The sequence below is a fragment of the Mycolicibacterium sp. CBM1 genome (genome assembly GCF_054073305.1).
Genome location: NZ_JBSXPP010000022.1, coordinates 1 through 56,640, shown reverse-complemented (window position 1 = coordinate 56,640; position 56,640 = coordinate 1). Strand labels below are relative to the sequence as shown.

General features: G+C 67.7%; 56 protein-coding genes, 1 tRNA gene, 1 rRNA gene and 2 pseudogenes (1 of these 60 only partly in view). 29 read left to right on the top strand and 31 right to left on the bottom strand.

Translation table 11 applies throughout. The features are described from left to right. Positions 1-986, bottom strand: the 5' portion of a protein-coding gene (locus tag ACXDF8_RS23760) for a thiolase family protein (protein WP_457225725.1). Its footprint begins 166 nt before the window's first position; the window shows 986 of its 1,152 coding nt (coding positions 1-986); it begins with the start codon at positions 984-986; its stop codon lies beyond the left edge, outside the window. A 90-nt stretch (positions 987-1,076) separates the two neighbouring features. Here ACXDF8_RS23760 and ACXDF8_RS23755 point away from each other — a divergent pair, with 90 nt between their 5' ends. Beyond that, positions 1,077-1,841, top strand: coding sequence for an SDR family NAD(P)-dependent oxidoreductase (locus tag ACXDF8_RS23755; protein WP_457225724.1), 765 nt, complete (start codon positions 1,077-1,079; stop codon positions 1,839-1,841). A gap of 14 nt (positions 1,842-1,855) precedes the next feature. On the opposite strand, the gene ACXDF8_RS23750 is transcribed toward ACXDF8_RS23755, so the two are convergent. From ACXDF8_RS23750 to ACXDF8_RS23735, 4 genes are read right to left on the bottom strand one after another with little or no spacing between them, the layout of a single operon-like run. Then, positions 1,856-2,629: an enoyl-CoA hydratase/isomerase family protein gene (locus tag ACXDF8_RS23750; protein WP_457225723.1), complete on the bottom strand. Its 774-nt coding sequence runs from the start codon at positions 2,627-2,629 to the stop codon at positions 1,856-1,858. Positions 2,630-2,633: 4 nt separating this feature from the next. After that, positions 2,634-3,734, bottom strand: a complete 1,101-nt coding sequence (locus ACXDF8_RS23745; RefSeq protein ID WP_457225722.1) for an acyl-CoA dehydrogenase family protein — start codon at positions 3,732-3,734, stop codon at positions 2,634-2,636. Continuing rightward, entirely contained in the window at positions 3,721-4,539 is an 819-nt protein-coding gene (locus ACXDF8_RS23740; RefSeq protein ID WP_457225721.1) for an acyl-CoA dehydrogenase family protein, read from the bottom strand. Before ACXDF8_RS23740 ends, ACXDF8_RS23745 begins: the two co-directional genes overlap by 14 nt. Continuing rightward, positions 4,517-5,911: a class I adenylate-forming enzyme family protein gene (locus tag ACXDF8_RS23735; RefSeq protein ID WP_457225720.1), complete on the bottom strand. Its 1,395-nt coding sequence runs from the start codon at positions 5,909-5,911 to the stop codon at positions 4,517-4,519. Before ACXDF8_RS23735 ends, ACXDF8_RS23740 begins: the two co-directional genes overlap by 23 nt. A gap of 104 nt (positions 5,912-6,015) precedes the next feature. Here ACXDF8_RS23735 and ACXDF8_RS23730 point away from each other — a divergent pair. Next, a pseudogene (locus ACXDF8_RS23730) lies at positions 6,016-6,237 on the top strand (2Fe-2S iron-sulfur cluster-binding protein); the annotation flags it as partial. Positions 6,238-6,249: 12 nt separating this feature from the next. On the opposite strand, the pseudogene ACXDF8_RS23725 reads toward ACXDF8_RS23730, so the two are convergent. Beyond that, a pseudogene (locus ACXDF8_RS23725) lies at positions 6,250-6,604 on the bottom strand (methylmalonyl-CoA mutase family protein); the annotation flags it as partial. A gap of 303 nt (positions 6,605-6,907) precedes the next feature. Between ACXDF8_RS23725 and ACXDF8_RS23720 the strand changes: the two are divergent. From ACXDF8_RS23720 to ACXDF8_RS23710, 3 genes are all read left to right on the top strand, one after another. Further along, on the top strand, positions 6,908-8,794 hold the full coding sequence (locus tag ACXDF8_RS23720; protein WP_457225750.1) for an acetoacetate--CoA ligase: 1,887 nt from the start codon (positions 6,908-6,910) through the stop codon (positions 8,792-8,794). A 115-nt stretch (positions 8,795-8,909) separates the two neighbouring features. Continuing rightward, positions 8,910-9,170, top strand: a complete 261-nt coding sequence (locus tag ACXDF8_RS23715) for a hypothetical protein (RefSeq protein ID WP_457225719.1) — start codon at positions 8,910-8,912, stop codon at positions 9,168-9,170. 2 nt (positions 9,171-9,172) lie between these two features. Then, positions 9,173-9,955, top strand: a complete 783-nt coding sequence (locus tag ACXDF8_RS23710) for an SDR family oxidoreductase (RefSeq protein WP_457225718.1) — start codon at positions 9,173-9,175, stop codon at positions 9,953-9,955. Here the strand turns inward: ACXDF8_RS23710 and ACXDF8_RS23705 are convergent. Then, positions 9,952-10,182 carry a hypothetical protein gene (locus ACXDF8_RS23705; RefSeq protein ID WP_457225717.1) on the bottom strand — a complete coding sequence of 77 codons (231 nt, stop codon included), beginning with the start codon at positions 10,180-10,182 and terminating at the stop codon, positions 9,952-9,954. The genes ACXDF8_RS23710 and ACXDF8_RS23705 overlap by 4 nt on opposite strands. 107 nt (positions 10,183-10,289) lie before the next feature. On the opposite strand from ACXDF8_RS23705, the gene ACXDF8_RS23700 reads away from it, so the two are divergent. Then, the gene (locus tag ACXDF8_RS23700) at positions 10,290-10,826 is read left to right on the top strand and encodes a hypothetical protein (protein ID WP_457225716.1); all 537 of its coding nucleotides are present in this window, start codon (positions 10,290-10,292) and stop codon (positions 10,824-10,826) included. Between the two features lie 198 nt (positions 10,827-11,024). Continuing rightward, complete coding sequence (locus ACXDF8_RS23695) at positions 11,025-12,500, top strand: hypothetical protein (RefSeq protein ID WP_457225715.1); 1,476 nt, start codon at positions 11,025-11,027, stop codon at positions 12,498-12,500. Positions 12,501-12,601: 101 nt separating this feature from the next. On the opposite strand, the gene ACXDF8_RS23690 is transcribed toward ACXDF8_RS23695, so the two are convergent. Beyond that, the gene (locus ACXDF8_RS23690) at positions 12,602-13,162 is read right to left on the bottom strand and encodes an Rv2240c family protein (protein ID WP_457225714.1); all 561 of its coding nucleotides are present in this window, start codon (positions 13,160-13,162) and stop codon (positions 12,602-12,604) included. A gap of 399 nt (positions 13,163-13,561) precedes the next feature. Here ACXDF8_RS23690 and ACXDF8_RS23685 point away from each other — a divergent pair, with 399 nt between their 5' ends. From ACXDF8_RS23685 to ACXDF8_RS23650, 8 genes are all read left to right on the top strand, one after another. Beyond that, positions 13,562-14,260 carry an MspA family porin gene (locus ACXDF8_RS23685; RefSeq protein ID WP_457225749.1) on the top strand — a complete coding sequence of 233 codons (699 nt, stop codon included), beginning with the start codon at positions 13,562-13,564 and terminating at the stop codon, positions 14,258-14,260. A 222-nt stretch (positions 14,261-14,482) separates the two neighbouring features. Continuing rightward, positions 14,483-15,169 (top strand): MspA family porin, encoded by a 687-nt coding sequence (locus ACXDF8_RS23680; protein ID WP_457225713.1) that lies wholly within the window; start codon positions 14,483-14,485, stop codon positions 15,167-15,169. A gap of 7 nt (positions 15,170-15,176) precedes the next feature. Continuing rightward, complete coding sequence (locus tag ACXDF8_RS23675; RefSeq protein ID WP_457225712.1) at positions 15,177-15,809, top strand: hypothetical protein; 633 nt, start codon at positions 15,177-15,179, stop codon at positions 15,807-15,809. 76 nt (positions 15,810-15,885) lie between these two features. Then, on the top strand, positions 15,886-16,407 hold the full coding sequence (locus ACXDF8_RS23670) for a hypothetical protein (RefSeq protein ID WP_457225711.1): 522 nt from the start codon (positions 15,886-15,888) through the stop codon (positions 16,405-16,407). An 88-nt stretch (positions 16,408-16,495) separates the two neighbouring features. Continuing rightward, complete coding sequence (locus ACXDF8_RS23665; RefSeq protein ID WP_457225710.1) at positions 16,496-17,488, top strand: phospholipase D-like domain-containing protein; 993 nt, start codon at positions 16,496-16,498, stop codon at positions 17,486-17,488. Continuing rightward, on the top strand, positions 17,481-18,047 hold the full coding sequence (locus tag ACXDF8_RS23660; RefSeq protein ID WP_457225709.1) for a chromate transporter: 567 nt from the start codon (positions 17,481-17,483) through the stop codon (positions 18,045-18,047). The genes ACXDF8_RS23665 and ACXDF8_RS23660 overlap by 8 nt, the downstream gene beginning before the upstream one ends. Further along, positions 18,044-18,589: a chromate transporter gene (locus ACXDF8_RS23655; RefSeq protein ID WP_457225708.1), complete on the top strand. Its 546-nt coding sequence runs from the start codon at positions 18,044-18,046 to the stop codon at positions 18,587-18,589. Before ACXDF8_RS23660 ends, ACXDF8_RS23655 begins: the two co-directional genes overlap by 4 nt. A 120-nt stretch (positions 18,590-18,709) precedes the next feature. Further along, the gene (locus ACXDF8_RS23650) at positions 18,710-21,082 is read left to right on the top strand and encodes a lysylphosphatidylglycerol synthase transmembrane domain-containing protein (protein ID WP_457225707.1); all 2,373 of its coding nucleotides are present in this window, start codon (positions 18,710-18,712) and stop codon (positions 21,080-21,082) included. A gap of 46 nt (positions 21,083-21,128) precedes the next feature. Here the strand turns inward: ACXDF8_RS23650 and ACXDF8_RS23645 are convergent, their stop codons facing one another. The 3 genes from ACXDF8_RS23645 to ACXDF8_RS23635 all read right to left on the bottom strand — a co-directional run bounded on the left by ACXDF8_RS23645 (position 21,129) and on the right by ACXDF8_RS23635 (position 22,153). Further along, positions 21,129-21,311, bottom strand: a complete 183-nt coding sequence (locus ACXDF8_RS23645; protein ID WP_457225706.1) for a hypothetical protein — start codon at positions 21,309-21,311, stop codon at positions 21,129-21,131. Between the two features lie 323 nt (positions 21,312-21,634). Then, positions 21,635-21,778, bottom strand: a complete 144-nt coding sequence (locus ACXDF8_RS23640; RefSeq protein ID WP_457225705.1) for a hypothetical protein — start codon at positions 21,776-21,778, stop codon at positions 21,635-21,637. A gap of 292 nt (positions 21,779-22,070) precedes the next feature. Continuing rightward, positions 22,071-22,153 (bottom strand) — tRNA-Leu (locus ACXDF8_RS23635). Positions 22,154-22,295: 142 nt separating this feature from the next. Here ACXDF8_RS23635 and ACXDF8_RS23630 point away from each other — a divergent pair. After that, complete coding sequence (locus ACXDF8_RS23630; RefSeq protein ID WP_457225704.1) at positions 22,296-22,697, top strand: hypothetical protein; 402 nt, start codon at positions 22,296-22,298, stop codon at positions 22,695-22,697. Continuing rightward, the gene (locus ACXDF8_RS23625) at positions 22,694-23,053 is read left to right on the top strand and encodes a DUF3817 domain-containing protein (RefSeq protein WP_457225703.1); all 360 of its coding nucleotides are present in this window, start codon (positions 22,694-22,696) and stop codon (positions 23,051-23,053) included. The genes ACXDF8_RS23630 and ACXDF8_RS23625 overlap by 4 nt, the downstream gene beginning before the upstream one ends. Here ACXDF8_RS23625 and ACXDF8_RS23620 read toward each other — a convergent pair. The 12 genes from ACXDF8_RS23620 to clpS form a co-directional block, all read right to left on the bottom strand. Next, entirely contained in the window at positions 23,031-24,503 is a 1,473-nt protein-coding gene (locus ACXDF8_RS23620) for an MFS transporter (RefSeq protein WP_457225702.1), read from the bottom strand. The genes ACXDF8_RS23625 and ACXDF8_RS23620 overlap by 23 nt on opposite strands. Before the next feature lie 45 nt (positions 24,504-24,548). Next, entirely contained in the window at positions 24,549-25,169 is a 621-nt protein-coding gene (rdgB, locus tag ACXDF8_RS23615) for an RdgB/HAM1 family non-canonical purine NTP pyrophosphatase (RefSeq protein WP_457225701.1), read from the bottom strand. A 31-nt stretch (positions 25,170-25,200) separates the two neighbouring features. Continuing rightward, entirely contained in the window at positions 25,201-25,980 is a 780-nt protein-coding gene (gene rph / locus ACXDF8_RS23610) for a ribonuclease PH (protein ID WP_457225700.1), read from the bottom strand. A 73-nt stretch (positions 25,981-26,053) separates the two neighbouring features. Further along, complete coding sequence (locus ACXDF8_RS23605) at positions 26,054-26,827, bottom strand: cyclic nucleotide-degrading phosphodiesterase (RefSeq protein WP_457225699.1); 774 nt, start codon at positions 26,825-26,827, stop codon at positions 26,054-26,056. A gap of 57 nt (positions 26,828-26,884) precedes the next feature. Beyond that, complete coding sequence (gene murI / locus ACXDF8_RS23600; RefSeq protein WP_457225698.1) at positions 26,885-27,715, bottom strand: glutamate racemase; 831 nt, start codon at positions 27,713-27,715, stop codon at positions 26,885-26,887. Next, a complete protein-coding gene (locus tag ACXDF8_RS23595; protein ID WP_457225697.1) occupies positions 27,712-28,512 on the bottom strand; it encodes a rhomboid family intramembrane serine protease in 801 nt (266 codons plus the stop codon). Before ACXDF8_RS23595 ends, murI begins: the two co-directional genes overlap by 4 nt. Continuing rightward, entirely contained in the window at positions 28,403-29,374 is a 972-nt protein-coding gene (locus ACXDF8_RS23590) for a PLP-dependent cysteine synthase family protein (RefSeq protein WP_457225696.1), read from the bottom strand. The genes ACXDF8_RS23595 and ACXDF8_RS23590 overlap by 110 nt, the downstream gene beginning before the upstream one ends. A gap of 16 nt (positions 29,375-29,390) precedes the next feature. Next, the gene (locus tag ACXDF8_RS23585; protein ID WP_457225695.1) at positions 29,391-29,663 is read right to left on the bottom strand and encodes a MoaD/ThiS family protein; all 273 of its coding nucleotides are present in this window, start codon (positions 29,661-29,663) and stop codon (positions 29,391-29,393) included. Further along, positions 29,660-30,100, bottom strand: coding sequence for a M67 family metallopeptidase (locus ACXDF8_RS23580; protein ID WP_457225694.1), 441 nt, complete (start codon positions 30,098-30,100; stop codon positions 29,660-29,662). Before ACXDF8_RS23580 ends, ACXDF8_RS23585 begins: the two co-directional genes overlap by 4 nt. A 20-nt stretch (positions 30,101-30,120) precedes the next feature. After that, positions 30,121-31,164, bottom strand: a complete 1,044-nt coding sequence (locus tag ACXDF8_RS23575) for a P1 family peptidase (RefSeq protein ID WP_457225693.1) — start codon at positions 31,162-31,164, stop codon at positions 30,121-30,123. After that, positions 31,161-31,748 carry an oxidative stress transcriptional regulator AosR gene (gene aosR / locus ACXDF8_RS23570; RefSeq protein WP_457225692.1) on the bottom strand — a complete coding sequence of 196 codons (588 nt, stop codon included), beginning with the start codon at positions 31,746-31,748 and terminating at the stop codon, positions 31,161-31,163. Before aosR ends, ACXDF8_RS23575 begins: the two co-directional genes overlap by 4 nt. 32 nt (positions 31,749-31,780) lie before the next feature. Beyond that, positions 31,781-32,086, bottom strand: a complete 306-nt coding sequence (clpS, locus tag ACXDF8_RS23565; protein WP_457225691.1) for an ATP-dependent Clp protease adapter ClpS — start codon at positions 32,084-32,086, stop codon at positions 31,781-31,783. Positions 32,087-32,163: 77 nt separating this feature from the next. On the opposite strand from clpS, the gene ACXDF8_RS23560 reads away from it, so the two are divergent. The 3 genes from ACXDF8_RS23560 to ACXDF8_RS23550 all read left to right on the top strand — a co-directional run bounded on the left by ACXDF8_RS23560 (position 32,164) and on the right by ACXDF8_RS23550 (position 37,049). Then, positions 32,164-33,492 carry a nicotinate phosphoribosyltransferase gene (locus ACXDF8_RS23560; protein ID WP_457225690.1) on the top strand — a complete coding sequence of 443 codons (1,329 nt, stop codon included), beginning with the start codon at positions 32,164-32,166 and terminating at the stop codon, positions 33,490-33,492. Between the two features lie 20 nt (positions 33,493-33,512). After that, positions 33,513-35,504 (top strand): ATP-dependent DNA helicase, encoded by a 1,992-nt coding sequence (locus ACXDF8_RS23555; protein WP_457225748.1) that lies wholly within the window; start codon positions 33,513-33,515, stop codon positions 35,502-35,504. A gap of 102 nt (positions 35,505-35,606) precedes the next feature. Continuing rightward, complete coding sequence (locus ACXDF8_RS23550; RefSeq protein WP_457225689.1) at positions 35,607-37,049, top strand: neutral zinc metallopeptidase; 1,443 nt, start codon at positions 35,607-35,609, stop codon at positions 37,047-37,049. 77 nt (positions 37,050-37,126) lie between these two features. Here ACXDF8_RS23550 and ACXDF8_RS23545 read toward each other — a convergent pair whose 3' ends face one another. After that, entirely contained in the window at positions 37,127-37,846 is a 720-nt protein-coding gene (locus ACXDF8_RS23545; RefSeq protein ID WP_457225688.1) for an MspA family porin, read from the bottom strand. A gap of 120 nt (positions 37,847-37,966) precedes the next feature. Further along, a complete protein-coding gene (gene glgP / locus ACXDF8_RS23540) occupies positions 37,967-40,570 on the bottom strand; it encodes an alpha-glucan family phosphorylase (RefSeq protein WP_457225687.1) in 2,604 nt (867 codons plus the stop codon). 221 nt (positions 40,571-40,791) lie between these two features. On the opposite strand from glgP, the gene ACXDF8_RS23535 reads away from it, so the two are divergent. Together ACXDF8_RS23535 and glgB are read left to right on the top strand one after the other, a co-directional pair. Continuing rightward, entirely contained in the window at positions 40,792-42,879 is a 2,088-nt protein-coding gene (locus tag ACXDF8_RS23535; RefSeq protein WP_457225686.1) for an alpha-1,4-glucan--maltose-1-phosphate maltosyltransferase, read from the top strand. A gap of 25 nt (positions 42,880-42,904) precedes the next feature. Next, on the top strand, positions 42,905-45,103 hold the full coding sequence (gene glgB, locus ACXDF8_RS23530; protein WP_457225685.1) for a 1,4-alpha-glucan branching protein GlgB: 2,199 nt from the start codon (positions 42,905-42,907) through the stop codon (positions 45,101-45,103). Positions 45,104-45,171: 68 nt separating this feature from the next. Here glgB and ACXDF8_RS23525 read toward each other — a convergent pair whose 3' ends face one another. From ACXDF8_RS23525 to ACXDF8_RS23515, 3 genes are read right to left on the bottom strand one after another with little or no spacing between them, the layout of a single operon-like run. After that, positions 45,172-46,065, bottom strand: a complete 894-nt coding sequence (locus tag ACXDF8_RS23525) for a tetratricopeptide repeat protein (protein WP_457225684.1) — start codon at positions 46,063-46,065, stop codon at positions 45,172-45,174. 13 nt (positions 46,066-46,078) lie between these two features. Continuing rightward, the gene (locus tag ACXDF8_RS23520) at positions 46,079-46,465 is read right to left on the bottom strand and encodes a DUF3817 domain-containing protein (protein WP_457225683.1); all 387 of its coding nucleotides are present in this window, start codon (positions 46,463-46,465) and stop codon (positions 46,079-46,081) included. A 57-nt stretch (positions 46,466-46,522) separates the two neighbouring features. After that, positions 46,523-47,704, bottom strand: coding sequence for an acetyl-CoA C-acetyltransferase (locus tag ACXDF8_RS23515; protein ID WP_457225682.1), 1,182 nt, complete (start codon positions 47,702-47,704; stop codon positions 46,523-46,525). A 93-nt stretch (positions 47,705-47,797) separates the two neighbouring features. Between ACXDF8_RS23515 and mce the strand changes: the two genes are divergently transcribed. Next, entirely contained in the window at positions 47,798-48,268 is a 471-nt protein-coding gene (mce, locus tag ACXDF8_RS23510) for a methylmalonyl-CoA epimerase (protein WP_457225681.1), read from the top strand. 4 nt (positions 48,269-48,272) lie between these two features. Here mce and ACXDF8_RS23505 read toward each other — a convergent pair whose 3' ends face one another. Together ACXDF8_RS23505 and nucS are read right to left on the bottom strand one after the other, a co-directional pair. Continuing rightward, positions 48,273-48,569, bottom strand: coding sequence for an Rv1322 family protein (locus ACXDF8_RS23505; protein ID WP_457225680.1), 297 nt, complete (start codon positions 48,567-48,569; stop codon positions 48,273-48,275). Then, complete coding sequence (gene nucS, locus ACXDF8_RS23500) at positions 48,569-49,240, bottom strand: endonuclease NucS (RefSeq protein WP_457225679.1); 672 nt, start codon at positions 49,238-49,240, stop codon at positions 48,569-48,571. The genes ACXDF8_RS23505 and nucS overlap by 1 nt, the downstream gene beginning before the upstream one ends. Before the next feature lie 49 nt (positions 49,241-49,289). On the opposite strand from nucS, the gene ACXDF8_RS23495 reads away from it, so the two are divergent. From ACXDF8_RS23495 to ACXDF8_RS23470, 6 genes are all read left to right on the top strand, one after another. Continuing rightward, positions 49,290-50,894, top strand: coding sequence for an adenylate/guanylate cyclase domain-containing protein (locus ACXDF8_RS23495; RefSeq protein ID WP_457225678.1), 1,605 nt, complete (start codon positions 49,290-49,292; stop codon positions 50,892-50,894). A gap of 174 nt (positions 50,895-51,068) precedes the next feature. Continuing rightward, positions 51,069-52,502 carry a glutamine synthetase family protein gene (locus ACXDF8_RS23490; RefSeq protein WP_457225677.1) on the top strand — a complete coding sequence of 478 codons (1,434 nt, stop codon included), beginning with the start codon at positions 51,069-51,071 and terminating at the stop codon, positions 52,500-52,502. A gap of 1 nt (position 52,503) precedes the next feature. Next, positions 52,504-53,529, top strand: a complete 1,026-nt coding sequence (locus ACXDF8_RS23485) for a carbon-nitrogen hydrolase family protein (RefSeq protein ID WP_457225676.1) — start codon at positions 52,504-52,506, stop codon at positions 53,527-53,529. An 89-nt stretch (positions 53,530-53,618) separates the two neighbouring features. Further along, the gene (locus tag ACXDF8_RS23480) at positions 53,619-54,392 is read left to right on the top strand and encodes a FadR/GntR family transcriptional regulator (RefSeq protein ID WP_457225675.1); all 774 of its coding nucleotides are present in this window, start codon (positions 53,619-53,621) and stop codon (positions 54,390-54,392) included. Positions 54,393-54,457: 65 nt separating this feature from the next. Next, positions 54,458-55,951 carry an AlkA N-terminal domain-containing protein gene (locus ACXDF8_RS23475; RefSeq protein ID WP_457225674.1) on the top strand — a complete coding sequence of 498 codons (1,494 nt, stop codon included), beginning with the start codon at positions 54,458-54,460 and terminating at the stop codon, positions 55,949-55,951. Continuing rightward, positions 55,948-56,457: a methylated-DNA--[protein]-cysteine S-methyltransferase gene (locus ACXDF8_RS23470; RefSeq protein WP_457225673.1), complete on the top strand. Its 510-nt coding sequence runs from the start codon at positions 55,948-55,950 to the stop codon at positions 56,455-56,457. The genes ACXDF8_RS23475 and ACXDF8_RS23470 overlap by 4 nt, the downstream gene beginning before the upstream one ends. A gap of 63 nt (positions 56,458-56,520) precedes the next feature. Here ACXDF8_RS23470 and rrf read toward each other — a convergent pair. Next, positions 56,521-56,633: ribosomal RNA gene (rrf, locus tag ACXDF8_RS23465) — 5S ribosomal RNA — on the bottom strand. Positions 56,634-56,640 lie beyond the last annotated feature (7 nt).

Genomic DNA, 56,640 nt, shown 5'->3' with positions numbered 1-56,640 from the left:
CTGACGTTGACCAAGTCGGGGTCGATGTCGAGCAGCTTGACGGTCGCCACACACATCGCGGCGAAGGCTTCGTTGATCTCGAAGAGGTCGACGTCGGACAGCGAAAGACCGGCGCGCGCAAGCGCTTTGCCGATCGCCGAGACCGGAGCCAAGCCGGTCTCGGCGGGGTCGACACCGACGGAGGCCCATGAGCGAATGACGCCCAGCGCGGGCAGTCCCAGGCTGTCACTGGCGAGGGCCAGCGCGGCCGCGGCGTCATTGGCGCCACAGGCGTTGCCCGCGGTGATCGAGAACCCCTCGATTTCCGGATGCAGGGGTTTGAGGCCGGCCAGCCGCTCCATGCTGGTGTCCCGGCGCGGATTCTCGTCGGTGTCGAACAATCCGTGCGGGGTGTCGATCGGGACGATCTCCTCTTTGAAGCGGCCCGCATCGATCGCGGCGATCGCGTTGCGGTGCGAGCGCAGTGCCCAGGCATCCATTTCTTCGCGGGTGACACCGGCCTTCACCGCGGCGTTCCAGCCGACCGTGATCGACATGTCCATGTTCGGGGCGTCCGCGCGGTCGGGATGGGTGGGCGGGAACCAGTCGACGAACTCCTCACCCGCTCGTCGCTTGAACCGCGGCGAGGTCGACGCCGAGTTCACCCCGCCGGCGATGACGAGCCGGTCCATCCCCGCCCGGATACTCGCGGCGGCACTCTGGACGGCGGCATGCCCCGCAGCGCAGTGCCGATTCGTGGCAAGCCCGGGCACCGAGGTCAGGCCCGCGGTGATCGCGGCGTGCCGGGCCACCACACCGCCGCCGTAGAGACCCTCACCGAGGATCACGTCGTCGATGTCGGCACGTTCGATATAGGAGTCGAGTTCGGCCACGGTCGCACCGACAACGTGATCGGCGAGCCGGTAGGCGTCGGTGTCACGCAGGGTGCCCTTGTTGGCGGTGCCGATGGGGGTGCGCAGTGCCGACACGATGACAGCTTCGGGCATGGAGTCTCCTCGTGCGATTGACCAATTTCAGCCGGCATGAGAATACTATTCTCATTGATTGAGAGCGCATGTTGCATGAAGGGTAACGCTATGCAGATCAGTGGGAGTTCGGCCGTCGTCTTCGGTGGCGCCGGTGGCCTCGGCGAGGCGACCGTGCGTCGACTGCACGGAGCCGGAGTCAAGGTCGTGATCGCCGACCTGGCCGACGACAAGGGCAAGGAACTCGCCGCCGAACTCGCCATCCCCTACGTGCGGACCGACGTCACGAACGACGACGACGTGCTGGCCGCGATCGCCGCGGCCGAGCAACTCGGACCGCTGCGCATCTCGGTGGACACCCACGGTGGTCCGGCCGGTGGCGGCAGGCTGGTCGGCAAGGACGGCTCCCCCATGGAGATGGAGGCATTCACCAAGACCATCACCTTCTACCTGACCGCGGTGTTCAACGTCATGCGACACGCCGCGGCCGCAATGGCGCGCCAGGAGCCCGACGAAAACGGGGCACGCGGGGTGATTATCAACACCGCGTCGATCGCCGCGTACGAAGGACAGATCGGGCAGCTGCCGTACTCGGCTGCCAAGGGTGGTGTTGTCGCCATGACTCTGGTTGCCGCACGGGATCTTTCACCGCTCGGCATCCGGGTGATGTCGATCGCGCCTGGCACCATCAACACCCCCGCCTACGGCAAGGCCGCCGACCAGCTCGAGGCCTACTGGGGCCCGCAGGTGCCGTTCCCGAAGCGGATGGGGCGCTCGGCCGAATACGGCGCGCTGGCGTTGTCGATCGCCGAGAACGACTATCTCAACGGCGAGACCATCCGATTGGACGGCGCGCTGCGCTTCCCGCCGAAGTAGTCCCCTCGCACGGGTTACTTCTTGGCTGACTTTTCCACGAGCCCGTCGACGATCCTGTTGAAGTCGGTGGTACCGAACGAGACGTACTCGGCGAGGTTGGCGTAGTCGAGTGAGGCCATCACCGACTTCTCCAGCTGCATGTTCATCAGCCGCTTGGTGGCCTCGACCGCTTGCTGCGGCAGTTCGATCAGTTTCTTCGCGCACGCGATCGCCTCGGACACCGGATCGGCGACAACATGATTCGCCAAACCGAGTTCCACGGCGCGCTGGGCCTGGATACGCACGCCGGTCAGTGCGAATTCCTTGGCCTGCAACAGGCTGATCTGCGATCCCCATACCAGCGGGCCACCGTCGGCGGCGACCAGTCCGATCTGGACGTGCGGGTCGGCAAAGAACGCCGTCTCGGCCATGTAGACAACATCGGAGAGTGCGGCCAGGCTGCAGCCCAGCCCGACAGCCGGTCCGTTGACGGCTGCGACGACCGGGATGCGGCAGCGAACCATGCCGATCACCAGGTCGCGGCCGTGTCTGATCGTTTTCTGCCGCAGCGCTTCGTCGTTGCGCAGTTCGTCGAGATAGGTGAAGTCACCGCCCGCGGAGAACGCCCGGCCCGCACCGGTGATGACGGCCGCCCGTGCGGAGGCGTCCTCGCCCAGCGCCGCCCAGATCCTGGCCAGCCCGACGTGCAAGTTGTCGTTGACGGCGTTGAGCTCCTCGGGCCGGTTCAGCGTGATGATGCGCAGCGGGCCGTCAGCCGTGACGTCGATTTCGTCTGGCATGTCGTACATGTCGTTAAACTCCCAGTCCCAGGATTCGTCCGGCAATGATGTTCTTCTGTATCTGTGACGTGCCGCCCATGACGCTCTGGGCACGGCTGTAGAGGTAGGCGCCGAACAACTCTTCGTCGCCGGTGCCGACGGCCGCCAGGATGGCATGGCCGACCGACTGCTCGGTCCAGGTCATCAGCAACTTGTCCAGTGAGCCGTCCGGTCCGTGCTTGATGCCGTCGAGTTGCTCGCAAAGACGCCTACGCACGTGCAGCCGCAGCATCTCGGTCTGCACCCAGGCCCACGACAACTCGTCGGGCGCCGGACCCTCGACACGAGATGCCATCTGGCGCACCAGTTTCCCGTAGCGCGCCGAATAGCCCAGCGTCGATGGTTCGCGCTCGTGGCCGACCACCGTCATCGCCAGCTTCCAGCCGTCACCTGGCACGCCGACCATATTCGCCGCCGGCACCCGCGCCCCGTCGAATTCGACCTGACCGAATTCCTTGGTGACACCGCTGATCATCTTCAGCGGCCGCTGAACGATCCCGGGCTGGTGCATGCTGACGATGAACGCCGAGATGCCCTTGTGCTTGGGCATGTGTTTGGGTACACCATCGCCCGTGCGAGCCAGGACCAGACACCAGTCGGCGCAATCGGAATAGCTGGTCCAGACCTTGTGACCGTTGATGATGTAGTCGTCGCCGTCGCGGGTCGCGGTCGTGGTCAGCGCGGCCAAGTCCGAACCGGCGCCCGGCTCGGAGAATCCCTGACACCAGCGCTCGGTGCCATTGATCATGCCGGGCAGGAATCGCTGTCGCAGTTCCTCACTGCCGTGATGACTCAGTCCCACCACCAGATAACCGAGACTCGGCCGTGCCGGCGCCCCGGCCTTGGCGATCTCCTCGTCGACGATCACGTCGAATACCGTCGGCAAGCCCTGGCCACCGTACTCCAAAGGCCACGAGGTGCCGAAAAACCCGGCGGCATACAGTGCCTGATGCCACTCCCCCGCCGTGGCCCAGTAGGCGTCGCCCGACGTCGGGAACTTCCCCTTCTGTTCTTTCAGCCAGCCACGCAGCCGCTCCCGGAAATCGGCCTCTTCCGGGGAATCACGAAAGTCCAATGGTCAACTCCTCCAGCTTGACGGGCCAGGCCTCGGTGGCGGCCAGCACCCGACGTAGATAGACATGGGCGAGGCACTCCCAGGTGTTGCCGATGCCGCCGTGCACCTGGATCGAGTTCTCGCAGACCGTCAATGCCGCGCGTGCGCAGTAGATTTTGGCTACCCGGGCGGCCTCGACCGCCGCGTCGGCGGGTAAGTCGTCGATCGCCCAGGCGGCATGGCGCAGCACGCTGACCGATCCCTCGATCAGTGCGAGACCCTCAGCCAGCAGGTGAGCCACCGCCTGATAGGAGCCGATTGCCGCACCGTACTGCTCACGCACCTTGGCGTATTCGGTTGCCAGCGTGTGTGCTCCGCGGGTAGCGCCGACGAGATCGGCGCAGGTGATCGTCAGCGCGAGCGCGTACCACCGCTCGGCGTCTTCGTTACTCAGTTCGGCTAGCTCGGGCGGTGATTCGACCGCCCCGGCCAGGCTTCGGGTCAGATCGATTGACTCGTAACCGGCGGCAGGCGGCGGCGGCACGGTGCGGCCGACCAGCCGGGACAGGTCGTCGGCGAGCACCGGGCCGAGGAACGGCACATCGATCAGCCCGCGGGCGAATTCCTCTGCCACCAAGGCCACTTCGACTCCGCTGGCCCCGTCGGACCGCAGCGACCGCCAGCCTGTGGCGTCGAGCGTCTTGGCCAGCCGCGTCCGCCGACCTTCGTCGTCGAGGTCGGCGACCGAACCGGGGCCGAAATCATCGGCCAGCCGGGCCGCGGCATCGCGCAACTGCCGCTGCTCACTGGTCAGACGGACGTCCATACCGCTCCTTGAGAACTCGACGCAACGCCTTGCCCGATGGCAGGCGCGGGATTTCAGCGACGAACACGACTTCACGCGGACGTTTGTAGGTCGCCAGCTTCTCGGTGATCAGCGCGTCCAGTTCGTCGGCACCGATCGGCTCAGCGGTCACGACGGCGGCGACGACGGCTTCGCCGTCTCTGGCGTGGGGTATCCCGAACACCGCGCAGTCCGCCACGGCAGGATGGCCGTGGAGCACGGACTCGACCTCGGCCGGGGCCACCTGGAAGCCGCGCACCTTGATCATCTCCTTGAGCCGGTCGGTGATTCGCAGCCAACCGTCGTCGAGGTAGCCGATGTCCCCGGTGCGGTACCAACCGTCAATGAAGGCCTCAGCGGTCGCTTCCTCCGGCAGATAGCCGGCCATCGCCGAATCCGAGCGCACCTGGATCTCGCCGACGTCACCGGGTTCGACCGGCGTACCGGTCTCGATCGAGCAGATGCGTACCTGCGGGATGGGCCGTCCCACGGTGTCCAGTCGGGCCGCGTCGCGGGGGCAACAGGCGATGACCGGTACCTCGCTGGTGCCGTAGGCGGAGATCCAGCCGACACCGGTCCGCCGCGTCACCGCCTCGGCGACACTGGCGGTCACCGGAGTGGCACACCACATCATGTAGCGCAGCGAGGACAGGTCGAAGGCGTCCAGTTTCGGGTGTGCCGCCATCGCCAAAGCAATTGGCGCGACGGTTATTTCGACGGTGATGCGGTCTATCTGGATGTGGCGCAGCATGCTGTCGATGTCGAACCGGCGGTGCAGGCGCATCCACGCGCCGGCGTCCAGGACGGTGGCAATGTTGAGCAGGCCGAGGATGTGCGACGGAGGTGTCATGATCTGCATCCGGTCGGCGGCCGTCAGTCCCAACGCCGCTCGCCAGTGCCGCACCGCCACCGCCAGCGAACGATGGGTGTGTCGGACGGCTTTGGGCATGCCGGTGGTCCCGGAGCTGAAGACCAGTACGGCATCACCGTCGGGGTCGGGCTCGACACTCGTCGGCTCCCCCGGAGTGATGGGTTCGTCCAGGCTGAACATCGGCATCACATCGGCCAGCACCGGATTGTCCCCGACGGCGTGGTCGGTGCCCGCCACGTCCAGCGCGTGGCCGACGTCGGCGGCCTTCCATGCCGGACTGATCAGCACCGCTGTGGCGCCCAGCTGCCAGATGGCCTGGACGGCGAAGACGAACTCTGGCCGCGTCGACGACATCAACGCCACCCGCTGGCCGGCCCGCACCCCTCGGCGCGCCAACGCGTCGGCCATACCGGCGGACAGCGCGTCGACCTGGGATCGCGTGTAGGTACGGTCCTCGAAGGCGAGCACGGTCACGTCGCCCACGGCGCGATCCGCTCGAACATGTTCAGTGCCAATCCCATCGACGGAGCTTCAGACGACGAGAACATACTATCGTTGCTAGAGAACAGTATTCTCATTTAGGCAGAATGCTAATGAGGGGCACCGGAGGAGTGAAGTGCATGGCCACCGCGACGATCACGCTGGACGGTAAGACGTTGACGGTGCCCGCCAGTCCCGGCGAAACCCTGCTGAAGTCCGCGCGCCGAGCGGGCATGACGCCGCCGTACAGCTGCGAGGCCGGAAACTGCGGCACCTGCATCGCCACGGTCATCGCCGGGGTGGCCTCGATGCGGGCCACCGGGGTGCTTTGAGGGGTAATAGCGTTGTCCCGCACGGCATTTAGCGATCTCCTCGAAGAAGTCGCCGTGGGTGTAGAAGAAAGAACGAGATCTGCGGAGCGAACTGGTCGATGGCCATGAGGCCGCTTTCGACGACCGTGTCGCAGTAGGTCACGCCATCGGCGAGAGTTCTCGGTGGCGCAGAACTCGATGGTGTGGGCGATGAGTCGCAGCGAGGGCTCCGGCGGCCAGATCCAGGTACTGCTCGAGTAGGTACCGAAAGCGCTGGTTCGATTCCTCGGCCGTCCCGAAGCCCCGAATACTGCCGGAAGGTCCGCAGCCGTCCGCGGTAGCCGTTGGCGAAAGCGCCGCGGGTGAACGGGAAGGCACCCGGCATGGGAGGATCGCCGACGCGGTCGGCAGGCCCATCGACCAGCCGCAGAGGGAGTCCCGACGAATGTGTGGCCGGTGTGGTCCATCGCTGGATAACGTACTTGCAGATTAAGAGAATGCCGATACCGTTTGCGACATGCCGTGTGCATGAAAGGATGTATTCCCTGCTAGGCGAGCTTTCATCACCGGCCCAAGGCGCCGTGGACGGCGCCAAAAAGAATCGAGAGAGGACGTAGGAGTGCCGCGCACCGACGGACCCGAACGGGACGCCGAACCCCAGTGGAGCCGATTCGCCCGAACCGCCGGGCTGCGCCACGGCGCACCCGGTGGGGGTTACCCCGAGCTGTGGCGGTGGTCGGTCGATCACCCGGGCCAGTTCTGGCGCGCGGTCTGGGAGTACTTCGACGTGCACGCCGACACCGGCCCCGCGCCCGGCGAGGACGGCGTGCTCGCCGACGCGGCAATGCCGGGCGCCCGGTGGTTCCCCGGCGTGCGGCTGAACTACGTCGACCAGATCCTGCGGCACCGCAATCGCACCGGTACCGCGATCGTCGGCATCGACGAGGACGGCACCCGCACCGCGATCGGCTGGACAGAGTTGGCCGGGCACGTCGGGGCGGTCGCCGCGGAGCTGCGCCGGCTCGGCGTCGAACCCGGCGACCGGGTGGCCGGCTACCTACCCGACGTCGCCGAGGCCATGGTCGCCTTCCTCGCCACCGCCGCGATCGGTGCCGTGTGGTCGGCGTGCGGGCAGGACTACGCCCCCGAAGGTGCGGCGGCCCGCCTGGCTCAGCTGGGGCCCAAGGTGTTGTTCAGCGCGGACGGCTACCGGCTCGGCGGCCGCTGGATCGACAAACGCGCCGACACCGCCGAGCTGCTGAACCTGCTACCCGGCGAACCGCATCTGCTGGTGCTCGGCGGTGAGCGCTACCGCAATCTGGTAGCCGAGCCGGTGGAGCCCGACGTCGCCCCCGTCGCTTTCGACCACCCGCTGTGGGTGCTGTTCAGTTCCGGCACCACCGGCAAGCCCAAGGGCATCGTGCACGGCCACGGCGGCGTGGTGCTCGAACACCTCAAAGCCGTTGTGCTCCATGCCGATCTCGGCCCAGACGACGTGTTCTTCTGGCAGACGGCGCTGAGCTGGATGATGTGGAACTTCCGGATCGCCGGCCTGATGTGCGGGGCGACGGTGATCTGCTACAGCGGCCACCCGCTCTACCCCGACGCCGATCGGTTGTGGCAGATCCTCGCAGACGAGAAGGTCACCTACTTCGGTACCAGCCCGGGACACCTGCAGGCCGGGCGCAAGGCCGGCCTGCATCCGGGCGCCGACCACGACCTGCATCGGCTGGCCACCATCGGCAGCACCGGCTCGCCGCTGCCGGCGGATCTGTTCGACTGGGTGCACGACGAGGTCGGCGAGCACGTCACGGTTTCCTCGATCAGCGGCGGCACCGACGTGGTGACGGCCTTCGCCGGCGGGACGGCCGGTGTTCCCGGCGTCGCCGGCGAACTCACCACCCGATACCTCGGGGTGGCCCTGCAGAGCTGGTCGCCGCGCCGCGAGCCGCTGATCGGCGAAGTCGGCGAGATGGTGATCACCACGCCGATGCCGTCGATGCCGGTCTGCTTCTGGAACGACGACGATGGAAGCCGCTACCGCGCAGCATATTTCGATCACCAGTGGGAGGACGGCGCTACCGGCGCCGCGCCCCCGAACGTGTGGCGGCACGGCGACTGGGTCACGGTGACCGAGACCGGTTCGCTGATCATCCACGGGCGCAGCGACGCCACGCTCAACCGGCACGGCATCCGGATGGGCTCGGCCGACATCTACGAGGTGGTGGAAGCGCTCGACGAGGTCGCCGAAGCGTTCGTGCTGGGTGTCGACGGCCCGGACGGCGCCTATTGGATGCCGCTGTTCGTCACGCTGACCCCGGGCCACAGGCTGGACGACGAGCTGATCGCCACCATCCGTTCGGCGATCCGGACCAAGCTCTCGCCACGGCACGTGCCCGACGAGATCCTCGAAGCGCCGGGGATCCCCCATACCCGCACCGGCAAGAAACTCGAAGTGCCGGTCACGGCGATCCTCGCGGGGCACACCGACGTGTCGCTGGACCCGCGCTCGATCGACGATCCCGGCCTCATCGACTGGTACCGCGAGCAGGGCCGGTCCCATCGCTGGAACTGAGCGGGCCGTTCTCGGATCCGAGCCGACGCCGGCACGCCGGCCACTGGCCCGTCGACGCGATCAGCATGTCTGGGCCGGTCGTCTACATTCGACACAACGGCATTGGGAGGCGCACATGATCAAGCTCGAACTGCCCTACGTCACCGTGACGGTCGACGACCGGTTCCGCAAGAGGCTGGCTTTCGCCGGCGAACGCCTGCGGGTGACGGTGACCGCATATCTGCGCAACGCCGCCGACGACCTCGACGGCGTTGGCCGCAAGGCCACCGCCGCGTGCCAGAGTGCCGCCGCCCGCGTCGACACCGCCATGGCGGCGGCCAACACCCGGCTCGATCCGCAGCCCCGGGTCGCACCACCGAAGCTGAGAGTGGTCTAGCGGTGCCGGCCGGGGCCGTCTTCGTCACCGGCGCCGCGGCCGGCATCGGCCGGGCGATTGCCCTGACGTTTGCGCGACACGGGTACCGCGTCGGCGCCTACGACATCGACCTCGACGGCTTGGCTGCCGTCCGCGATGAGATCGCCGATCACGGCGGCGAGGTTGTCGTCGGGCGACTCGACGTCACCGACGCCGACCAATGGGCGGTCCGCTTAGCCGAATTCACCGGCAGCTCAGGACAACTGGACATCCTGGTCAACAACGCCGGGGTGCTGACGACGGGCGCTTTCCAGGATGTCGCGCTGAGCACGCACCGGCAGATGGTCGACATCAACTTCTACGGCGCGTTGGCCGGGCTGCACGCCGCGTTCCCCTATCTGCGGGACACCCCGAACGCCCAGGTGGTCAACATGTGCTCGGCGTCGGCGATCTACGGCCAGCCCGAACTCGCCACCTACTCGGCCACCAAGTTCGCCCTGCGCGCGCTGACCGAGGCACTCGAGCTCGAGTGGCGCCGCTACGGGATCCGGGTGCTGGCCATATGGCCACTGTTCGTCAAGACGGCCATGACCGCCGGTGTCGAGACCGGCAGCACCAAGTCCCTGGGGGTGAACCTTGAACCGAGCGATGTGGCCGCCGCGGTGTACGCGGCCACCCGTCGACGACGCGGGCCGGCCAGGGTGCACTACCCCGTCGGACGCCAGACGCAGGTCTTCGCCGCGATGTCTCAGGTGACACCCAACTGGGTGCAACGACTGATCACCCGGACAGTGACCCGCACCTAGCCGATCGCCGTGTAGGGCTTGCGCGGCGGCTGCTGGTTCTGCCGAAATGATTGGCACAGGCCAAGATTGCTGGCCACGCACGGCACGCCGTTGATCGTGGGAGCGCTGCCTTTCAGATAGCACTGACCGGTGTACTGATTGGTGGCATGCCCAGGTGGGCAACTGTCGGCGACGGCTGCCGGACTGGCGATAAGGACACCCGCCACCGCCACGACAGCCCCCACCATGTGAGTAACCAGTCGCCGCAGCCGCGGTATCACGTCGTCGCACCCGTCATCTTGTCTTGGAGCCTACGCGCGCAGCGCTGCCAGCGGCCGTGGTTAGGATCCTTGGCATGCCGGAGCCGACCCAGAAGCCGGAAGCGTCGCCCGCTTCTCATCACTCCGCCCACGACTTTAGATCGGCGCCGCGCTGGATGGGCCCAGCGGCTCTCACGCTGTCACTGATCGCTGTGGCCGCCGCTGGCTGGGCGGTGCTGCGCCCGCAGCCGACCATGCCGGCGACGCCACCGCCGGCCGGCGTCGAGTCGCAGCCCGGCGATCCGAAGGCCGCTGCCTGCGACGCCTACCGGACCGTGAGTGCCGCGGTGTCGCTACAGACGCACGCCGACGCCGGCAGCGACCCGGCGGCGGTGCAAGGTGTTGCCGCCAACGCCCGATTGGCGATGGCCGGGGGCGCGACCTACCTGTTGGCCCATGTCAGTTCCGCGACGCCGGCGGAGTTGGCCGAGACGATGCGCCGCTTCGCCGCGGGATTGCAGGACATCTCGATGAACGCGCTCGCCGGTGTAACCAACACCGATCCTGCTCAGGCCGCTCGCCTCCAAGATGCCCAAGCGGCCAGCAATCGGCTCGTCGAGCTCTGCAAGTAGCCCTCACGGCGGTCCTGCAAGCTCGAGTTCAGTTGGCGTTTGGATGAAGTTCGGCAATGAGCCAAGTGGGCGCCAGTCCAGGGTAAGGGTTGTCTCATTGGATTCTCCTGCAGTGACAACTCGCCGCAATCGCCGGCGGAACGTCTTCTTTTGAAGGGAATTCCGATCTTGTCCAAACACCGCAAGAAATCGCCACGCGTGGCAGCGCCGAGCTTCGTCACGACGGGCGTCGCCGGTGCGGCGATGGTGGGCGCGGGCGTCTTGTTCGCCATCACCGATACACCCCAGCAGAGCACCGCATCGGCCATCAGGCTGGCGTCGGCCGAGTGCGAGATCGGCTCGACCAGCTGCACCAGCCTGAGCACGCTGTCGGGCAAGTCCACCGCGACTGTGGCCGGACTGGCCGCCTCGGCCACCGGCAACCCGGTCGCCGACTTCGTGTCGATCTTCGTCAGCAACGGCACTGCCGAGCATCCCAACGGTGGTCTGCTCATCGGCAACGGCTACAGCTACAGCGCTGCCGATACGCAGTGCGCCAGCGCGGCCTGCAACGGCGGCAAGAGCGGCCTGCTGATGGGTAACGGCGGAAACGGCTACAACGGTGGAAACGGCGGCAGCGCCGGCCTGTTCGGTAATGGCGGCAACGGCGGCGATGCCCTGAGTGCTGACATCAACGGCGGTAAGGGTGGAAACGGCGGCAACGGCGGCTTGTTCGCCGGCGCATCCAGCTCCGGTGCATTGTTCGGCGGCGGCGGGGGCAACGGCGGTAAGGGTATCGCCGGCGGTGACGGCGGAAATGGCGGCAGCGCAGGACTTTTCGCTGGTAGCGGCGGCAAGGGCGGCGACGGCGGCGCCAGCACGACGGCCGGCACGGCCGGCGGCAACGGCGGCAACGGCGGCAACGCAGCCAGCCTGCCGGTCGTGGGTGGCGGCAGCGCGGGTGCCGGCGGCAACGGTGGTAGCGGGTACAGCGGCGGAGCGGCCGGAACCGACGGCGGCAACGGCGGCAACGGCGGCAACGGCGGCCAGTACGGCTCAGCCGCGGGTGGCGCCGGCGGCTCCGGCGGCACGGGTGGCGCCGGCACCGCGACCGGCGGCAACGGCGGCAGCGGCGGAACCGGCGGAACCGGCGGCAGGGTCGCCGGTAGCGGCGGCGCGGGCGGAACCGGTGGCTCCGGTGGTGTGGGGGGGACCGGCGCGGGCGGTAATGGTGGCTCCGGTGGCTCCGGTGGTACCGGTGGCCTGACCGGCAATGGCGGCTCCGGCGCGGCCGGTGGCGACGGCGGCGCAGGCGCCACCACCGGTGGCTCGGGCGGTAGCGGCGGTGCCGGCGGCCTGGGCGGCAACAACGGCGGTAGCGGCGGCAGCGGCGGCAAGGGCGCGACCGGAGCGACCGGCGGCACCGGCGGCACCGGCGGCAAAGGCGGTTTCGGCGCGATCAGCGGCGGCGCCGGCGGCAACGGCGGCACCGGCGGCACCGGCGCGTCCACCGGTTCGGGCGGTAAGGGCGGCAACGGAGCTAACGGTGGCACCAGCGTGCTCAACGGTGGCAAGGGCGGCAACGGCGGCACCGGCGGTAAGGGCGGCTCCACCAGCGGCAAGCCCGGCCAGCTCGGCGGCGGGTCGCTGGGATCCACGCCCGGCAAGGGGGGTACCGGCGGCGACGGCGGCTAGTCCAGTCCCCCAACAGGAATCGGCCCCCTCCGCAAGGAGGGGGCCGATTTCGTCGGGCTGGGAAATTTCGTCGGGCAGCGATTCGAGCGACCCGTCCGCTACTAGGCTCGGGCGCCGTTCAGCGCGCAGGCCATCTGCGCATTGTTGGCGTCGGTGTTCATATCGTCGGCGGTTGAGTTCAATGAGTCGCCACCGCCGCGAACTCCCATGATCACAAGGAGCTTTGTGGCATGCAATGACCACGAGCGCATCGGTGCCGCAACGTCACCGGGCAACCCCGGCGTCGACGCTGCCGCCAAACCGGCGGCCGCAGCCTCCCGTAAGGCTGTGCGGCCCAGGACATTCGAGTCGACAACGCTCGGATCCTGATAGTTCACGTTGTTCCCGCTGCCCGCGGTGGCGTAAGCGAAGTCCTCGTAGTGCGTGGCCGCGAAGTCCAGGGCGGCCCCGAACTGCTTGCATGCGTCGGCCACTGCACCGATGTCCGGGCCGTCCGGCGGCGTCGCCGCCGACACGTTGACCGGGGCGGGGTCTGATGTGGGAGCAGGAGATTCGGTCTGCGCGTCCGGATCGGCGGAGGCATTGGGTATCGCGAGCACCGTCAGCCCGGACGCCATCAGCGCGGCCGCCAACGTGCGGGCGTATGTCCGTGACGATTTCATCGCTTCCTCCTGGGTCGTGGGCTTCCTTGAAACGTGGCTCCCCCGAACCGTCCGGCTGGAAGTAGTTCCTAACCAGGCCTAAGCGGACCCGCAGCCTCAGGGCTCCTCAGGGTCAGGCCAAGCCATGATCGGTCGGGCTGCTGTCCGAATGGTGAACGGGCGACCAACACCGAGCACCGCCGGGGGATCCATCCGATGTCATCTGCACCCCGGCACCCATCGGACCCGGGACGTCCAGGACGACAAGCCGCTTGCATCAACCGCATAACGAAATGACGCCCGGTAGATGGCAATCCGGCGGGAACTGTTGGTGGGGTGTTTACCATTGCGACACTCGCCGACTCAATGATTCCACCGAACGACACCGTGGACACCGACGACGAGAGGCGCCAACACGACATGTTGAAACGCTTTGCCGCACTGGCCGGATTATGCCTGCTGGTCCCGACAGGAGCGGCTCCTATCGCGCTGGCCGACCCGCCGGCCGACCCCAATGTGGCGCCCGTCGCCAACGCCGTCCCGGCGCCCGGCGGACCGGCCGGGCCGGTACCCTCAGGTCCGGCCGGTGTGCTCAACACCCCCGATGGGTGGGTGCTCAACGTCTCCGGTAAGGACGAGTCCATGGAGCCGGTGGCTTCCCTGACGAACTCCCCCTGGTCTCGCGAGTACCTGGTCGACGGAACTTTCACCGGATCGGTGACGGGTTCGGGCGACACTAAACTGGCCGGCGGCACCTTGGAGGCCGGCTACCAGATCGGCTGCGGCATCATCCAGGACGACATCGAGTCGATCGCCACCGGCGGCATCACCCCCGGCGTCGGCATCCCCTTCGTGAACGGCTCGCTGCTGCCGGTCACCCTCGGGCTCTCAGCGGCCTACCAGATGAAGATCGACCTCAAGCCCGGTGTCGTGAACATCGTTCCGGTAGGCAAGAAGTCGTTCAAGGGCACCAACCCGCGGGTGTCGATCACCGGATTCCGCATCAAGATCGACGGTTGCGCGGGGCAGTCCTTCATCCGCTCCTACGCGACACTGACTAGCTCGACCGACAACACCGACGACGTGGTGACCTATCTCGGCGTTACCAAAGCCGTTTAGTTACAACTCCATACTGTCGTTCTCGTGGATCGGCTGCCCACCGGCGAAGTGGGTTGAGGGGCAGCCGATCCGCACCACCCGAAGCCTTTAGCGAGGGTTCCGGTGGAGCAATTTCGAAGGTGCCGCGCGTTGCCGCTGTGCTCACCGCGCGAACACCCCCTCGATCGATGATTTGCCCAGAAATACCACCAGTGAGTTTCAGACGGAAGGCGCCGACACGACATGTTGCATCGCTTTGCCACCGCGGCCGCAGTTTGCCTGCTGATCCCGATGGGAGCGGCTCCGCTCGCGTTGGCCGATCCGCCGGCCGACCCCACGGTGCCGGTCTCTGACGCCGGCGCTCCCCCGCCCCCACCAGACAACGGCGCCGTCGCGTCCGGAGTCCCGGGAATCGCGAAGACCCCGGACGGCCGGACGTTGACGGTCGTCGCCAAGGACGAGATCCAGCTGCCGGTAGCACCTTTGACCACGTCGCTGTCCTCGCGTGACTGGGTGGTCGGTGGCACCTTCACCGGCACCACCACCGGCTCGGTTGCCGGGGGAACACTTGAGGCCGGCTACCAGATCGGCTGCGGCGTCGAGATGGACAAGGTCAAGCTCATCGGCTCGGTCGGCGCCAGCTTGGGTAACGCCAGCCTCAGCAGCTCGGGCTTGTCGCTACCCGGAACGATCAGCTTCCCCGTCCAGGGGCAGATCGAGGTCGATCCCCGGCCGGGAACCATCACCAACGTGGTTGTCGACAAGAAGTCGTTCAAGGGCACGTCGGCCCGCGTCACCCTCAAGGACATCCACATCAAGATCGACAACTGCGTCGGCGCATCGACGCTGCGCTCGTACGCGGTGCTGACCAGTTCGGGTACCGATGCCGACGACATCGTCGCCTACTACGGCATCGCCAAGGTGTTCTGACGCCCTGATGCACCTTCTGAACAGAACACTCATCACGGGTGCGGCGGCGGCCGTGCTGACGGTCGGGGCGGCGGTCGCAGCGACAGCGACCGCCGTCGCCGACCCGCCGCCGGTCGACCCGGCCCTACCCGTCGACCCCGCGCCGCCGCCACCTGCGCAGGGACTGCTGCCCCCGCAGGCGGCAATCTCGGACTCGCTCAACGGGTTCGCGAACTACATCGCGGGCGATGCCGGCCAGCAACTGCTGCTCGGCCAGACGCCGACCCCGGCCGTGGCCGGCACGGCCCCAGCCTCGCCGCCAAGCGTCGACATCCTTGACGGCGCTCAGATGTTGATGCCGCAGAACTACCGCGTGCCCACACCGGACCAGACGTCGCCGTATCAGCTTGCCCCTGGTGTTCCCGGACCGTTCGCCCGAGTCGATGCCTACAAGGGCGTCCACGCGATGCTTCACGGCGCCCTGGGCCGCATGCCTGCCGACCAACTCGGCCAGCCGCTGCCCGGGACCGCACCCCCACCCGGCACCAACATCCCGGCCGGACCCGAGCAGTTCCTGCCCGATTCACCGCCGCCACCGGATCCGGCGCTGCCCGCCGCGTCGGCCGATCCTGCGCTTCTGCCGCCGCCTCCGCCGGCCTGATCGAAAATCCGCCGGCCCGGCGCTCGTCGCGTACTACCGTGTCGACGAGGAGCGGATCCGGCGGGAGGCAGTCGCGATGACACAACGTAGGCCGATGGTGCCGCTGGCCGCGACACTGGTAGCCGGCGTCATGCTTGCGTGGCCGTCGCCGGCGGTCGCCGACCCGTCCCCGGCGGATCCGGTGATCGTCGATCCGGCGACCGCGCCGCCAGCCGGATCAGCGCCGCCCGTGGCGGGTGTCGGCACCGCGCTGGCACAGAGCGGCGCGCAGCCGGCCGGCCCGCTCGGGCTGCCCGACCTTGCCGGTTACGCACCGGGGCTGATCCTGGGCCAGAACGCTGTTCCATCGGCGCCGGGTGATCCCACTGCCGTCACGGGCCCGGCCCTCAATGCCTTCGACAGCCAATATCTGCTGGCGCAGAACGTCGCTCCAGCCGCACCCGGGCAGGGTGTGCAAGCGGGCGGGCTGGGTCCCTCGCCCGAGGACCCCGGCACCGGACGGCTGGCGTTCCTACGCCGCCTGCACGAGATGTACGCCGCCGGCGCCCTCAGCGGTGCACTGTTGGGCCAGGCCGAGCCTGACCAACCGGCGCCCTGACACCGGCGGCAACGCTCGGCGACGACGCGCCCAACATTCACTTAACGGCAAACTGTTACCGAGGTTGCGGTGCTAGCATCCGGGTCTTATGCCTGCTAATCCCCCGCGCCTGATCGTCGAGCCCGACGACGGTTTGGACCCGGTCCGCGAGTTCATGTCGAGCGCGCAAACCTCGCTGCTGATAAAGCAATTCACCTTCACTGAGCCGAGCCTGCTCGAGGCCGCGATCGACCGCAAAAAGGCCGGGGTCGACGTGCGGGTCATGCTGAACCCACAGCGGTCCGGGGGCGACCGGGCTAATGACGAGACTTATGAGCAATTGAAGGCCGCCGGCATCGACGTCCAGTGGTCGAGCCCGAAATTCTATGTCACGCATGAAAAGTCGATCGTGGTCGACGAGAAGGCGGCGATGGTCGCCACGTACAACCTGATGGCAAAGTACTTCACCCTGACCCGCGACTACGGAATCGTCACCCAGGATCCGCTGCACGTGGCGCAGATCGTCGAGGTGTTCAACGCCGACTGGCAACATCGCGACTTCACTCCCCCGACCTATGAGGGTCTGCTCTGGAGCAACTCGAACTCGCGCTACCACATGGCGCGCTTCATCGACACCGCGCAGCGGCGCCTCTACATCCAGCACCCGAAATATGTGGACGCCGTCATCCTCGACCACATCGCGGCGGCGGCGCACCGCGGAGTCAAGGTCAAGGTGCTCTGCGGCGGCAAACACGGCATCAGCGAGTGGGACATCCTCGACACCTTCGCATCGCTGCGCACGCTGGGCAGGTTCGGAGTCAAGGTCCGCAAGCAGAAGAACCTGCGGGTGCACGCCAAGCTGTTGATCGTGGACGACGTCAGCGCCCTGGTCGGCTCGATGAACATCGACCGCAGCGCCTTCGACCTGCGCCGGGAACTGGGCATCACGATCGACGATCCCGAAGTCGTCAGCCGGCTGCGGGAGGTCTTCACCAGCGACTGGGACATCTCGCACCATTACGAGCCGCCGGATCCGCTGGAGCAGAACCGGCCCCCCGAAGAAGACGACTTCCCGCACGACAACGACCTGGTCCATGAGTGAGCCCGCACCCACCGTGGCGAAGGTCTCGCTGCTGGAGATCGCACTGACCTTCAACCACATCGCGCTGGCGTCGTTCGGCGGTGGCCTCTCGGCGTGGTCGCGGGAGGTGGTCGTCGCCCAGAAGAAGTGGATGGGTGAACAGGAGTTCCTCAGCGCCATGACCATGTGCCGGATCGTGCCCGGCGCCAACCAGGTGAACCTGGCGGTCTTCGTCGGTGCCAAGCTCAAAGGTATCCCCGGAGCGATCTCGGCCCTGGTCGGGCTGTGCCTGGTCCCCGTCTCGATCGTGCTGGCGCTGGCTTTCGTCTACTTCACCTTCAAGGAGATACCGGCGGTCAAGGGGGCTCTGCACGGGGCTTCGGCCGCTGCTGTGGCGCTGACCCTGACGATGGTGATCAAGACCGGCAAGAAATGCCTCACCGGCATGGTGCCCATCGTGTTCTTCGCGGCGGCGTTCGTGATCAACGGAGTGCTGCGCTGGCCACTGCTGGAGACGCTGGCGATCCTGGCGCCGTTGAGCCTGATCTGGGCGTGGCCCCGGAAGCGCGCACAGGCATGAAGACCTTCCTGGCCCTCATCGGCATGTTCGGCTCGTTGTCGCTGCTGTCGATCGGCGGCGGCAACACCGTCCTGCCCGACATGCACCTGCAGGCGGTCACCGGGCACCACTGGCTGACCAACTCACAGTTCGCCGACGTCTTCTCGATCTCGCAGGCCGCCCCGGGACCCAGCATCCTGATCGTGGCGCTGGTGGGCTACGCGGCCGGGCTCGGCGTCGCCGGTGTCCTCGGCGGGATTCTCGGGGGCGTGGTCGCGACCGTGGCGATGATCGTGCCCGCTGCAACGCTGATGTATTTGATCACCGTCTCGTGGCAGAAGGCGGAGAAGTCGAAGCTGCGCGCCGCGGTGGAGAAGGGGTTCGCCCCCCTGACCGTCGGCTTGATCCTGGCGAGTTCGCTGGTGATGAGCCGCGCCGCCGACCACGACTGGCGGGCGTATCTGATCACCGGCGTCGCGACGCTGATCTTCGTCCGCACCGACACCAACCCCCTGATCGTGGTGGGCGCGGCCGCCCTGCTGGGTTACATCGGCTTCGTCTGACCGGGTTCGGCTGACCCGCGCACACGGGCGCCAATGAGTCCCGAGGCCCGAAACTCGGGATAGGTTTGGCCGCAGCCGCAGCCGAAGCGGCACCGACAGTCGTACAGGGAATGGTCAGCAATGCGAATAGACGGGCGTGAGGTTGCCGTCTCGGGAAACGTGCTGCAACCGCTGACCCGCCGCACCAATGACATCGTGCGGCTCAGCCTGGCGACCGTCGTCCTGGTGGTGGTGGTCACCAGCTCCCTGATCACCCGCAACGACTGGGTGGGCCTGGAGAAATCGGTGTCCCGGATCGTCGGAGTGCTCACCCCGACCCAGTCCAATCTGGTCTACCTTGCCTACGGCCTGGCGATCCTGGCGTTGCCCTTCATGATCCTGATCGGTCTGATCGCCGCCCGGCAGTGGAAGTTGTTCGCCGCCTACGCCGCCGCAGCATTCCTGGCGGTGTTCTCCCTGTCCATCTCGGGCAACGGCATCGCCGCACCGCGCTGGCACTTCGACCTCTCCGAGCGGCTCTCGACGACGCTGTCGCAGTTCCTCGACGACCCCCGCTGGATCGCGATGCTGGCCGCCGTGCTGACCGTGTCGGGTCCGTGGCTGCCGTCGCGCTGGCGCCGGTGGTGGTGGACGCTGCTGCTCGCGTTCGTCCCGATCCACCTGGTGGTCAGCGCGGTGGTGCCGGCCCGCTCACTGCTCGGCCTGGCGGTGGGCTGGTTCGTCGGTGCGCTGACGGTGTGGGTGGTGGGCACACCGGCACTGGAGGTGCCCCTCGACGGCGCGGTACGGGCGTTGTCGCGACGCGCCTTCCTGGTGACCGCGATGACGGTGGTGCGCCCCGCCGGGCATGGCCCCCTTGAGCTGTCGGCCACCGATGACACCGATGCTCGCGTCGTCGTCGAAATGTACGGACCCAACCAGCGCAGCGGCGGGGCTATGCGCCAATTCTGGCGCTGGCTCATCTTGCGCGGCGCCGAGACCGCACCGCTGCAGGCCTCGATGCGGCGCGCCGTCGAGCATCGGGCGTTGATGACGATCGCCGTCGGTGATCTCGGGGTGTCCAACACCACCACGATGGCCGTCGCCGCTCTGGAGCGCGGCTGGACGCTGTACGCGCACACGCCACCGGTGGGGACGCCGGTCGGCGACAGCTCCCTCGACGGTTTGGTGGCGCCGGTGTGGGGAGCGCTGGGTGTGCTGCATCGCCATCAGATCTCGCATGGCGACCTGCGCTTGAAGGCGATGACCGTCGAGTCGGGCAAGGTGTTGTTCGGCGGCTTCGGCAACTCCGAATACGGGGCGACCGAGGAGCAACTCCAGTCCGACATCGCCCAGCTGCTGGTGACCACGACCGACCGGTTCGGCGCCGAAGCGGCCGTGAGCGCGGCCGTCGAGGCACTCGGCAAGGACACCGTGCTCAGTGCCTCCCGGCGACTCACCAGGGCGGCGCTACCCGCCCGGATCCGTAAAACGGTCGACGATCCCAAGGCTGTGATGAGCGCGGCACGCGACGAGGTGAAGCGCCAGACCGGGGCTGCGGAGATCAAGGCGGAGACCATCACCCGCTTCACCCGCAAGCAGGTGATCCAGCTGGTACTGCTGGTGGCGCTGGTGTACGTCGCCTATCCGTTCATCAGCACGGTGCCGACCTTCTTCAGCGAGCTGCGCACCGCGAACTGGTGGTGGGCGCTGCTCGGTCTAGCGGTCTCGGCGCTGACGTATGTCGGTGCGGCCGCGGCGTTGTGGGCGTGCGCGTCGGGCATGGTGAGTTTTCGCAACCTGGTCATCATGCAGTTCGCCAACACCTTCGCCGCCACCACCACCCCGGCCGGCGTCGGTGGTCTGGCACTGAGCACCCGCTTCCTGCAGAAGGGCGGGCTGGGCACCCTGCGCGCCACCGCAGCGGTGGCGCTGCAGCAGTCGGTGCAGGTGATCACCCACGTAGCACTGCTCATCTTCTTCAGCGTCGCCGCCGGCGCGTCGGCCGACCTGTCGCACTTCGTGCCCGACGCCACGCTGCTCTATCTGATCGGCGGTGTCGCCCTGGGCGCACTGGGAACCGTGCTGTTCGTCCCCCGGCTGCGCCGTTGGCTGGGCACCGCGCTGCGCCCGAAACTCAAGGAGGTCGGCGGCGAGCTGCTCGAGTTGATGCGTGAGCCCAAGCGGCTGGCCCTGATCGTCCTGGGTTGCGCCGCAACCACTCTCGGCGCTGCGCTGGCACTGTGGTCCAGTGTCGAGGCGTTCGGTGGTGGCACGACGTTCGTCACGGTGACCGTGGTGACGATGGTCGGCGGCACCCTGGCGTCGGCCGCGCCGACCCCCGGCGGTGTGGGTGCGGTGGAGGCGGCGCTCATCGGTGGGCTCGCCGCCTTCGGAGTGCCCGCTGCCGTCGGGGTGCCCTCGGTGCTGCTCTATCGGGTACTGACGTGCTGGCTGCCGGTGTTTGCCGGCTGGCCGATCATGCGGTGGCTCACCGCCAGGGAGATGATCTGAGCCTGCGAGTCAGCAGGATTCGGGCCGGCCACTCCGGCCGTCCCCGTCAGCGCCCTGACATCTTCTGATCGTCGACGGTTTCTCCGGTGTCGGCAGTGCCGTCGGGCTCTCCGAGATGGGCGAACACGGAGTGCAGCCCGACCACAACAGCGCCCGAGAGAAGCGACAGGATCAGCCAGCTATCCGCCGGAATCGACTTCGCGATCCACACCAGGGTGTCGATGCTCACCAGCACACCTCGCCTCTCCCCTGCGTCGACGGACCAACGCCGCTTCAGTTAATATTGATACCTTAGCTGGAGAGTCAAGATCAATCCCGTGGCCGCCGCCCCGGCACGTGGATTTCATGAGTGGCGTGGATGCCCGAACGCTTGCCTACCCGAGTCCGCCAGCCAGAGAGCCCGATTCGTTGCTGCGCGACACCTCCTGGATCTGACGCCCAAGAATTGATCAACATGGCAAGCAGACGTAAACAGCCAACCTTTTCATGCTGAGCACTATCGCAGCGAATACACGTCGGCCGCTCTCACGAGCACAGCGGCGGCAGCGTAAATCAACCGCGCATGGCGTCGGCGGCCGCGCCGATAAACACGGCGTACGCGGCCGAGGTGGCGATCCGATCCACGTCGACGTCGTCGCCGCCGAGCGCGCGCACCTGGTCGCCGATGGCGTAGCGGATGAGGTCGATCGAGGTCATAACCGGGTCAATCATGGGGACTCCCGTTTTTGTCAGGGGCTGAACCTTCAGCCGTCCAGCACAGCCACACCGCGGCCACCACGAAGAACACGACGTAGACGACCCTGCCCCACTCGATCACATCGGTCTCCGCTCGCCGTTGCCGCACTACATCCGACAGTAGTAACACAAAGTTAGTGACGCTAGCGATTTAGCTAGATCGACTAGGTGAGTTGCGACGACAACGAGGCGCAGTGTGACACGAGCCACATCGAGGGAGTCGGGCGACCGCAGAACGCACCCTTCACATGAGTGCGGGCGGAGGGATTCGAACCCTCACGCTCTCTCGAGCACCGGCACCTAAAGCCGGCATGTCTGCCGTTCCATCACGCCCGCGACGGGAGAAGTCTAGCGCCGCGCCGCGCCGCGCCGGCTTGGGCACGGGCTGGCCGGCTCGAGTTTCATCGTCCCAAGTCGGACGGCGCGGGCGGCCCCGCCGAAGGTGAGATCACGCGTCAGCTCGCGGTACCGTCGTGGGGTGTCTACCACCCGCCGGCGCCGATTCGGGCTGATCATCCTCGTGATGATCGCCGCGAGCGGCTGCCTGGCCCTGGGTTGGTGGCAGTGGAGCAGATTCGAGTCGACGTCGGGCAGCTTCCAGAACCTGGGCTATGCCCTGCAGTGGCCGATGTTCGCCGGCTTCTGTGTGTACGCCTACCGCAAGTTCGTCCGCTACGAGGATGCCCCACCCGAGCCCCCGTCGGCCACCGACTCGATCACCGAGATCCCCGCGGGGCTGCTGCCCGAACGGCCAACGGCGCCAGCGCCATCCGCCGATGCCAATGTCGACCCCGTAATGCGTGAATACAACGCTTATCTCGCCGAGCTGGCCGAGGCCGACAAGGCCGAGTCCGAGAACCAGAACAGGACCACCGCATGAGTGCACCCGAGACCCCCGAAGCGCACGCCCAGCCGACCGTGCCCATCGAGAAGCTGCGCAATGCGCTGTTGGGCTACCGAATTCTGGCGTGGACGACCGGCGTCTGGCTGATCGCGCTGTGCTACGAGATCGTGTTGCGCTACGTCGTGAAAGTGGACAACCCGCCGACGTGGATCGGCGTGGTGCACGGCTGGGTGTATTTCATCTATCTGTTGTTCACCGCCAACCTGGCGGTGAAGGTCCGCTGGCCGATCGCCAAGACCATCGGCGTGCTGTTGGCCGGCACCGTCCCGCTGCTGGGCATCATCGTCGAGCAGGTGCAGACCCGCGAGCTCAAGACCCGCTTCGGCCTCTGATAAGGGCGTCGCCTTCGTCGGCATCCTCGGATCTGACGTCCGCGGCGGCGGCCTCGGGCCGGGCGGGGGTCGGGATGGTGAGGGCGATGGCGACGGCGAGCCCGGCCACGGCTGCGGCCACCAGGACCGCCGTCCGGAATGCGGCCAGCGACGGCACTGCATGATCGGCGTACGACGTCGTGATCGTGGCCAATACCGCACCGATCACCGCGCTTGACACGGCGGTGCCCAGCGAGCGCGCCAGCGCGTTGACGCCGTTGGCCGCGGCCGTTTCCGATATCGGCACCGCCGCGTTGATCAGCGCAGGCATGGATGCGTAGGCGAACCCGACGCCCAGGCTGATGAGGGCGTTGAACACCATGACATGCGCCGGACTGGTCAGCAGGAAGAAGCCCGCCGCATAGGCACCGGCGATCAGCAGGCCGCCAACGATCAAGGTGAACCTCGGTCCGCGGTGGTCGGCGATCCGGGCGGCGATGGGCGCGGCGATCATCATCGCCAGGCCGCCGGGAGCCATCCACAGACCCGCGAGCAGCATCGACTGCCCGAGGCCGAACCCGGTCGCGGCGGGCATCTCGAGGATCTGCGGACCGATCAGCGACATGGCGAACATCGCGAAACCGATTGCCACCGAAGCGATATTGGTGCTTAGCACCGGGCGGTTCAGTGTCGTGCGCAGGTCGACCACCGGCGAGGCGGTGTGAAATTGCCAGCGAGCGAACACCGCGAACACCACCAGCGACGTGCCGATCAGTGTCCCGGTGGTCGCACTGGTCCACCCCCAGGCCGAGCCCTTGGAGATCGCCAGCAACAACGTCACCAGGCCGATCGCCAGCAACAGCGTCCCCAGCGGGTCGAGCCGGCCCACCGAGCTGGCCGGGATCCGGGGCACCACAACAACGACCAGCAGCAGCGTGCACACGCCGAGACCGGTGGCGAACCAGAACAGCGCGTGCCAGTCGGCATGCCCGGCGATCAGGGCTGCCAACGGCAGACCCAGCGCGCCGCCCACCCCCAGCGAGGCACTGATCAATCCCATCGCCGAGCCGACCCGCTCGGCCGGCACCGCCGCGCGCAGGACGCTGATGGCCAGCGGGATGATCGGAATGCCGAGCCCCTGCAGACCGCGCCCGACGATGAACGGCATTAGCGAACTCGTCGTCGCCGCGACCAGCGACCCGAGCGTCAGCGCCACCGCGCAGATCATCAGGATCGGCTTAGGGCCGTACAGGTCGCCGAGCCGGCCGAACACCGGTGTCGTCACAGCGGCGGTCAACAACGTCACCGTGATCGCCCATGACGCATTGGCGGGGTTGGTGTTCAGCAGCGCTGGCAGCTCGGGAACCAGCGGGATGATCAACGTCTGCATCAGCGACACACTGATTCCGGCGGCCGCCAGAACGGCGATCAGGATGCCGGGGTGCGCCGCCCGGACGCTACGCCGCCCCACCCCAGCATCATCACCCAGCAGCTGCCCCGGATGCGTGGCGGTGTCTCAGCCGGCGAGAGTGCGTAGCGCCGGCAGCAGCAGCGTGAGCGCCCGGCCGCGATGCGATGCGGCGTCCTTCTCTGCCGGGCTCAACTCGGCGGCACTGCGGGTTTCACCGTCCGGGATAAACACCGGGTCGTAGCCGAATCCGCCGTCTCCCCGCGGCTCCCGCGCCAACATCCCGGGCCACTGTCCCCGCACCACCGTGCTGTCGGTGTCGGCCGGTCCGTGGACCAGAGCGCAGGCCGACACGAAGGCCGCCGAGCGCCGATCGTCGGGCACGTCACGCAGCTGCGCCAGCAGCAGTTCGTAGTTGGCGACATCGGCATCCGGCGTGCCCTGTCGTCCAGCCCATCGCGCCGAAAGAACCCCCGGCATGCCGTTGAGCGCTGTGATTTCCAGTCCCGAATCGTCGGCGACAGTGGGCAGGCCGGTGGCCGCGTACCCGTCGCGCGCCTTGGCCAGCGCGTTCTCCTCGAAGGTGGCGCCGGTCTCCGGGGCTTCGGGAAACGGGGGCACATCGTCGAGCGATACCAGCGTCAGCCCGGCAACGCCGGCGGCGTCGAGGACTCGGCGCAGTTCGGCCAGCTTCTTGGCGTTGCGGCTGGCGACCAGGACGGTCGTCACGCGCCGGCGCCGGGCCGCACCAGCGCCGACGTCACGAGCCGAACGCCTTCTTCGACGGCGGTCCGTCCGGCAACACGCCGGGATACGGCAGCGCCAGCGCCTCACGCTGCACCGTGAACAGCGTCTCGCATGCGCCTAGTGCGGCGTCGAGCATCTTGTCCAGTGTCGAGCGCGGGAACGTCGCGCCCTCACCGGTGCCCTGGACCTCGACGAGCGTGCCGGTGTCGGTGGCGACCACGTTCATGTCGACCTCGGCGCGGGAGTCCTCTTCGTAGGGCAGGTCGACGCGCACCCGGCCGTCGACCACGCCAACGCTGACCGCGGCGATGGCGCACGACAGCGGGCGCGGGTCGGACAGCCGGCCCGCGGCCGCCAGATAGGTCACTGCGTCGGACAGCGCGACGTAAGCGCCGGTGATCGCCGCGGTGCGCGTGCCGCCGTCGGCCTGCAGCACATCGCAGTCGATCGCGATCGTGTTCTCGCCCAGCGCAGCCAGATCGATGCAGGCGCGCAGGGACCGCCCGACCAGTCGGCTGATCTCCTGGGTACGACCACCGAGGCGGCCCTTGACCGACTCGCGGTCGGAGCGGGTGTGGGTCGCGGCGGGCAGCATCGCGTACTCGGCGGTCAGCCAGCCCTGCCCGGAACCCTTGCGCCAGCGGGGCACGCCCTCGGTGACGCTGGCGGTGCACATCACCCGGGTCTGGCCGAAGGTGATGAGGACTGAACCGGCCGGGTGGGCGGTGAAGCCGCGGGTGATCTCTACCGGCCGTAGCTCGTCATCGAGCCTGCCGTCTTGTCGTCGGGACACCGGGCAACCCTAACGCGTGGCGGGGACGAACCGAGGGTGCGGCTAGTGCACGCTCGCGGCCGGCCGGGGACGCTCAGGGCCGGCGGACGTCGATGGTCTCGCCGCACACCACCGCGTGCACCGGTCCGTCGAACTCCGCCTTGGCCTCGCTGATGACATCCTCGCGCGACGTCCACGGCGGGATGTGGGTCAACAACAGCTCACCGACGCCGGCGCGTTTCGCTATCTGCCCGGCCTCGGTACCCGACAAGTGCAGATGTGGCGGGCGGTCCGGGCCGTGGGTCCAGGACGCCTCGCACAGGAACGTGTCCGCGCCCCTGGCCAACTCGACCAGGGATTCACAGACGCCGGTATCACCGCTGTAGACCAGGGTCGCGCCGGATGGGTCGGTGAAGCGCATGCCGAACGACTCCGTCGGATGGCTCACCAGGCGCGGCAGGACGGTGAGCGCACCGAACTGCACGGGCTGACCATCCGACCAGTGCCGGATCTCGAAGATGTCGGAGAAGTCGTCGAGCTCACCACCCAGCGGCGAGGACGCCGCCGCCAGCCGTGTCCACGTGTCGCTGGGGCCGTACATGATGCCGCGACCCCTGGCCGGCGAGGGGTGGTAACGCCGCCACACGAACAGGCCGGGAAGATCCAGGCAGTGATCGGCGTGCAGATGCGAGAGCAGGACGTGGACTTCGTTGGGGTCGGCGTAGCGCTGGAGCGCGCCGAGAACTCCGCCGCCGAAATCGAGCACCAGCGGCGGGGTGTCCGGGGCCGTCAGCAGGTAGCCAGACGCCGGCGAATCAGGCCCGACAACACTGCCGGAGCAACCGAGAACGGTGATTCGCACAACCACCAGCTTGCCATGCCCAGTTGCCTGAAGAGGAAAACATCACGGGTTTCGATTCGAGAATCACTTCGGCGTGCCGACGTGACGCCGGACGGGACGCACGCCGGTGAGTGCCGGCCCGAGGAAGCGGGCCGCCAGAGCCAGGAACGCCTCCGGGTCGCCGGTCGCCTCGAAGATGCGGCGGCCGCCGGCACCCGCTTTGTCCGAGTGCGGACGCAGCAGGTCCTGCTCGGTGAGCACCTTCACCACGTCCTTGGCGGTTTCCTCGGCGGAGGACACCAGCGTCACCGACTCCCCCATGGCCAGCTGAATCAGGCCGGATAGCAACGGATAGTGCGTGCAGCCCAGCACCAACGTGTCGACCTCGGCCCGCTGCAACGGTTCCAGGTAGCCCTCGGCCAGGTTGAGCACCTGGCGTCCGCTCGTGACACCGCGCTCGACGAAGTCGACGAACCGGGGGCATGCCACCGCGGTGACCTCGATGTCGCGGGCGGCGGCGAAGGCGTCCTGGTAGGCCGACGAGGCGATGGTCGCCTGGGTTCCGATGACACCGATGCGCCCGGTCCGGGTGGTGGCCACCGCGCGCCGCACGGCCGGCAGGATGACCTCGACGACGGGCACGTCGTAGCGTTCCCGGGCATCGCGCAGGCACGCCGACGACGCGGTGTTGCATGCGATCACGAGCACCTTGACCCCGCGCTCGACCAGGTCGTCACCGATGGCCAGCGCATGCGCCCGGATCTCGGGAATGCTCAACGGCCCGTACGGCCCGTTGGCGGTGTCACCGACGTAGACGATCGCCTCGTCGGGCAGCTGGTCGATGATCGAGCGGGCGACCGTGAGCCCACCCACCCCGGAGTCGAAGATCCCGATCGGGGCGAAGCGGTCGCTCATGACCGCAGACCGGGCAGCGGGCCCGCCTTCTTGCGTTCGCGCGCGCTACGTTCCGGTCCGGACAGCCAATAGGCGGCCAGCACCCCAGCGATCGCACCGCACAGATGCCCCTGCCAGGACACCCCGCCGCAGCGGTTCAGTTCCGGAACGGCCCCCCAGAGCACGCCGCCGTACACGAACAGCACGACGATGCCGGTGACGATCCACCAGACGTGGCGGGTGAACCACCCGAACACCAGCAGAAACGCCAACCAGCCGAAGATCAGCCCGGACGCGCCGATGTGGTTGGTCTCCAGCCCACAGCCGAGGTCACCGATCAGCCAGGTCCCGAACCCGCCGACGATCCAGATGATCGCGGTGGCCCAGACGAACCGCGACATCCCCGCCAGGGTGACCAGGAACCCGAGCACCAGTGCCGGAACGGTGTTGGCGGCCAGGTGCTGCCAGTTGGCGTGCAGCACAGGAGCGAAGACGATGCCCCACAGGCCGTCGGCTTCCAGCGGCCGGATCCCGTTGCGGTCCAGCGAATGTCCGGACAGTTGGTCGACGAGCTCGATGAGGTAGAGCAGCACCACGAACGACACGATCGCGGTGCCGCCGACCTTCCAGGCCGGCGGTTTGCGCGGCGGTGGCGGCGGGCTCACCGAATAGCCCAACGGCTGATTCATCGTCGTCCCGCCTCCGCAGTCACGCCCAGAGCTGGCCTTCCAGCGCTTCCTCGGCTTCGTCAAGGCTACCGGCGTAGGCACCGGTCGACAGATACTTCCATCCGGCGTCGCAGACGGTGAAGGCGACATCGGCGCGCTGACCGGCTTTGAGCGCCTTGGTCGCCACCCCGAGCGCGGCATGCAGGATGGCACCGGTGGAGATGCCGGCGAAGATGCCCTCCACGCGGACCAGTTCGCGGGTACGGCGCAGCGCGTCGGCCGAGCCCACAGAGAAGCGGGTGGTTAGTACGTCGGGGTCGTAGAGCTCGGGGATGAATCCCTCATCGATGTTGCGCAGCGCATAGACGCCTTCGCCGTAACGCGGTTCGGCTGCGACGATCTGGATGTCGTCGACGTGCTCGCGCAGGTAGCGCCCGGCACCCATCAGCGTGCCGGTCGTCCCGAGCCCGGCGACGAAGTGGGTGATCTCGGGCAGGTCCTTCAGCAGCTCGGGTCCGGTGCCGTCGTAGTGGGCGTCGGCGTTGGCCGGATTGCCGTACTGGTAGAGCATGAGCCAGTCGGGGTGCTCACCGGCCAGCCGTTTGGCGGTCGCCACCGCGGTGTTGGATCCGCCTTCGGCGGGCGAGGAGATGATCTCCGCGCCGTACAGCTCGAGGATCTGCCGTCGCTCGATCGAGGTGTTCTCCGGCATCACGCAGATCACCCGGTAGCCCTTGAGGCGGGCGGCCATCGCCAGTGAGATGCCGGTGTTGCCGCTGGTGGGTTCCAGAATCGTCGCCCCCGGTCTCAACGATCCGTCCCGCTCGGCCTGTTCGATCATCCGCAACGCGGGGCGATCCTTGATCGACCCGGTGGGGTTGCGGTCCTCAAGCTTGGCCCACAGCCGCACATGTGGCCGGTCGTGGCCGTCGTCCCAGAGCGGCGACAGCCGTGGCAACCCCACCAGTGGGGTGTCACCGACCGCGCGGATCAGTGACTCGTAGCGCGTCACTGCGTTCCCGCCCCGTTCATCCGCCGGCCACCGCGGGCAGGATCGTCACGGAGTCACCGTCGGCGACGCCGGTATCCAGCCCGCCGGAGAACCGGACGTCCTCGTCGTTGACATAGATGTTGACGAACCGGTTCAGCTTGCCGCCCTCCATCAGCCGCTCCGAGATCCCGGAATAGTTGGCCTCGAGGTCGGTGATCACCGCCGCGAGCGTTTCGCCGCTGGCGCTGACCCGCTTCTCACCGCCGGTGTGGGCACGCAGGATCGTCGGGATGGACACGGTGACACTCATGGGGAGCCTTCCTGATGGTGCTCGGCATAGTGCTTGACGATGGTGATCGGTTCTTCCTCGACCGCCCCGTCGCAGATGCGATAGCTGCGTACCTCGTCCCGGTCCGGGTCGCGGGTGGACACCAGCACGTAATGCGCCTCGGGCTCGGACGCATACGCGATGTCGGTGCGGCTCGGGTAGGCCTCGGTGGCCGTGTGCGAGTGGTAGAGGACGATCGGGGCCTCGTCGAGGTCGTCCATGGCCCGCCACACCTTGAGCTGCTCGCCGGAATCGAAGCGGTAGAACGTCGGCGAACGTTCGGCGTTGAGCATCGCGACGTGCCGCTCGGGGCGGTCGGAGCCGTCCGGGCCGGCGAGCACTCCACAGGCTTCATCCGGGTGATCGGCGCGGGCGTGAGCGACCATGGCCTCGACGAGGTCGGCACGGATCACCAACACGGTGCGAATCCTCCCAGCGGTCAGCGCGTGTCGAACGCACCAGGCAACACGTCGCGGTAGGCGGGTATTCCTGCGGCGCCCTGCGCCGCCATCACTGCGACGATCACCGCGCGTGCAAGACAGTCTGCCGCCGCCGCGCCGAGCCGGGCCAGCGGCTTGGTCTCGGGCACCATCGCCAGCGGGGTGTCCGGCGCCGGTTCGAGCGGGACCACGCCGGTCGCCAAGGCGAAGACGGTGTCCCCGTCGAGCGGGGTGTGGGCCGGCCGGATGGTGTGGGCCAACCCGTCCTGAGCGGCGACGGCGAAGCGCCGGCACGCCGCCGGGCTCAGCGCGGCATCGGTGGCGACGACCGCGATGGTGGTGTTGAGCGGACCGGATTCCGCGTCCAGGGCGGCAAGTGCGGCGATCTGCTCGGCGGGCGGCGTGCGCAGGCCGAACTCGGCGACCAGGTGGGACATCCAGGGCAGGCCGGTGGCTGGGTCGACGACGTTGCCGGCGCTGTTGACCACCACGATCGCACCGACCGTCACCCCGGACTCGAGCATGGTCGACGCGGTGCCGACACCACCCTTGAGCACCGCGGCCCGCGCCCCGACCCCCGCACCGACGGTGCCTACTTCGACGTCGACGCTGGCGGCCTGCACGGCCGCGTAGCCGAATTCGGCCGTCGGCCGGCACCCCCAGCCCCCCACGGGAAGATCAAAAATCACGGCGGCAGGAACTATCGGGACCACGCCGCCGTCCATGGCGACCCCACGGTCGTGCTCCTCGAGCCACGTCATGACACCGTCGGCCGCGGCCAGCCCGTAGGCGCTGCCGCCAGTCAACACGACGGCGTCGACGTGTCGCACGCTGTTCGACGGGTCGAGCAGGTCCGTCTCGCGGCTGCCCGGAGCACCGCCACGCACGTCGACGGCGCCGACGGTTCCCGGCGGCGCCAAGACCACGGTGGTGCCGCAGGCCCAACCCGACCCCAGCGTGGCATCGTCGTCCAGCCGCTGATGGTGACCGACCAAAATGCCGGCCACGTCGGTGATCGAACCGGGGCTCGCGGGGCTGCTCATCGGATCGGCTTGCCCATCAACCCCAGCACCAGATACTCCTGGAGCACGGTCAGCCACTGATAGACGTCGAGGTGTCCGGCCAGCGGATGGTCGGCCGGCAGCCGGTCAGGTCCCTCCGGGCCGATCTCCAGCATGGCGCCCAGGGCCAGCCGAACGTCGTTGACCGCCGAGATCCAGGCGTTCGCGTCGGCCTCGGTGATCTCGAACCGGCCCCCACCGTCGGGGAGGGTGTCCAGAAGACGATGGGCAGCAGCCTTTTTGGCCTCGATGATGTCCGGCTCGTGCAGGCTGCGCAGCGCTCCGTTGAGGCTTTCGGCGGCCGCCGAACCGGCCGGATGATCGCGCTGTGGCTTGAAGAAGTCCGGCAGCAGCCGTCTCAGCGTGGAGTCTTCGGGCGGCTGGGAGTTGCCGGTGCGGATTCCGGTGATCTGCTCCAACGGATCCGGTGGCGTGGCGGCCTCCCGCTCGTCGAGCATCCCCTGCACCGAGAGCACCATGTTCCTCAGCAGCGCCACCTCGTGGGGCGCCAGCGCCGACCGGAAACGGGGACCCTCAGCGGTGTCGATCCGCTTCCATTTGCGCACGTTCTTCCTTCACTGCCGAAGACTGCCGATGCTCAGCGATCCTGCTGCATGGTGGCCCACAACCCGGCGGCATGCAGCTTCGACACGTCGACTTCCATGGATTCCCGGCTGCCCGACGATACGACGGCCTTGCCTTCGTGGTGAACCTGCAGCATCAACTTGGTGGCCTGCGGCTCGCTGTAGCCGAACAACTTCTGAAAGACGTAGGTCACGTAGTTCATCAGATTGACCGGGTCGTCCCAGACGATGGTGACCCACGGGCTGTCCAGGGCAGCGACGGAATCAGTATGTTGCTCTCCGCTGGTGCCCGGCCGGGTCGGAGCCGCTTGCGAGCTCATGCGAATAAGGATAGCGAGCCACCCTCGCACCGCCGAGCGCCGTATCCCCGGCGGCAGTCAGCCGTTACCGTTGCGCTGTGACCGCCGCCCTGCTGACGGACAAATACGAGCTGACCATGCTGGCCGCCGCGCTGCGCGACGGCACGGCCGGTCGCAGGACCACCTTCGAGGTGTTCGCCCGCCGGCTGCCCGACGGCCGGCGCTACGGCGTGGTCGCCGGGACCGGACGGTTCCTTGAAGCATTGGGCGAGTTCGTTTTCGACGCCGAGGCACTGGATTCGCTGGCCTCGTTCCTGGATGCGGCGACATTGGACTTCCTGCGCGGATTCCGCTTCGGCGGCGACGTCGACGGCTACCCGGAAGGCGAGCTGTATTTCCCCGGCTCCCCGGTTCTGTCGGTCACCGGCACGTTCGCCGAATGCGTGCTCCTGGAAACGCTGGCGCTGTCGATCTTCAACCACGACACCGCGATCGCCTCGGCGGCCGCGCGCATGGTCAGCGCCGCCGCCGGCCGGCCGCTGATCGAGATGGGCTCACGGCGTACCCACGAACGCGCCGCTGTCGCGGCGGCACGCGCGGCGTACCTCGCCGGGTTCGCCGGCACGTCGAACCTCGAGGCGAACCGCCGCTACGGCATCCCCGCGCTGGGCACCAGCGCGCATGCGTTCACGATGCTGCACACGACCGCCGCCGGACCCGGTGATGAGCCTCTCGGGCGAAGAACAGACAAGTGGGAGCAGGCGGCGTTCCGCGCGCAGATCGACGCCCTCGGCGTCGAAACCACGCTGCTGGTCGACACCTACGACGTGACCGCGGGGGTGGCCAACGCGATCGCGGTGGCGGGCACCGGCCTGGGTGCGGTGCGCATCGACTCCGGTGACCTCGGCGTGCTGGCCCGGCGGGTGCGCGCCCAGCTCGACGACCTGGGTGCCACCGAAACGCAGATCGTGGTCTCCGGCGATCTCGACGAATATTCCATCGCCGCGTTGCGCGCCGATCCGGTCGACAGCTACGGCGTCGGCACCTCGGTGGTCACCGGCTCGGGCGCGCCCACTGCCAGCATGGTCTACAAGCTGGTCGAGGTCGACGGTCTGCCGGTGGAAAAACGCAGCAGCCGTAAGGAATCCCACGGCGGGCGCAAAGCGGCACTGCGGTTGTCCCGGCCGACCGGGACGGTCGTCGAGGAGGTGATCCACCCGGTGGACGCACCACCACGGGTGACCGAGCCGGCGCGGACGCTGACGGTCCCGCTGGTGCGGGGTGGTCAGGTCCTCGACGCGCCGGATCTGGCGGCCGCGCGGGCGCGGGTGGCCGACGGGTTACGCAGCCTGCCCTGGGAGGGCCTGGCCCTGTCGGCCGGCGAGCCGGCGATCCCGACCCGGCAAGTGCCGGTGCGCCCGCGGTGAGCAGCGACGAACTCCCGCCGGTGACCGAGTTGCTGGCGACGGCAGTCGCCGCCCTGGGCGGCACCGAACGACCCGGCCAGGTGCAGATGGCCGAGGCGGTGGCACATGCGTTCGCCACCGGCGAGCACCTGGCGGTGCAGGCCGGCACCGGAACGGGCAAGTCGCTGGCCTACCTGGTGCCTGCGATCGCCCGGGCGGTCGCCGAGGACTCCCCCGTGGTGGTGTCGACGGCGACCATCGCCCTGCAACGTCAGCTCGTCGACCGCGACCTGCCCCGGCTCATCGATGCCCTCGCCACGTCCCTGCCCAAACGGCCACGCCATGCGCTACTCAAAGGTCGCCGAAACTATTTGTGCCTGAACAAGATTCACAACGGTTCCAGCGACGAGGGCGCTGATGCCCCGCAGGAGGAGCTCTTCGCCCCGGTGGCCGCCACCGCGTTGGGGCGCGATGTGGCCCGACTGACCGAATGGGCGTCGTCCACCGAGACCGGGGACCGCGACGAGCTGAGCCCAGGCGTGCCGGAGCGGTCATGGGCGCAGGTCAGCGTCTCGGCGCGGGAGTGCCTGGGGATGGCGCGCTGCCCCTACGGCACCGACTGCTTCTCCGAGCGCGCGCGGGGTGAGGCCGGTCGCGCCCAGATCGTCGTCACCAACCACGCGCTGCTGGCGATCGACGCGATCGCCGATGCCTCGGTGCTGCCCGAGCACAACTACCTGATCGTCGACGAGGCCCACGAACTGGTCGACCGGGTCACCTCGGTGGCCACCGGCGAGCTGACACCTGCCCCGCTCGGTGTCGCGCTGCGGCGCATCGCGCGACTGGTCCGCCCCGAGCTCGGCCAGCGGATGGAAGCCGCCGTGGCGACTTTCTCCTCGGCGATCCACGATGCCCAGCCCGGCCGGATGGACCACCTCGACGAGGAGCTGGCCACCTATCTCACCGCGCTGCGGGACGCGGCCAGCGCGGCGCGCGGCGACATCGACCCGGCGCCACGCGATCCCAAGGCGGCCGCGGCCCGCAGCGAGGCCATCGCGTCACTCACCGAGATCGCCGACACCGCAGCCCGGGTGCTCGATTCGTTCGTCCCAGCCATCCCCGACCGCACCGACGTGGTGTGGCTGGACCACGAGGAAGTGCGCGGCACCGGTAGCAATACCACGCGGGGTGGCTCCCCGACCCGGCCGGTGCTGCGGGTGGCGCCGCTGTCGGTGGCGGGTCTGATGCGCACCCGGCTGTTCGCCGACGCGACGGCGGTGCTGACCTCGGCGACACTGACCGTCGGCGGCTCGTTCGACGCGATGGCCGGCGACTGGGGCCTGCAAGATGGACCGCCCTGGCGGGGCCTGGACGTCGGCTCGCCGTTCGAGCACGCCAAGTCCGGGATCCTCTACATCGCCGCGCACCTGCCACCACCCGGTCGAGACGGCGCCGGCTCGCCCGAATTCCTCGACGAGGTCACCGCGCTGATGACCGCGGCCGGTGGCCGCACCCTGGGCCTGTTCTCCTCGATGCGCGCCGCGAAGGCCGCTGCCGAGGCGCTGCGCACACGGATCGACACCCCGATTCTCTGCCAGGGCGACGACGGCACCGCCGCACTGGTGGACCGGTTCGCCGCCGACCCGCAGACGTCGTTGTTCGGCACGCTGTCACTGTGGCAGGGCGTCGACGTGCCCGGCCCGTCGCTATCCCTGGTGCTGATCGACCGCATTCCGTTCCCCCGCCCCGACGATCCGCTTTTGACCGCGCGACAACGAGCCATCGCGGCGCGCGGCGGCAACGGGTTCATGGCGGTGGCCGCGGCCCACGCCGCCCTGCTGCTGGCACAGGGGGCAGGCCGGCTGCTGCGCCGCTCGGAGGACCGCGGAGTGGTCGCCGTGCTCGACTCCCGGATGGCGACGGCACGGTACGGGGGCTACCTGCGCGCGTCTCTGCCGCCGTTCTGGACCACCACCGACCCCGAGCGTGTCCGGCAGGCGCTACACCGGTTGTGCGCCGAACCCACGCAGTGACCGGTCGCCGGCCGATCACCACTCAGGGCACCGGCGCGGCACTATGGTGAGAGCCAACTTCGACGCCGCGGACCGCCGGCCCTGACCCACGAGGTGGCCCATATGCGCCCACGACACCCGGGCCGTCTCCTGGCCCTGGCTGCGGTCGTCGCGCTGCTCGCCGGCTGCGGCACGACCGTCTCGGGCAATGCCGTCTCGGTGTTCAGCGACCCCTTCAAGGTCGGCGGCCTGCAGGCCGTCGACGGCACCAGCGGCCTGCGCTCCGATGCCGAGAAACCGACCCGCAATGTGGAGGGCACCGACGACGGCAAGGACGACGAGATCGCTGCGCAGTCGGTCAGCGATCTGGAGGCGTACTGGCAGGGCGCCTACGGCGACACCTTCAGCGGCGAGTTCGCGCCGGTGGAAGCGCTGGTGTCGTGGAATTCCGACGACTACGACGGCACGTTCTGCGACGAATCGACCGCCGGGCTGATCAACGCCGCCTTCTGCGAGGACGACAACACCATAGGCTGGGATCGCGGGGTGCTGTTGCCTGCACTGCGCAGCGCCAACGGCGACATGGCCATCACCATGGTGCTGGCCCACGAGTACGGGCACGCGATCCAGAAGATGGCCAAGCTGAACAAGAAGGGCACCCCGACGCTGGTGGCCGAGCAGCAGGCCGACTGCTTCTCCGGGGCCTACATGCGCTGGGTGGCCGAGGGCAACTCACCACGGTTCACCCTGTCCACCGGCGACGGACTCAACAATCTGCTGGCGGCGATGATTTCCTTCCGGGATCCGCTGCTGAGCCAGGACGATTACCTCCAATCCGGCGACGAACACGGCTCGGCCTTCGAACGAATCTCGGCGTTCCAGTTCGGCTTCACCGACGGACCGTCGTCCTGCGCGACGATCGACGCCAAGGAGATCGGCCAGCGCCGGGGCGACCTGCCGGTCGAACTGCAGTCGGACCAGACCGGCGAGTGGCCGGTGAGCGAGGAATCGGTGCGCTCCATCGTCGAGGCGATGAACATCCTGTTCCCGCCGAAGAATCCGCCACAGCTCAGCTTCGATGCCGCGGCGGCGGCGAGATGCCCGGACGCCCGGCCCAGCTCGCCGGTGTCGTACTGCCCGGCAACGGACACCATCGCGGTGGACCTGCCGGAGCTGGAGAAGATGGGCGCCTCCACCGAGGGCCAGGAGAACGTCCTGGTGACCGGCGACAACACCGCCTATTCGGTCCTGGTGTCGCGCTACATGCTGGCGTTGCAGCACGAACGCGGCGGCCTGGTGCTCGACAACGCCGAGGCCGGCCTGCGCACCGCCTGTCTGACCGGTGTGGCCACCACCAAGATGTCCAAGGAAGTCACCACTCCCGACGGCAACACCGTCGCGCTCACCGCCGGCGACATCGACGAGGCGGTCTCGGGTCTGCTCACCAACGGGCTGGCCGCCAGCGACGTCAACGGGGAGTCGGTGCCAGCGGGTTTCTCGCGCATCGACGCGTTCCGGATCGGCGTACTCGGCGACGAAGAGCGCTGCATCAAGCGCTTCCCGTAACGCTCGTCGTCCATCGACTCAGAACTGACAGCGACGTCGGGGGTGGATTCCTCGCGCTGTGTTCTGTCTCGTTGTGCTCAGATCTTTTTGGTCACGCCGTACCAGGACAGGATGGCGTCGCCCTCGTCGGTCGACTTCGTCAACGTCGCGTACGAGCGGATGAACGACTCGCCCACGCAGCCGTCGATCTTGACGTGGAAGTTGCTGATCGACACCCACGGCGCCGCACCCTTGTATTCCTTCTTGGTCACCGGGACGAGGTTGATGATGCCGGGCTTGAGGCCGACGGTGATGCCGCCGCCGATGTTCGCCCCGACGCCGGGCAAGATGCCCTCGGCCGCATTGTTGGGAAAGTCCAGACCGAAGACACCGAGCGACGGGTTGATGCCGGCCGTGCCGGTCAGCGAGACGCCGTTGGAGGTGCTCATGTCGATGCCGCAGCCGATCTGGTAACCGACCTCGAAGACACCCTTCGGGGCGTCACCCGGACCGCTCAGCGCGCCGTTGTAGACGCCGCCTACGGTGTACTCCCGCGACGAGATCGCCGTGGTCAGCGGTGCTACCGGCAGCTGGATCTCGTCTTTGGCCGAGACCGTCAGGGTCCATCCGTCCGGTGAGGTGGTGGTCGCCGGCGGCGAGGACTCCACCCGCCCGTCATCGACCGGTGGGGCGGCGTCGACAGCCGCAACGGGCTGTACCGCTTCGACGTCACCGGAATCCGGGTCGGCCGCGGCCTGTGCAGGCGCCGTCAGCACAATCCCGACCAGCCCGACCAACGCCGCACGACGAACACCCACTGCCCCGAACGCCTTCCCGGAACGCCACTGGCGCGCCCCGCGCAGCGCCGGACGACCGTCCCTGTAGGGAACCTACAGCGGGCGCCCATGCCGTACTTACCGGATCTCGAACTCCGGGTGTTACGCGAGCGTGACCAAACCCAGCTCGTTGTCACCGGCCAACAACGGATGATGCGGCAGCACCCGAACGGTGTAGCCCACGGACCCGGCAACCGGCAGCGGCGTGGTGGTGGCGAACACCTCGGTGCCGCCGTCGCCGAAGCCGGTGTGCTGCATCTGGACACACAGCGGGTCCTGCAGGGCGTCGGCGGCGTCCACCCGACCCAGCACGGCCTGCACCACCACCTCGTCGGGGGCCAACCCGGCCAGGTGCACGGTGGCGGTCAGCGTCAGCTCCGAGCCCAACAGCGGGGTGTCCGGCAGGCCGGTGCTGTCCACATCGGTGATCTGGATCTTCGGCCACGCCTCCCGGGCCCGCAGCCGATAGGCGGTCAGCTCACGGGCCGCTCCGAAGGGCAGGCCGTTCACCGTGGCGCTGGTCCGGTGCAGCGACTCGGCGGCGGGGATGTAGTAGGTCTCGGTGTAGTCGCGCACCATCCGGGAGGCCAGCACCTTGGGCCCCAACTCCTGGAGGGTGTGGCGCACCATCTCCACCCAGCGGTTCGGCACGCCCGTCTCGTCGCGGTCGTAGAACCTCGGACCAACGGAGTTCTCCAACAGGTTGTAGAGCGCTGCCGCCTCCAGGTCGTCGCGCCGGTTCTCATCGGACAGACCGTCGGCAGTCGGTATCTCCCAACCATTTTCGCCGTCGTACCACTCGTCCCACCAGCCGTCGCGGATGGACAGATTCAGTCCGCCGTTGAGCGCGCTCTTCATGCCCGAAGTGCCGCACGCCTCCAGCGGACGCAGCGGATTGTTCAGCCACACGTCGCACCCCCAGTACAGCTGGCGCGCCATGGACATGTCGTAATCGGGCAGGAAGGCGATGCGATGGCGTACTTCGGGCCGGTCGGCGAACTTGACGATCTGCTGGATGAGCGCCTTACCCGCGTCGTCGGCGGGATGGGACTTGCCGGCCACGATCAGCTGGATGGGTTTGTGCTCGTCGAGCAGCAGCGCCTCGAGCCGCTGCGGGTCGCGCAGCATCAACGTGAGCCGCTTGTAGGTGGGGACCCGCCTGGCGAACCCGATGGTCAGCACGTTTGGGTCGAATGCCGTTGCAACCCAGCCTAATTCGGCCTCCGAAGCACCGCGCTCCAGCCACGATCGACGCAGCCGGGCGCGGACATCCTCGACGAGCAACGCACGCAGCTGTGACCGGATCCACCAGATATGACCGGTGCCGACCTGCTGCAGCCGCTGCCAGACGTTGGGTTCACGCAATGCCTCGGTCGAGCCGGCCAGCTCCCGGCCGAGTTCCAACCACTGCGGGGCGGCCCACGTCGGGCCGTGCACCCCGTTGGTGATCGAGCCGATCGGCACCTCCGACGGGTCGAAGCCCGGCCACAGCTCGTCGAACATCTCCCGGCTGACCCGGCCGTGCAGCAGCGACACCCCATTGGCGCGTTGGGCGAGCCGAAGCCCCATGTGCGCCATGTTGAACTTGTCCGGATCGTCCTCGGCGCCGAAGGCCAGCACCCGCTCCACCGGCACCCCGGGAAGCAGGCCGGTCTCACTGTCGTCGCCGAAATAGCGCTGCACCATCTCCACCGGGAACCGGTCGATCCCGGCCGGCACCGGGGTGTGGGTGGTGAACACCGTGCTGGAGCGCACCACCGTCAGGGCGGTGTCGAAATCCAGCCTCTCGCTGGCGATGTACTCCCGGATGCGCTCGACACCGAGGAACCCGGCATGGCCTTCGTTCATGTGGAAGACGTCGGGTGCGGCACGCCCCTCGATGGCGGCGAAGGCCCGGATAGCCCGCACCCCGCCGATGCCGGCCAGCAACTCCTGTTTGATGCGGTGCTCCTGGTCGCCGCCGTAGAGCCGGTCGGTGACGTTGCGCAGATCGTGCTCGTTTTCGGGGATGTCGGAATCGAGCAGCAACAGCGGTATCCGGCCGACCTGGGCCACCCACACCCTGGCGCGCAGCGTCTTGTCGTCGGGCATCGCCAGTTCGACCAGCACCGGTGCACCGGCGGCGTTGGTGAGCAACCGCAGCGGCAGTCCCTGCGGATCCAGCGAGGGATAGTTCTCGTGCTGCCAACCGTCGGCGCTCAGCGATTGCCGGAAGTAGCCGGACCGGTAGTACAGGCCGACGGCGATCAGCGGCAGTCCGAGATCGGAGGCCGACTTGAGATGGTCACCGGCCAGGATGCCCAGACCACCCGAATAATTGGGCAGTACCTCGGCGACGCCGAACTCCATGGAGAAGTAGGCAATTCCGGCGGGCTTGGTCGGCGTGGCGCCCGACGCGTCCTGGGGGCCCTGTTCCTGGTACCACATCGGCCGGGTGAGGTAGTCGTCCAGATCGGCGGCCAGTTGGTCGAGGGTGGTCAGGAACGACGCATCTTGCGCCAGTTCGTCGAGCCGCCCGGGGCTGACCGCGCCCAGCAGCGCCACCGGATCCTGCCCGGTCTGCACCCACAGCTGGGGGTCGATCGCGCCGAACAGATCCTGCGTCGGTTTGTCCCACGACCACCGCAGATTGGTCGCGAGCCGACCCAGCGCTGAGAGCCTGGCGGGCAGGTGAGCACGGACGGTGAACCTACGCAGGGCTTTCACGCATCCCCACCTTACTGAGAATCCCTCGCACCGTGAGGCCACCGGTGCTTCTCCCCCCGAGCATTCATTCCGGCACTACGGTGTGAACAGAGCGCGATGCGGTTATCCCGGGGGCAAGGAGTCACGACCGGCGCAGCGAAACCCGGCTGTGCCACGAGCGAGTAGACCGAGCGGATTCGGCGTAGGCCGCGCCGCATACACGTCAGGAATGGAGTGGTTGGGTGCCCGGTCGGATCGAGATCGATGACGTCGCGCCCGTCGTGTCCAGCGGTACCTACCCAGCCAAGGCCGTTGTCGGCGAGGTCGTGCCGGTCTGCGCCTCGGTGTGGCGCGAGGGTCACGACGCGGTGGCAGCGACGTTGGTGGTGCGCTATCTGGGCACGGCCTACCCCCAGTTGGGCCAGAATCCGGTCCGACGGGTGCAGGCGCTCGAGGGCGCCGACCTGACCGGGTCGTCGACGCCGGTCAGCCGGGTCAAGCCGCAGCTCTACTCGATGGCGCCGGGACGTACCCCCGACTCCTTCCACGGCCAGTTCGTACCCGACCGGGTGGGACTGTGGACGTTCCGGATCGATGGCTGGGGCGACCCGATCACCACGTGGCGCCACGCCGTCACGGTGAAGCTGAACGCCGGTCAGGGCGAGGCCGAGCTGAACAACGACCTGCTGGTCGGCGCGCGGCTGCTGGAGCGGGCCGCCACCGGTGTCCCCCGTGATCGCCGCGCACCGCTGCTGGCGGCGGCGGGCGCGCTGCAGCAGCCCGGCGATCCGCTGACCCGCGCGGCTCTGGCGCTCTCACACGAGGTCACCGCCCTGCTCGACCAGTTCCCGCTGCGTGAGCTGGTGACCCGCGGCACCACCTACGGGGTGTGGGTGGACCGGCCGCTGGCGCGCTGCAGTGCGTGGTACGAGCTGTTCCCGCGTTCCACGGGTGGCTGGGACGACGAAGGCCGCCCGGTGCACGGCACGTTCGCCACGGCCTCCACCGCACTCCCCCGGATCGCCGCGATGGGGTTCAACGTCGTCTACCTGCCGCCGATCCACCCGATCGGCAAGGTGCACCGCAAGGGCCGGAACAACAGTGTCACCGCCGAACCCGGTGACGTGGGCTCGCCGTGGGCGATCGGCAGCGACGAGGGTGGTCACGACGCCGTGCACCCGGAGTTGGGGACGATCGAGGACTTCGACCGGTTCGTGGCCACCGCGCGCGACAACGGCCTCGAGGTGGCATTGGATCTGGCATTGCAATGCGCCCCGGATCACCCGTGGGCCAACAACCACCGGCGGTGGTTCACCGAGCTGCCCGATGGCACCATCGCCTACGCGGAGAACCCCCCCAAGAAGTATCAGGACATCTATCCGCTGAACTTCGACAACGACCCCGCCGGTCTCTACGACGAGGTGCTACGGGTGGTTCGGCATTGGATGGACCACGGGGTCAAGATCTTTCGGGTCGACAACCCGCACACCAAGCCACCCAACTTCTGGGCCTGGCTGATCAGTCAGGTCAAGGCGATCGATCCCGACGTCCTGTTCCTCGCGGAAGCCTTCACCCGCCCCGCCCGGCTGTACGGCCTGGCCAAACTCGGCTTCACCCAGTCGTATTCGTACTTCACCTGGCGCACCGCCAAATGGGAGATCGAAGAGTTCGGCCGCCAGATCGCCGAGCACGCCGACTACGCGCGGCCCAACCTGTTCGTCAACACTCCCGACATCCTGCACGCGAGCCTGCAGCAGGGTGGCCCGGGCATGTTTGCGATCCGCGCGGCGCTGGCCTCGACGATGGGCACCTCGTGGGGCGTCTATTCCGGCTACGAGCTGTTCGAACACCTTCCGGTGCGCGAAGGCAGCGAGGAATACCTGGACTCGGAGAAGTACGAGCTGCGCCCCCGCGACTTCGAGACCGCGCTCGCGCAGGGCCGTTCACTGGAGCCGTTCCTCAAGCGCCTCAACGAGATCCGGCACCTACACCCGGCACTGTGCCAGATGCGCACCATCGCGTTCCACACCATCGACAACGACGCCCTGCTGGCCTACAGCAAGTTCGACCCGACGACCGGAGACACCGTGCTGGTGGTCGTCACTCTCAACCCCTTCGGACCCGAAGAGGGCACTGTGTGGCTGGATATGGAAGCACTGGGTATGCACCCCTACGACCGCTTCTGGGTCCGCGACGAGATCACCGGGGAGGAATACCAGTGGGGCCAGTCCAACTACGTGCGCCTCGAACCGGCCAAGGCCGTCGCGCACATTCTGAACATGCCATTGATACCGACCGACCAGCGAGCGACTCTGCTTCGGCGGGAATGACGCAACGATGAGGAGCCGAGCCAAGATGACGAGATCCGACAAACTCGCCAGCCCCTACCTGGCCCCCGATCCCGGCGAGTTGGCCCGACTGGTGGCCGGGGTGCACCACAACCCGCACGACATCCTCGGCGCCCACGAATACGACGACCACACCGTCATTCGTGCACTCAAGCCGCACGCCGAGGAGGTCGTGGCACTGGTCGGCGGCGAGCGTCACCCGATGACGCACATCGACTCCGGCTTGTTCGCCACCGCCCTGCCGTTCACGAATCTGGTGGACTATCGCCTGGAAGTGACCTATCCGGGCGGGCACACCAGCACCGTCGCCGACGGCTACCGCTTCCTCCCGACGCTGGGAGAGATGGACCTGTACCTGTACGGCGAAGGTCGCCACGAGCGGCTATGGGAGATCCTCGGCGCGCATCCCCGCTCGTTCACCACTGCCGACGGTGTCGTCGAGGGGGTGTCCTTCGCGGTGTGGGCACCCAACGCCAAGGGCATCAATCTCATCGGCGAGTTCAATCACTGGGACGGCAACGACGCCCCGATGCGGGTGCTCGGGTCCTCAGGCGTGTGGGAGCTGTTCTGGCCGGGCTTCCCCACCGACGGGCTGTACAAGTTCCGGGTGCACGGCGTCGACGGATCGGTCACCGACCGCGCCGATCCGTTCGCATTCGCCACCGAGGTGCCGCCGCACACGGCCTCGCGGGTCTTCACCTCGGACTACACCTGGGACGATACCGGGTGGATGACGCAGCGCGCCGCCCAGAACCCGGTCTTCGAGCCGATGAGCACATACGAGGTGCACCTCGGCTCGTGGCGCCCAGGCCTGGGCTACCGGGAGCTCGCCGAGCAACTGACCGAATACGTTGTAGCCCAAGGCTTCACCCATGTCGAGCTCCTGCCCGTCGCTGAGCACCCCTTCGGTGGTTCGTGGGGATATCAGGTGACCTCGTACTACGCGCCGACGTCCCGGTTCGGCTCACCGGACGACTTCCGGTTCCTGGTGGACACGCTGCACCGCGCCGGCATCGGCGTGATCGTCGACTGGGTTCCGGCGCACTTCCCCAAGGATTCCTGGGCGCTCGGCCGGTTTGACGGCACGCCGCTCTACGAGCACTCCGACCCGCACCGCGGTGAGCAGTTGGACTGGGGCACCTACGTTTTCGACTTCGGCCGGGCCGAGGTGCGCAACTTCCTGGTCGCCAACGCCCTGTACTGGCTGCAGGAGTTCCACGTCGACGGACTACGGGTCGACGCGGTGGCCTCGATGCTCTACCTGGACTATTCACGCCCGGCCGGCGGTTGGACCCCCAACATCTATGGCGGGCGCGAGAACCTCGAAGCGGTGCAGTTCCTCCAGGAGATGAACGCCACCGTCCACAAGAGTTCGCCCGGCATCGTCACCATCGCCGAGGAGTCCACCTCGTGGCCCGGGGTCACCCGCCCGACGAACCTTGGTGGGCTTGGCTTCTCGATGAAGTGGAACATGGGCTGGATGCACGACACCCTGGACTACATCAGCCGCGACCCGATCTACCGCACGTATCACCACGGGGAGCTGACGTTCTCCTTGCTGTATGCGTTCAGCGAGAATTTCGTCCTGCCGATCAGCCACGACGAAGTGGTGCACGGCAAGGGCACGCTGTGGGGCCGGATGCCCGGCAACGACCATGTCAAGGCGGCCGGCCTGCGCAGCCTGCTGGCCTATCAGTGGGCCCATCCCGGCAAGCAGCTGCTGTTCATGGGCCAGGAATTCGGCCAGCGGGCGGAATGGTCGGAGGAACGCGGGGTCGACTGGTATCAGCTCGACGAGAACAGCTTCTCCGAGGGGATCCTGCGGTTCGTCGCCGACATCAACGGCCTCTACCGCACGCGCCCGGCATTGTGGAGTCAGGACTCCCGCCCGGAGGGCTACTCCTGGATCGACGCCAACGACTCGGCCAACAACGTGCTGAGCTTCCTGCGCTACGGCAGCGACGGTTCGGTGCTGGCGTGTGTGTTCAATTTCTCCGGCAGCGAACACTCCCGCTATCGGCTGGGTCTGCCGCACGCCGGGACGTGGCGTGAGGTGCTCAACAGCGACGCGACGATTTACAACGGCGCCGGCGCCGGCAACTTCGGCGCGGTCGAGGCCACGGAGGAGCCTTGGCATGGCCGGCCGGCGTCGGCGACGCTGGTGTTGCCGCCCACGTCGGCGATCTGGCTGGAACCCGCCCCCTGATTTCGGCCAAACCGACAAACGGGCGCGAAAGTGCGAGTAGATCGCACCATTTCGTCGATCTCGACGAATTAATACAGCGCGTTGGCGAGGTTGCGCCGACCCTTGATCACGTCGGGGTCGGCCGGGTCGAACAGCTCGAACAGTTCGATGAGCCGAGTCCGCACGCGGGTGCGGTCGTCGGCGGCGGTCTTGCGCACCAAAGCGATGAGCCGGTCGAAGGCCGCGACCACGTCCTGATTGAGGATCTGCACGTCGGCAGCGGCGAAGGCCGCATCGATGTCGCCGGGTGCGGCATCGGCCACCGCTACGGCGTCGGGCCGGTGAGCGGTGGCACGCTCAAGGAACGCGATCTGGCGCAGCGCGCCCTTGGCCTCGGCGTGGTTGGGATCGCCGTCCAGGATGGCCTGGTAAGCAGTCGCGGCGGCCGCGAAGTCGCCGGCCTCCAAGTGCTCGCGCGCCTGGTCGAGCGCCGGGTCGGTCTGCTCGGGTTCGGATCCCGGGGCCCCGGAGAGCTTCCCGGCGGTGGCCGACAGCAGCGAGTCGATCCAGCGCCGCAGCTGCTCGGGCGGCTGCGGGCCCTGGAAGCTGGCTAGCGGCTGCCCGGCGGCCAGGGCCACCACGGTAGGCACCGCTTCGATGCCGAACATCTGGGCCACCCGGGGAACGACATCGACGTTCACCGTCGCCAGCGACCAGGTGCCGTTGTCGGCGGCGGCCAGCCCGGCGAACGCGTCGGCCAGTTGGACGCAGGCGTCGCTACGGGGCGACCACAGCAGCACGACGACCGGTACTTCATTGGAGCGAGCCAGCACCTCGGCTTCGAAGTTCGCCTCGGTGATCTCGACACCGCCCGCGGGCGCGGATGTACCGCCCGCAGCGGCCTGCTGGGGTCGCTGTTTGAGACCGGAGAGATCGACGGCGCCGGCCATAGCCGGGGCGATCGGAGGGCGTGGACGCGTCACGCCTTCAAGTTTGTCACGTCGCCGTCGGCGCCGAATCCACCGGCTGAGGCGAATCGGTCGCAGCCTTGCCGCGGGCCTGCGCACCATCGAGTTTGGCGGTGCGATCAGCCCATATGAGGAAGATCACACTACCGAGCGGCACGATGCTGCCCAGCAACGCCAGCAACCACGTCACCGGTCGCCACGAGTAGGCGATACCGGCCAGTACAGCGGTGACCACGAAGGCGATGAACACCAGACCGTGCACCATGCCGAAGATCTTGACGCCGATCTCGGTGCGCGGGCTGCCCAGGTACTTGAAGTACATGCCAACCAGCAGCCCGACCCAGCTCACAGCCTCGGCCAACGCCACCAACCGGAACCGTCCCGCTGTGCCCCGGATGTCAAAGGTGCTCGTCATGACGCCATTGTGCCGCAGCGCCCGGCCAGCTACTACGGACCGTCGTTGTCCTCGGCCTCAGCCGGCGCGCAAGATCAGCGCGTCGCCCTGGCCGCCGGCGCCGCACAGCGCGGCAACGGCGTAGCCCGAACCGCGCCGGGACAGCTCCAGCGCCGCGTGCAGCGTGATCCGCGCACCGGACATGCCGATCGGGTGGCCGACAGCGATCGCGCCGCCATTGCGGTTGACCTTGGCGGGATCCACGCCGAGTTCGCGGGTGGAGGCGAGCGCGACGGCGGCGAACGCCTCGTTGATCTCGATGACGTCGAGCTGGTCGACACTGATGCCCTCGCGGGCGATGGCCTTCTTGATCGCGTTGGCCGGCTGGGACTGCAAGGTGGAGTCCGGCCCGGCGACGACACCGTGCGCCCCGATCTCGCACAGCCAGGTCAGCCCGAGTTCCTGCGCCTTCGCCTTGTTCATCACCACGACGGCACACCCGCCGTCGGAAATCTGGGAGGCCGAACCGGCGGTGATGGTGCCGTCCTTGCGGAAGGCCGGCTTGAGCCCGGACAGCGATTCGGCCGTGGTGTTGGCCCGGATGCCCTCGTCCTCGGCGAACACGATCGGGTCACCCTTGCGCTGCGGGATCTCGACCGGCACCACCTCGTCGGCGTACACGCCGTCCTTCCAGGCCGCGGCGGCCTTCTGGTGCGAAGCGGCGGAGAATTCGTCCTGCTCGAGGCGGGTGAACTTGTCGTCGTCGTTGCGCTGCTCGGTCAGCGCGCCCATCGGCTGGTCGGTGAACACGTCGTACAGGCCGTCATAGGCCATGTGATCGAGCATCGTCACATCGCCGTACTTGAAGCCTTCCCGGCTGTTCATCAGCAGGTGCGGCGCCCTGGTCATGGACTCCTGGCCGCCGGCCACCACGACGTCGAACTCGCCGGCCCGGATCAGCTGATCGGCCAGGGCGATGGAGTCGATGCCCGACAGGCACATCTTGTTGATGCTCAGGGCCGGCACGTCCCAGCCGATTCCGCCGGCCACCGCCGACTGACGCGCCGGCATCTGTCCGGCGCCCGCGCTCAACACCTGACCCATGATCACGTACTCGACTAGGGAGGCCGGAACGCCGGCCTTCTCCAGCGCCGCCTTGATGGCGATCCCGCCCAGATCGCTGCCGGAGAAATCCTTCAGCGAACCCAGCATCTTGCCGATCGGCGTGCGGGCTCCAGCAACGATCACCGACGTCGTCATTCCTACCTCCAAGGGCGTTTCGAGCCGCGGCAGAGCGGCTATTCACAGATCCCCCAAGTGTTGGATCCGATGTGGTTAGGTTACCTTTGCGTTATGACCGCTGATCAAGTTGATGCCCGTCCGGTTCTGGCCGGCGCGCTCGTCACGGCCGTTGACCACATCGGCATCGCAGTGCCGGATCTGGATGCCGCCATACAGTGGTACCACGAGCATCTCGGCATGATCCTGGTGCACGAGGAGATCAACGAAGACCAGGGCATCCGCGAAGCCATGCTGTCACTGAAGAACGCCGCGCCGGACTGCGCCCAGATCCAGCTGATGGCCCCGCTGGATGAGTCCTCGACGATCGCGAAGTTCATCGACAAGCGCGGCCCCGGCATCCAGCAGATGGCCTACCGGGTCAGCGATCTCGATGCCATCAGCGAGCAGCTGCGCGGCCAGGGTGTCCGGCTGATCTACGACGCCCCGCGGCGTGGGACGGCGAACTCTCGGATCAACTTCATCCACCCCAAGGATGCCGGTGGCGTCCTGGTGGAACTCGTCGAGCCGGCCGCCTCGCACTAGTCCGCTACGACCATTTCCGGGTCGGACCGCGGGTCGCGCGGTTGGCCCAACACCCCGTGTGCCAGTGGCGCCGATCGTCGAGTCCAGTGTCGCCCTGATCGACCGGCCACACCACGACATGTGCGATGCCGGATCGTATTTCGTGGTCACACCCTGGACAGCGGTAGCTCTTGATCGCGCGCACGCCGGGGATCGGCCTGACCTCGTAGTCGAACCCGTCGGCGCCCGTCTCTATTCGGCGCCGGCCGGGCAGTGGAGGAAGAACGCTGTCCCTGCGCCGCGCGGGTCTGCGCCGCGGCATCAGAAGAGCCGGAACTCGTCGCTGTCCATGCCGCGCATCTTGTCGTAATCCAATGTGACACAGCGAATTCCGCGGTCGGTGGCCAAAGTGCGCGCCTGCGGCTTGATCTGCTGGGCGGCGAACACGCCAGCGACCGGCGCCAGCAGGCTGTCCCGGTTGAGCAGTTCGAGGTAGCGGGTCAGCTGCTCGACACCGTCGATCTCGCCGCGGCGCTTGATCTCCACCGCGACGGTGCGGCCCTGCTCGTCCCGACACAGGATGTCGACGGGTCCGATAGCGGTCATGAACTCGCGGCGCACCAGGGTGTAGCCCTCCCCCAGCAACGCGATGTGCTCGGCGAGCAGCTCCTGCAGGTGGGCTTCCACTCCATCCTTGACCAAACCCGGATCGATACCCAGCTCGTGGCTGGAATCGTGTTCGATGGCCTCCAGCGTAATGCGCAGCTGCTCACCCGCCTTGTTCTCCACTACCCAGACGGGCTGCGGGCCGTCGTCGGCTTCGGTCAGCCAGCAGGGCGGGCTCATCCAGTTCAACGGCTTGTAGGCGCGGTCGTCGGCGTGCACGCTGACCGACCCGTCGGCCTTGATCAGCAGCAGCCGACGAGCCGACGGTAGGTGGGCGGTCAACCGGCCGAGGTAGTCGACGGTGCATTGAGCGATCACGAGGCGCACCGCACAAGCTTAGGGTCTGGCGGCGGCGACGAATTAGGCTGACGCCACCATGTCTTCCCACCCCAGCCTTGCGCAGCGGTTGGGCCGTGTCCTGGAGCGGGTGACGCGACAGAGCGGCCGGCTGGGCGCCACGCCGGCCTACGGTTCGTTGCTGCTGGGCAAGGTGACCGAGAGCCCGGCCCGCCGCCGGGTGCGGATCCAGACGCTGGTCACCGTGTCGCTGCTGACCGTGAACGTCATCGGGATCCTGGCGGCGGCATTGCTGGTGACGGTGGCCTATCCGGCGCCCAGCGTGTTCCACGACGCGCCGGCCTGGCTGACATTCGGGGTGGTACCCACATATGGGGTCTTCGCGCTGGCGTTCGGCAGCTGGTGGATCACCACCCGTACGGTCAACGACCTGCGCTGGGCCGTCGAGGGCAGGGAGCCGACCCGCGTCGACCAGCGCAACGCGTTCTTCACGCCGTGGCGGGTGGCCCTGGCCCAGCTCACGCTCTGGGCGGTCGGCGCGGCGGCGTTCACCGTCCTGTACGGGATGTACGACACCGACTTCATTCCCCGGATTGCTTTGGTATTAGGCTTCGCCGGCGTCATGGCGGCGACGAGCGCCTACCTGTTCACCGAGTTCGCACTGCGCCCGGTGGCCGCGCAGGCACTGGCCGCCGGGCCGCCGCCACACCGGCTGGCCCCGGGCATCATGGGCCGCACGATGACCGTGTGGATGCTCGGTTCGGGTGTGCCGGTGATCGGCATCGGACTGACCGCGCTGTTGTCCCTGCTGCTGCAGAACCTCACCAAGACGCAGCTCGAGGTCGCGATCATGATCACGGCGCTCTTCACGCTGGTCTTTGGATTCCTCCTGATGTGGATCCTGGCGTGGATCACCGCCGCTCCAGTTCGGGTGGTGCGCGACGCGCTCAAACGCGTCGAGAACGGTGACTTCGATGCCAACCTGGTGGTGTTCGACGGCACCGAACTCGGCGAGCTGCAGCGCGGTTTCAACGCGATGGTGCACGGGCTACGCGAGCGGGAGCGGGTCCGCGACCTGTTCGGCCGCCACGTCGGCCGGGAGGTCGCCGCCGCAGCGGAGCTACAACGCCCGACACTCGGCGGCGAAGAACGCCATGTAGCAGTGCTTTTCGTCGATATCGTCTCCTCCACCCAGCTGGTGAGCACGCTGCCGCCGAAGGATGTTGTGGGTTTGCTCAACCGATTCTTCGGCGTCGTCGTCGAGGAGGTGGACCGACACCGCGGCCTGGTCAACAAGTTCGAGGGTGACGCCACTCTGGCGATCTTCGGCGCACCCGTCACGCTGGACAACCCCGAAGACGATGCACTGGCCGCCGCCCGCGCGATCGTGGCGCGCTTGGAGCTAGAGGTCCCCGAGTGCACGGCCGGCATCGGGGTCTCGGCCGGGCAGGTGGTGGCCGGAAATGTCGGAGCCAACGAGCGATTCGAGTACACCGTGATCGGCGAGCCGGTCAACGAGGCCGCACGACTTTCAGAGCTGGCCAAGAACTTTCCACACCGGGTGCTGGCGTCGGCGGCAGCCTTCGACGGCGCCCGCTCCGCCGAGCGCGAGCACTGGACGCTGGGTGAGCACGTCACCCTGCGGGGCTACGAGCAACCCACGCAGCTGGTCACCCTGGCTTAGGTGCCGATAGCGCATCGGATTTGGTGCGCCGACTCGTTGCGCTATTCCACGGGATCCAGATCCGGTTCGGCGACGACCCCTAGCACCGACTCCAGGCCGATTCCTGCCGGTAACCTCGCCGAAACGACCTTCCCCAAGACTAGTCATCAGACCACCTGATCACCGGAGGACCTGATGCAAGAAGGATTCATCGCCAGACATCGGCTGTGGACCGATGCGCAGAGCGACCGCGCGGCAGCGCTGGCCGCCGAAGTCGAAGAACTGCGACTGCGCCAAGTCCGCATCGCGTGGAGCGACCAGCACGGCATCTTGCGCGGCAAAACTGTCGAGGTCGGCCACTTCCAGTCGACACTGCGCGACGGCAAGGACTTCCAGACCGCAACGCTGATCTTCGACACCACTAACAATCCGGTGGTAGCCCCGTTCGGCGCGTCGGCGCTCGGCGATCCCCGGATGACCGGTCTCCCGGACGGGGTGCTGGTCCCCGACCCGACCACCTTCAAGATCCTGCCCTGGCTGGAACGCACGGGATGGGTGCTGTGCGACCTCTACTATCAGTCTGGAGAGCGAGTTCCCTTCGATACCCGCGGTGTCCTGCAGACCCAACTGCAGCGACTGTCCGCCGAAGGTTTCGACTATGTCGCCGGTATCGAGCTCGAGTGCTACATCACCCAGCTCGTCGATCCCAAACTTGCGTTCGCCGATTCTGGATACCCGCCTACACCGCCGGAGGTGCGGGCCGTCGCACACGGCTTCCAATACCTGACAGAGAATCGCGGCGACGAGATCGAGCCGATCCTGAGCATCCTGCGCAACAACCTCGTCGCGCTGGGGCTGCCCCTGGCCACCGTCGAAGACGAATGGGGGCCGAGCCAGGTCGAATTCACCTTCGACCCGATGGTCGGGACCGCCGCCGCCGACGCCGCCGTGTTGATCCGCGGCACCATCAAACAGTTGTGTCGCAGACACGGTTACCACGCCACCTTCATGGCCAGGCCGTCATTTCCCAACGCGTTCTCCAGCGGCTGGCATCTTCATCAGTCCCTCCGCAGCGCCGGCGCCGACAACGCCTTCGCCGCCGACGACGGCAACCTGCTCTCCCCCACCGGCATGCATTTCATGGGTGGACTTCTCGACCATGCCCTGTCATGCTCCGTGCTGACCACACCGACCATCAACGGCTACAAGCGATTCCGGCCGGATTCGTTCGCCCCCGACCGAGTGGCTTGGGCCGAGGAGAACCGAGGGGCACTCATCCGGGTCGCCGGCAGCCGCGGGGACGCCACCACACACCTGGAGAACCGGATCGGTGAACCGGCGGCCAATCCGTATCTCTATCTCGCATCACAGATCGTCAGCGGCCGAGATGGGCTGCGGCACAATACCGACCCAGGCCCGTCGGCCGACGAGCCGTACCTGGCGCAAGCCCCCAGCCTACCGGCGAATCTCGAGTCCGCGCTGGTCAGCTTTGAGAACTCCACCCTGTTGCGCGCCGAACTCTCCGACGCGTTCGTCAACTACCTGAGTGCGATCAAACGGCACGAGGTCGCCCGGTTCAACGCCTTCGTCACCGACTGGGAGCAACGCGAATACTTCGAGGTGTACTGAGGTGACTTCACCTGCGATCACCACGATCGCCTCATACCGGCGTCCGGACGAGGACCCTGCGCAGCTGCTGACCATCGGTGCCGCGCAACTCGGCGGACCGTGGCTGAACCCGTCGGCGCGGCTGGAAAGGGTCATCGCCTGCGCCGAAGCCGCCGCCAGTGAGGGCTGCGAGGTGGTGGTCTTCCCGGAGTCCTACCTCAGCGGCTACCCCTTCTGGCTGCCCAGGACCGAAGGGGCACGGTTCAACGACCCAGCCCAGAAGGCCTGCTATGCCTACTATCTCGACGCCGCAATCGAGATATCCGGACCCGAGGTGAACCAGCTTCGGTCCGTGGCGGGCGACCTGGGCCTGGCGTTGGTGGTTGGTGTGACGGAGCGGGGAACGGGCAACGGGCACGGATCGACGTATTGCGCATTACTGGCCGTCGATCCGGCGAACGGACTCGTCGGCCACCATCGCAAGCTGATACCCACCTACGACGAACGTCTGGTCTGGGCACCCGGTGATGGCGCCGGGTTGCGCACCCACGCCGTCGGACGAGGCCGCATCGGTGCATTGAACTGTTGGGAGAACTGGATGCCATCCGCGCGCCTGGCGATGTACGCCGGCGGCGAGGACGTCCATGTCGGGATCTGGCCGGGCTCGACAGATCTCACCGTCGACATCACCCGGTTCATCGCGTTGGAGGGGCGGGTTTTCAGCGTCGCGGTGTCGGGCCTCTTGCGCGCCGACGAGGTTCCCGATGACTTCCCGCTCGCCGACGAACTGCGCGCACGCTCGTCGGCAGTCCCCTTCGACGGTGGCTCGGCCGTCGCCGGACCAGACGGTCGATGGCTCATCACGCCAGTAGCCGACGCCGAGGGACTCATCGTCGCCGACCTGGCGCTGGGTGAAGTTGCCCAGGAGCGACTGACATTCGATCCGACCGGTCATTACAGCCGACCCGACGTCTTCGGCAACACCGTACGGCGTGCGCGCAGTACCGCAGTCAATTTTGTCGACGACCCAATAACTCCACGATCGTGACCTGTCCGCCCGCGTCGACTCCACCAGCCGGTGGGCTCCGCGCGGGCGGTAACCTGGGTGGACACCGGGACCAGTGCGACGGGATGGACATGTCGAGTTCAGCGAAACGCAACACCTCGCTGCGTCCTGTGAATCGCAAGCCGATCTACGAGCAGGTCAGCGACCAGCTGCGCGAATTCATCGACATCAATCAACTGCAACCCGGTGACCGGCTGATGACCGAACGCGAACTGGCCCAGCAGTTGTCGGTGGGACGGTCGTCGATCCGCGAGGCCGTTACCGCGCTGCGCGCACAGGGCATCGTCGAGGTACGTCACGGTGAGGGCATCTACCTCATGCGCCGCCCCGAGGACCTGATCTCCTCGCTGGCTGCCGAACTGATCGAGACCCATGCCGACCACCCCTACATCTGGGAGACCCGCCAGGCTCTCGAGACTCAGTGCGCGCGGCTTGCCGCGAACCGCGCAACCACCGCTGATATGGCAGAGATCGAGGCAGGCCTCACCTTGATGGCCGACGAGATCGCCGACGGGCAGCCGGGATTGGCCGGTGATCGCCGATTCCACATGGGGGTGGCTGCGGCCGCCCACAATCCGGTGCTCATGGAATTGCTGCACGGCATCCGCCGCTCTCTGGATCGCACGTCGGAGACCTCGTTGACGCGCACCGGCCAGCCGGAGCAGTCCCTGCGCGACCATCGCGCCATCTTCGATGCGATCGTCGCCGGCGACGCCGACGAGGCGGCCGGCGAGATGTTGCGTCACCTGGTCAGCACGTGCGACGGACTGCTGGAAGAGCGTCAAACGGCCGGCGGCGACACGGAACCGCCCCGCGGCCGCTCGCGCACGAAGTCGAGCCGCTGACTCCCCGCGCCACGATGTCGGTTTTCCGCTAGTCCTGTCAGTGCCGCCGTGTAAGGGTTTGAGATGTGCACGACGATTTTGACCGCTGTTACCGGGCCGTCCAATCCAAGGACTCCCGGTTCGACGGCTGGTTCGTCACCGCGGTGCTGACCACCGGCATCTACTGTCGGCCCAGCTGTCCCGTTCGGTTGCCCCTAGCCCGCAATGTGCGCTTCTACCCCAGCTCGGCGGCCGCGCAGCGAGCGGGTTTCCGGGCCTGCAAGCGGTGTCGCCCCGACGCCTCACCGGGATCGCCGGAGTGGAACGTCCGCGGCGACGCGGTGGCCAGGTCCATGCGGCTGATCGCAGATGGGGCGGTGGACCGCGAGGGTGTCACCGGACTGGCGGCGCGGATGGGGTACACACCGCGTCAACTCGAGCGCATGCTGCAGGCCGAGGTAGGCGCGGGGCCGTTGGCTCTGGCGCGGGCGCAGCGGGTGCAGACCGCGCGGGTGCTGATCGAGACGACCGACATGGCTTTCAGCGACATCGCGTTCGCCGCGGGCTTCGCCAGCATCCGGCAGTTCAACGACACGGTGCGTACCGCCTGCGACACCACACCGACAGCGTTGCGGGCCAAGGCCTCTCGTCGGGACTGGGCGACAAGCGCACCGGACGGGCAAGCGATGTCGCTGCGGCTTCCCGTGCGTACCCCGTTCGCCTATGAAGGCGTTTTCGGGCATCTGACAGCCACCGCGGTGCCGGGCTGTGAAGAAGTGCGCGACGGCGCCTACCGCCGCACGCTGCGCCTTCCGTCGGGTCATGGGGTAGTGAGCCTGACCCCGCAACCCGACCACGTCCGCTGCACGTTGGTGCTCGAGCGGGTCCGCGACCTGGCCACGGCCATCGCTCGCTGCCGACGGTTGCTGGACCTCGACGCCGACCCCGAAGCCGTCCTCGACGTACTGGGTGCCGATGCCGACCTCAGCGCGGTGGTGGCCAAGGCGCCCGGGCAGCGGATCCCGCGCACCGTCGACGAAGAGGAACTGGCGGTGCGAACCGTTCTCGGTCAGCAGGTGTCGACCGAAGCCGCACGCACCCACGCCGGCCGGCTTGTCGCCGCCTACGGCACACCGGTCGCCGACCCGCACGGCGGACTGACGCACACCTTCCCCAGCACCGCTCAGCTGGCGGCTATCGACCCCGTACACCTTGCCGTGCCGGCCGCCCGCCGGCGTTCTGTGACCACGCTGATCGAGGCCCTCGGAGGCGGTGAGCTGACACTGAATGTCGGCTGCGACTGGCAGCAGGCCCGCCGGCAGCTGCTGGCACTGCCGGGAATCGGGCCGTGGACGGCCGAGATCGTCGCGATGCGGGGGCTCGGTGATCCCGATGCCTTTCCGGCCAGCGATCTCGGTGTGCGGCTCGCGGCTGACCAACTGGGCCTGCCATCCGAGGTGCGGGCCCTGACCCAGCACGGCGGACGCTGGCGACCATGGCGCTCCTACGCCGTTCAACACCTATGGACCACACTCGACCACTCGGTCAACCATTGGCCACCGAAGGAGACGATCCGATGACCACGCCCCTGCGATACCGCATCATCGACAGCCCCGTCGGGCCACTGACGCTGGCCGGCACGGGATCGACGCTGCGGCATCTGCGGATGGTGGATCAGACGCACGAGCCGGATAGGTCCGCCTGGGAGCAGTCCGACGACGAGATCTTCGCCGACGCCGTCGAGCAGCTGGCGGCCTACTTCGCCGGCGAACTCGTCGAATTCGATCTCGAACTGGATCTCGGCGGGACCGAATTCCAACGCAAGGTCTGGTCGGCCTTACGCACCATTCCATACGGCGAAACCCGGTCGTATGGGGAAATCGCCGCTCAAATCGGTGCTCCGAATGCACCACGAGCAGTCGGATTGGCCAATGGTCGAAATCCGATCGGAATCATCGTGCCGTGCCACCGTGTAATCGGGGCGAGCGGAGGCCTAACCGGATATGGCGGTGGAATTGATCGTAAACGCACTCTGCTGGCGCTCGAGAAAAGCCGAAAGCCAGCCGAATTCTCGCTTTTCGATTGAGCCCATTCAACGCAAAAAAGCCTGGGCCCCCAATCGGAATTGGGGGCCCAGGACCTAATTTGTGTTCGGCGGTGTCCTACTTTTCCACCCTGTTGGGTAGTATCATCGGCGCTGGTAGGCTTAGCTTCCGGGTTCGGGATGGGACCGGGCGTTTCCCTGCCGCTATGGCCGCCGTAACTTTAT

Excerpts from the sequence above, each read along its gene's own strand:
- ACXDF8_RS23750 (WP_457225723.1), bottom strand. The coding sequence starts at position 2,629 with ATGTACGACATGCCAGACGAAATCGACGTCACGGCTGACGGCCCGCTG.
- murI (WP_457225698.1), bottom strand. The coding sequence starts at position 27,715 with ATGAGCGACCGCTTCGCCCCGATCGGGATCTTCGACTCCGGGGTGGGT.
- ACXDF8_RS23585 (WP_457225695.1), bottom strand. The coding sequence starts at position 29,663 with ATGAGTGTCACCGTGTCCATCCCGACGATCCTGCGTGCCCACACCGGC.
- ACXDF8_RS23700 (WP_457225716.1), top strand. The coding sequence starts at position 10,290 with ATGCCGGAGCCGACCCAGAAGCCGGAAGCGTCGCCCGCTTCTCATCAC.
- ACXDF8_RS23520 (WP_457225683.1), bottom strand. The coding sequence starts at position 46,465 with ATGACGAGCACCTTTGACATCCGGGGCACAGCGGGACGGTTCCGGTTG.
- ACXDF8_RS23740 (WP_457225721.1), bottom strand. The coding sequence starts at position 4,539 with ATGGACGTCCGTCTGACCAGTGAGCAGCGGCAGTTGCGCGATGCCGCG.
- clpS (WP_457225691.1), bottom strand. The coding sequence starts at position 32,086 with ATGAGCTCGCAAGCGGCTCCGACCCGGCCGGGCACCAGCGGAGAGCAA.
- ACXDF8_RS23715 (WP_457225719.1), top strand. The coding sequence starts at position 8,910 with ATGATCAAGCTCGAACTGCCCTACGTCACCGTGACGGTCGACGACCGG.
- ACXDF8_RS23515 (WP_457225682.1), bottom strand. The coding sequence starts at position 47,704 with ATGACGACGTCGGTGATCGTTGCTGGAGCCCGCACGCCGATCGGCAAG.
- ACXDF8_RS23680 (WP_457225713.1), top strand. The coding sequence starts at position 14,483 with ATGTTGCATCGCTTTGCCACCGCGGCCGCAGTTTGCCTGCTGATCCCG.
- ACXDF8_RS23675 (WP_457225712.1), top strand. The coding sequence starts at position 15,177 with ATGCACCTTCTGAACAGAACACTCATCACGGGTGCGGCGGCGGCCGTG.
- glgB (WP_457225685.1), top strand. The coding sequence starts at position 42,905 with ATGACGAGATCCGACAAACTCGCCAGCCCCTACCTGGCCCCCGATCCC.
- ACXDF8_RS23650 (WP_457225707.1), top strand. The coding sequence starts at position 18,710 with ATGCGAATAGACGGGCGTGAGGTTGCCGTCTCGGGAAACGTGCTGCAA.
- ACXDF8_RS23640 (WP_457225705.1), bottom strand. The coding sequence starts at position 21,778 with ATGACCTCGATCGACCTCATCCGCTACGCCATCGGCGACCAGGTGCGC.
- mce (WP_457225681.1), top strand. The coding sequence starts at position 47,798 with ATGACCGCTGATCAAGTTGATGCCCGTCCGGTTCTGGCCGGCGCGCTC.
- ACXDF8_RS23480 (WP_457225675.1), top strand. The coding sequence starts at position 53,619 with ATGTCGAGTTCAGCGAAACGCAACACCTCGCTGCGTCCTGTGAATCGC.
- ACXDF8_RS23665 (WP_457225710.1), top strand. The coding sequence starts at position 16,496 with ATGCCTGCTAATCCCCCGCGCCTGATCGTCGAGCCCGACGACGGTTTG.
- ACXDF8_RS23670 (WP_457225711.1), top strand. The coding sequence starts at position 15,886 with ATGACACAACGTAGGCCGATGGTGCCGCTGGCCGCGACACTGGTAGCC.
- ACXDF8_RS23705 (WP_457225717.1), bottom strand. The coding sequence starts at position 10,182 with ATGGTGGGGGCTGTCGTGGCGGTGGCGGGTGTCCTTATCGCCAGTCCG.
- ACXDF8_RS23470 (WP_457225673.1), top strand. The coding sequence starts at position 55,948 with ATGACCACGCCCCTGCGATACCGCATCATCGACAGCCCCGTCGGGCCA.
- ACXDF8_RS23505 (WP_457225680.1), bottom strand. The coding sequence starts at position 48,569 with ATGCCGCGGCGCAGACCCGCGCGGCGCAGGGACAGCGTTCTTCCTCCA.
- ACXDF8_RS23495 (WP_457225678.1), top strand. The coding sequence starts at position 49,290 with ATGTCTTCCCACCCCAGCCTTGCGCAGCGGTTGGGCCGTGTCCTGGAG.
- ACXDF8_RS23595 (WP_457225697.1), bottom strand. The coding sequence starts at position 28,512 with ATGTCGCCTTCACCGTCTGCGACGCCGGATGGAAGTATCTGTCGACCG.
- ACXDF8_RS23690 (WP_457225714.1), bottom strand. The coding sequence starts at position 13,162 with ATGAAATCGTCACGGACATACGCCCGCACGTTGGCGGCCGCGCTGATG.
- ACXDF8_RS23755 (WP_457225724.1), top strand. The coding sequence starts at position 1,077 with ATGCAGATCAGTGGGAGTTCGGCCGTCGTCTTCGGTGGCGCCGGTGGC.
- ACXDF8_RS23685 (WP_457225749.1), top strand. The coding sequence starts at position 13,562 with ATGTTGAAACGCTTTGCCGCACTGGCCGGATTATGCCTGCTGGTCCCG.
- ACXDF8_RS23660 (WP_457225709.1), top strand. The coding sequence starts at position 17,481 with ATGAGTGAGCCCGCACCCACCGTGGCGAAGGTCTCGCTGCTGGAGATC.
- ACXDF8_RS23550 (WP_457225689.1), top strand. The coding sequence starts at position 35,607 with ATGCGCCCACGACACCCGGGCCGTCTCCTGGCCCTGGCTGCGGTCGTC.
- ACXDF8_RS23575 (WP_457225693.1), bottom strand. The coding sequence starts at position 31,164 with ATGAGCAGCCCCGCGAGCCCCGGTTCGATCACCGACGTGGCCGGCATT.
- ACXDF8_RS23625 (WP_457225703.1), top strand. The coding sequence starts at position 22,694 with ATGAGTGCACCCGAGACCCCCGAAGCGCACGCCCAGCCGACCGTGCCC.
- ACXDF8_RS23490 (WP_457225677.1), top strand. The coding sequence starts at position 51,069 with ATGCAAGAAGGATTCATCGCCAGACATCGGCTGTGGACCGATGCGCAG.
- ACXDF8_RS23655 (WP_457225708.1), top strand. The coding sequence starts at position 18,044 with ATGAAGACCTTCCTGGCCCTCATCGGCATGTTCGGCTCGTTGTCGCTG.